This window comes from Rhizobium leguminosarum bv. trifolii WSM2297 (assembly GCF_000271845.1).
The window spans coordinates 4,674,310-4,719,808 of sequence record NZ_JH719395.1; the positions used below are offsets into that span (position 1 = coordinate 4,674,310).

Genomic DNA, 45,499 nt, shown 5'->3' on the forward strand with positions numbered 1-45,499 from the left:
CCCACGGGCTCGCACGCCCAAAGATGCATCGGTCTTCCATCCGCCACCGCAACCGGCATTACAGCGCCAATAGCGGACAAAGGGAAGTTACAAAGGTGCCGGCAGGCGGATGAGGGGTGCACGCCGACGGCGAGTTTGGCAGAAACGCTCCCCCACTCTCCGTCATCCCAGGCCTACGAGCCTGGGATCCACGCCCGGTGCCGATCGAGGGCAGAGTGGATCCTCGGGTCAAGCCCGAGGACGACGGAGGGTGGGTTGCTCTTGCAGCAAGGGCAGCGATGTTTGGCCGGATGCGAACGCATTGCGCCTCCGTCGATCGCCTTAGCGCCCTTCACGCTCGGGCGTGACCTCGAGCACTATGTCCGCTGAAGTCTGGCTCCGAAGCGCCTGACAGTCAAATGGCCGCACCTCCCTATCCGGCAATATCAAGTCTGCCAAGAAATCCCGCCTCAATCTCGCCGCAATCGTTATAACATAACCGTAATGTTATTACATTGTAGGATCAGCCATGCCCCCGAGCCCCGACCGCCCTTCCGTCCGCCTGCTGGCACAGTCGGCTTTATCCAGGGTGGTCGGCATCACCTTGGTCGTCGCTATTCTCTGGCTGGCAATCCACTGGGCGGTTGTCCTGCCATGACGCCGGTGATCCGTCTCGACAATCTGACTGTCGCCTATCACCGGCACCCCGCACTCCATCATGTCTCCGGCCCCTTCGCCAAAGGCAGCCTGACGGCGATTGCCGGGCCGAATGGGGCGGGCAAATCGACGCTGCTGAAGGCGATCATGGGGGAGCTTCGTCCGGCCGAAGGCCGGGTCGAGCATCGGCTGGGGCGGGCGGAATTCGGGTATCTCCCGCAGGCGGCCGAGATCGATCGCCGGTTTCCGATCTCGGTGATCGATACGGTGATGCTCGGCGCCTGGAAGAAGACGGGGGCTTTCGGCCGCATCGCGCCGGCCGAGGTAAAGAGGGCAGGCGAGGCGCTTGCCGCCGTCGGGCTCGAAGGCTTCGGAAAACGGCATGTCGGATCGCTGTCTTCAGGCCAGTTCCAGCGTGTACTGTTTGCCCGGCTGCTGCTGCAGGATGCCGGCATCATCCTGCTCGACGAGCCGTTTACCGCAATCGATGCCCGCACAACCAGGGACCTCCTCGATATCGTCGCCCGCTGGCATGGCGAGAGCCGCACCGTCATCGCCGTGCTGCATGATTTCGAGCTCGTTCGCGCCCATTTCCCCGAGACCCTGCTGCTCGCTCGCGAACTTGTCGGCTGGGGCCCGACCGCCGACGTCATGTCATCCGCCAATCTCCTGAAGGCGCGCGCCATGGCCGAGCGCTGGGATGAGGATGCCGAGACTTGCGAACCGCAAGAGGCGCCGGCGGCATGACGGTCTATGATCTCTTCCTCGCGCCCTTTGCCGATTTCGGCTTCATGCGCCGCGCCCTTGTCGCCTGCCTTTGCCTCGGGCTCGGCTCGGGACCGATCGGCGTCTTCCTGATGCTCCGGCGCATGAGCCTGATGGGCGACGCCATGAGCCATGCCGTGCTGCCGGGGGCGGCGATCGGTTACCTCGTCGCCGGCTCGCTGTCACTGACGGCAATGGGGCTCGGCGGCCTTGTCGCCGGCCTGTCGGTGGCGCTGCTTTCGGGCGCCGTCAGCCGGATGACCGTGCTGCAGGAGGATGCGAGTTTTGCCAGCTTCTACCTCGCCTCGCTGGCGCTCGGTGTATTGATCGTCTCGCTGCGCGGCTCGAATATCGATCTGCTGCATGTGCTCTTCGGCACCATCCTGGCAATCGATGCGTCGGCGCTTTATCTGATCGGCGCGATCACCTCGCTGACGCTGGTCGTCCTCGCCGTCATCTACCGGCCGCTGGTGGCCGAATGTTTCGATCCGGGTTTCCTGCGCGCCGTCGGCGGGCGTGGACCGGTCTATCATGTGCTCTTCCTGCTGCTGGTGGTCTTGAACCTCGTCGCCAGCTTCCAGGCGCTCGGCACGCTGATGGCGGTCGGCCTGATGATGCTGCCGGCGGCCGTCGCCCAGCTCTGGTCTCGCAGTCTGCCCGCGATGATGGTGATTGCAGCTGTCAGTGCCGCAGCGTCCGGCTATATCGGCCTGATCGCCTCCTACCATCTCGAACTCGCCTCCGGCCCGACGATCATCATGACGGCGGCGGTGATCTACGGCTTTTCCATCCTTTTTGCGCCCTCGGGCCTCGCCCGGCGCTTCTTTCCCCGCCCGCATTTGAAGGGCTGACCCCAAGGAGACTTCGATGACACCGCGCAGACTGCTTCTCTCCGCAGCAATCCCCGCTTTGATGGCGCTGTCGGCCGTGCCGGCCTCCGCTGAAACCCTGAAGGTTGTGGCCTCCTTCACCGTGCTTGCCGATGTCGTCAAACAGGTCGGCGGCGACCATGTAAAGGTGACAAGCCTTGTCGGGCCGAACGGCGATCCCCATGAATTCGAGCCGTCGCCGGCCGACGCCAAAAATTTGAACGCCGCTCAAGTGACCTTCGTCAGCGGCGAAGGGCTGGAAGGCTGGATGGACCGGCTGATCACCGCCTCGGGCTACAAGGGCAAGCCGGTGACGGTCTCCGAGGGCATCGACACCCGCACCATGGAAGAGGACGGCGAAAAGATCACCGACCCACATGTCTGGAACAGCCCCGTCAACGTCAAGATCTGGGTTGCCAATATCGAAAGGGCGCTGTCTTCAGCTGATCCCGACGATGCAGCGTCCTTCAAGGCCAATGCCGAGAATTACACCAAAAAGCTGGACGAGCTGAACGCCTACGCCCACGCGAAATTCGACAGGATCGCCGACGACCGCCGCAAGGTGCTGACCAGCCACGATGCCTTCGGTTATTTCGGCCGCGAATATAATGTCACCTTCCTGGCGCCGCTCGGCCTCTCCACCGAAAGCGAGGCCTCGGCCGCCGGCGTCGCCAAGCTGATCGAACAGATCAAGGGCGAACACGTGAAGGCCTATTTCTTCGAAAATTCCAACGATCCGCGCCTGGTCAAGCAGGTCGCCAAGGCAACCGGTGCCGAGCCCGGCGGCGAGCTCTATGTCGAGTCTCTGTCCGACGCCAAGGGGCCGGCGCCGACCTATGAGAAGATGTTCCGCTACAATGTCGACCAGCTCGCCGCCGCCATGGCGAAATCGAGCTGAGGATCAAGGGGCTGCGGGTTCGGTCCCCGGCGCTGAATGCAATCCCAGCAAAACTGCGGGCGTTTTGCTGGGATTGCGTAAAGGCCGCAGCGTTACGGACGAGGATGCTGCGCAGGGCTTGGCCATGTTGACACCGAAGGCAACACAAGGTTGTATTCGGCCCCTGCGTGGAAGGTAGGAGCGAGCATGCGTGTCATCAGGTTTATTGCGTTGTTGGCTGCGACGGCATCGATTGGTTACCGGCTGCCGGCCACTGCTGGCTCCTTGGACGAAGATGCTTTCAGGAACATCCCCATTGGCAAGACCACGAAGCTTTCGAACCTATCGCCACTGGATGCCGAGGCGATCTGCTTGCTCCAGCCCTACCAGGATCGTTTGTCTTCCAAAGATGCCTTAGCCGCTAGGGTGAACGAATATCTCGCCGCGAATAACTACGTGGCGGGCGAAGGGCATTTTGCTTTTGTGCTGGTTGGCAAAGACGCAATCGAGATTGCAGCATTCAATCGTTCCCAAGAGCTCGACGTCTTGGCCGAGCATGGGGTTTCATCCTCGGTCGAGAAGATGTTGCCGAAGGGTTTTGCTGCCCACGACTGCGCAAGCGGCCAATTTGCAGCTTTTATCAAGATCGGGTTTCGAGAAAGAACCTACGTCGTGCTTGGCGAAGCGCACTAAAGAACGTCGCATCAAATACCAGGACTGAGTCTGCGCTTCCTTGGACTGGGCCCGCCCTCAGAGATTGAGGTCGAAGACCAGGATGCCGGCAAGGCCGCCATCCGTCGACGAGGCGATGCGTTCGCCGACGATCACATGTTCGGGATGGATGAGATAGGCGTCGCGGGCCTCGGCACTTTCGAAGGTGACGGCAAAACCGTCGACGAAGCCGCCATGCAGGCCCTCGGGCGAAACGTTCGGGCCGTATTTGATATCCAATATGCCGGGAATGACCTGTTTCAGGGCGGCGATCGCCGTAAACAGCGACTGCTTGTCGTCGCTCGTCATCGCGGTCTTCAGCCGCAAGAATACGCAGTGCAGGATCATCAGTGGTCCTCCCGATTCTCTGTGCCGGCAGAATAGCGGCGAAAGCCGGGAGGGCAATGAGATTTATTTTCACGCAGGCGTTGCGGGAGCCAGCTGGGACCTTGACGGATTACATCTGATCGGTCGCGACCATGGGACGCTTGTAGATCTTCTGGACGAGGTCGCGGGACAAGGCGCGGGCTTGATCTTTCTCGGCCGGGGTCATCGGCCGGCAGGTGTACCTGAGGTTGGAACCATCGAGCACGGTTGCAGCACCCGAATTGGCGATGACGAGGTGCCAACTGCAGGAAGCGACCTTATCGATGGCAACGGCACCATGGCAACCGGTGGACAGGCAGAAGGCGACGGTCACCTGTGCGCCGTGATCGCCTTTTTGCGCCTGGTCCATGGCCGTCTTGAAATCCTTGACCCAGCGCTCGCAGTGCACCTGTTTTGCCCCCGGCAGGCAAGTCTTGGTGACCGGAGTGATGTCGCCGGCTTGAAGCGGCGAGACGCAAAAAACACCCAAGGAGAGGGTGAGCAGAAACTTGAGCATCGGATTTTCCTTGTGCAAGCCATGAGAGGCGCACATCGCAGGCCGTTGGTCAATGATTTGTCGGAGGCGGTTGCAAATGCTCTCGTCCATTCGCGTCATGCGCTGCCATCCGAAAACCGGGTCAAAGACGGCGGGCTGCGACCGCTCGGATGTCAGTTTGCGTTCAGCCGCCGACGGACGATGCCTGCGTGGAATTTGGCTCCATGCAGCAGTCCGGCGTCGTTGAAATCGTAATTCGGATTGTGAAGCGGCGCGGAATCTTCGCCGTTGCCCAGGAAGACGAAGCAGCCGGGAACGTGGTCAAGGAACCGCGCGAAATCTTCCGACCCGGTCATCGGCTCGCGCCGGACCTTGATGTTTTCGGCGGGAAAGACGCTGCGGGCGGCGGTAAAGGCTTCCTCGACCAGGGCGGCATCATTGAGCAGCGGAACGAATTCTCTCGTATAGCTCACCTCGGCCGAGACATTATGGGCGAGCGCGATGCCCTCGGCGATAAGGCGCATCTGCTTTTCGATCACTGCGCTGACCTCGGGGCGGAAGCTGCGGGCATCGCCCAGAATGCGCGCCAGTCCGGGCAGGGCGTTGCGGGTGCCGTCGGTCAGCAGTTCGGTCACGGAGACGACGCCGATATCCGTCGGATCGAGCCTTCGGGAAACGATTGTCTGGAGGTTGGTCACCAGCGCGCAGGCGGCCACCAGGACTTCGTTGCCTTTATGCGGACGCGCGGCGTGTCCGCCGACGCCCTTGAGCACAATCTCGAAATTATCCTCAGCCGACATGATCGCGCCGGCGCGGGTCTGGAAGAGGCCGACCGGAAGACCCGGCATGTTGTGCAACCCGTAGATTTCGTCGAAGGGAAAGCGCGTCATGAGGCCATCGGCGAGCATCGCCAACGCGCCTTTGCCCCACTCCTCGGCAGGCTGAAAAATGAACCGGACGGTGCCGTCGAAATCGCCGTCTTCAGACAGCATCCTTGCGGCGCCAAGCAGCATCGCCGTATGGCCGTCATGGCCGCAGGCGTGCATCACACCCTCGGTCTGCGATCGATAGGATTTCTCTCCCTGTTCGGTGATCCGAAGGGCATCCATGTCGGCGCGCAGCGCGATCGAACGGTTGCCGCCGCCACGCCTCAGGGTTCCGACAACTCCTCTGCCGCCGATACCTTCGACAACCTCGTCGAGCCCAAACTCCCGCAGTTTCTGCGCGACGAAAGCTGCCGTCCGCTTCTCCTCGAAGCCGAATTCGGGATGGCGGTGAAGATCGCGCCGCCAGGCGGTCATTTCCTGTTCCAGCATCTTGTCGTCGACGCTCATTTCCGCAGTTCCCCTGTTGCAAGTCCGGAGACGACGTCGAGCAGGATATTGGCTCCCGCGACAAGGTCCGCTTCGGCGGTGAATTCCTTCGGATTGTGGCTGATTCCGCCGCGGCTGGGTACAAAGATCATCGCGCTCGGGGCGATACGGGCGATCATCTGGGCGTCATGGCCGGCGCCCGACGTCATGCGCTTGCATGCCAGACCCCGATCCCGGGCCGCAGCCTCGATCAGGCGAACGATCCCTTGATCGAACTTGACCGGCTCGAACCGTGCCAGTCGTTCGACGGATATGCCAACCTTTTCGTCAGCCGCCAGCAGTTCAAGGAATGCAGCGAGCGCGGCTTCCTCTTCCCTTAGCCGGTCTTCGTCCGGATCGCGAAGATCGACCGTCAACGTCGCGCGTGAGGGAATGACATTGATGGCATTCGGTTCGAAGGCGATGCAGCCGACGGTCGCGACAGTCGGGGTGCTCGATGCTTTTGCGCGGTCGCGCAGAAAGGTTATGACACGGGCAGCCGCGTAGCCGGCGTCCCGGCGCATCGAGATCGGTGTCGTTCCTGCATGGTTGGCATCGCCGTCGATGGTCACTTTCTGCCAGGAAATGCCCTGCAGGTCCTGGACCGCACCGACCGCAACGCCTTCCCGTTCGAGAACAGGGCCCTGCTCGATATGCAGTTCGACATAGGTATGCGGCGTCATGAAGCCGGGCGCATGGGGGCCGGAATAGCCGATCCGCGCCAATTCATCGCCGAGCACCGTACCGTCGGTGCCCACCGTCTCCAGTGCCGCCGCGACATCGAGGCCGCCGGAATAGACCAGCGACCCCATCATGTCGGGCGCGTAGCGCACCCCTTCCTCATTTGTGAAGGCGGCAACGACAATCGGGCGCGACGGTTCGAAGCCTTGGCTTTTCAGCGTCTGGATCACCTCGAGGCCGGCCAGCACGCCATAACAGCCATCATAGATGCCGGCATTGATCACCGTGTCGATGTGGGAGCCGATCATGATCGGCTTTTCCCCGGCGCCCGCGCCATTCCAGATGCCGAAGATATTGCCGATTTGGTCGACTGCAACCTCCAGTCCCGCTTCCGCAAGCCAGGAGACGAACCGATCGCGTCCAAGCTTTTCGCTATCGGACGCCGCCAATCGGACAAGCCTTCCCTCGCTATCGCGGCCAACCGCGCCGAGCTCGGAGATGCGCCCGAGCAGACGAGAGGCATCGATCGAACGCTTGCTCATTGCGACGCTCCAGTCTTGCCTTTCGCGGCGACCGCGGCGGGTGATCGCCCGACGATCTCTTGATATTTGCCGGGGTCGGTCGCGCCTTCGGTATTCACCAGGAATATGCGCGAATGCCCATGGAGTGACAGTGCTTTCTTGATCTCGGGATCGCTGACGGCGCCTATCAGCCCGGCAAGCCCCACCCCGCCGCTTTCGCCGGCGACAATCGCCGGGTCGTTTCCGGCGGGATCGGCCAGTCGTTTCATCACCGAGATCGCGTCAGTTTCATCCACGGTCATGAATGCATCGGCGACCCGGGAGAGAATCCGCCAGGCAATGAGCGAAGGTTCGTAACATTCGAGCATCGCCATGACTGTGGGGTCACCATGGGCAACGGTCACCGGATGTCCGGCCCGTGCCGTTTCGAACAGGCAGGCGGCGCGGGCGGGATCGACGACGATAAAGGTCGGACGGTTGTCGCCGAAGGCGATGGCCATGTGGCCCGCGACAGTGGCAGCGATCCCGCCGACACCTGCCTGGATGAAGACATGGGTGGGCGGCTGCGGCATTGCCCTCAGGGCTTCGCGGACAAGGGCGGTGTAGCCCTGCATCACCAGCCCGGGGATGCGCTCATAACCGGGCCATGAGGTGTCCGAGACGATCGTCCAGCCTTTTTCCCTGGCAATACGCGCGGCCTCCCGAACGGAATCGTCATAGGTCCCGTCGACACGGATCATCTCGGCGCCGAAGCGGGCGATGGCGGCGACGCGTTCGTCGCTGACCCCGGAATGCACGAAAATCGCCGCCCGGGCTCCCACCAGCTGCGCACCCTGGGCGACCGAGCGGCCGTGATTGCCGTCGGTGGCGCAGGCGACGGTCATCGTCCGGGCGACCTCAAGGATCTTCGCAGACTGCAATTCCGAGATATCGATGGCGCGGCCGAGCCTCTCTGCCGCTTCATCGAGGACGAGCCGGATCACCGCATAGGCGCCGCCCAGCGCCTTGAAGCTTCCAAGGCCGAGGCGGTGGCCTTCGTCCTTGATGTGGATCGAGCCGACACCGAGTTCGGCTGCCAGCGCCGGCAGAGCGACCAGCGGCGTTTCCGCATGATTTTCCCGGAATGTCAGGTGGCGCTCGACTTCGGTGGCGGCATCGAGGCCGAGGAGTTCGGCGTCCCGCGGGTCGAGGGGCTGATGGTAATCCGAACTGCTGTTCAATAGAAACATGCGCGCCTCACTTGCGTTGTCGGGTTGAAACATATTGCAACCGACATGAAAAAGGCGCTGTATTTCGTGGGTAATTTTGCAAGTTTGTTTCGTTGGAGCCCTCATTTTGAACCGACCGGCCAAATCCCCGCAGCTGGATAGTTTCGACCGCAAGATCCTGGCGATCCTCCAAAAGGACAATACCACGCCGCAACGGACGATCGGCGAAGCCGTCGGCCTGTCTGCGCCGGCCGTCCAACGGCGGATCAAACGGATGGCGGAGGAGGGGGTCATTCAAGCGAACGTCGCCGTTCTCGACCCCACAGCACTTGGGCAATCGATCACCATCTTCGTGGAGGTGGAGGTGATCAGCGAAACGTCAAAACAGATCGAACAGGCAAAAAGCCAGTTCGCGGCCGCGCCCGAAATCCAGCAGTGTTACTACGTCACCGGCGAGGCGGATTTCGTTCTGGTCATCGTCGTCCCCTCAATGGCGGACTACGAGGCCCTGACGCGGCGGCTGTTTTTCGGCAATAACAACGTCAAACGCTTTCGCACATTCGTCGCGATGGATCGGGTGAAAGTCGGGTTAAGCGTTGCCGTCGAGCGCTGAGAGCGGCCGCCTTCGGTCCGCTCCGGCCGCTCCGCTCACGCCCGCTTCGTCAGCGGAAACCGCTCGCGAAGCAGCCGCAGCACCGATTCCGATGGGATCGGTGGTCCGAAGAGATAGCTCTGGCCGTAGCTGCAGCCCATCTTGGCGAGTTCGATCGCATCCTCGTTGGATTCGATGCCCTCGGCCACCACCTTCATCTCCAGCTCGCGCGCCATCGCGATCACCGATCTGAGCACGGTCGCCTTCTTGTCGCTGCCGTCGCGCACCAAGGCCTTGTCGAGCTTGAGCATGTCGAAGGGAAAACGCGTGAGATAGGCGAGCGACGAATAGCCGGTGCCGAAATCGTCGAGCGCCAGGCCTATGCCGGCTTCTTTCAGCTTCTGCAGCACGAGCCGGGCCTGTTCCGGATTTTCCATCACCATGGATTCCGTCAGTTCGAGCTTGATGCGCGAGGGCTGGCAATGGGTCTTGGCGAGAACCGACCGCACGTCGTCATAGAGCTCGTTGTTGAGCAGCTGCACGCTCGACAGATTGATCGACACGAAGATCGGCAGTTCGCCGGTCTGGTTCTGCCAGCTCATCAGATCGTTGGTCGCCTGTTCCAGCGCGAACATGCCGAGCGGGCCGATGAGATCGGAGGCCTCGGCGATCGGAATGAATTCGGATGGCGGGACATTGCCGCGTTTGGGATGTTCCCAGCGCATCAGCGCCTCGAAACCGGCAACCTCGACATCTTCAAGCCGGGCGATCGGCTGGTAGACCATCGACAATTCCTTGCGCTCGATGGCGCGGCGCAGATCGGTTTCGAGCTGCAGCCGGTCGGTGCCGAAATCGCGGAAAGCCGGCTGGAACGGCTCGACGCGGTTGCCGCCGGCCCGTTTTGCCCGGTACATGGCAAGCTCGGCGTCGCTGAGCAGGCCGGTGGCGCTCTCCTGCCGGTCCACCCAGGAGGCGAGCCCGATCGAGGCCGTCAGGATGATCTCGCGATTGGCGAAGTTGATCGGCACCATGATCGCCTTGCTGACCGCATCGGCAAAATCGGCGACCTTGGCCGGATTGTGTTCGGACACCAGGATGAGGCCGAACTGGTCGCCGGCAAGCCGTGCCAGCGTGTCCTGCGGCTTCATCAGCCGGCGCAGGCGCCGCGTCAGCGCGATGAGGATATTGTCGCCGGCGGCCACCCCGAGCGCATCATTGACCAGCTTGTAGCGGTCGATGTCGATCACCATCACGGTCGGTCTCAGCGTATCGCCGCCCGGCGCCAGCGCCAGCACCGACTGCAGCCGGTCGAGGAACACCTGCCGGTTCGGCAGGCCGGTGAGATTGTCGTGCAGCGCATCGTGCAGCAGCCGCTCGACGGAGTTCTTCTGCTCGGTCACGTCGACGATCGTGCCGACGCAGCGGATGATCTCGCCGTTCGAGCCGAGCACCGGCCGGGCGCGGATCAGCAGCCAGTGGAAATGTCCGTCCTCGGCGCGGATGCGGAACTCGTGGTTCAGCCGCCCGCGCCGGTGTTCGAGCAGCACGTCGAGCGTGGCGCGGAAGCGGTCGCGATCGTCTGGATGCAGCCGCGGCAGCCAGTTGCGCGCCGCCCCATGCATGGTGCCAGGCGATAGGCCGAGCTTGGTCGAGACGTCGGGAATGGTGACGACGCGGTCGCGCGCCACGTCCCAATCCCACACCATGTCGCCGGAACCGGTCAGCGCCAGCGATTGCCGTTCGAGATCGGAAAACAGGCCTTGCTGGAAGGCGCCGCCGGCAAAAGCATGCTGCATGACGGTGAAGCCGATCAGCAGCACGATGAGAACGAGACCGCCGCCGAGTGCCGGCTGGATGATGTCGTTGTCGAGCCGGCCGGTGACCGTCAGCCACGCCCCGAACAGCCAGACGAGCGTCAGCGCCCAGGCCGGCACCAGCAGGATGGCGCGGTCGTAGCGATTGAAGCCGAGATAGATGATCAAGAGCAGGCCGGTCGCCGCCGTTAGCGCGAAGGAAAGCCTGGCGATGCCGGCGGCAATCGACGGATCGTAGATCGCCACGCCGAAGAGCAGGGCAAGGCCGAGCACCCAGGCAAGCGTCGCATAACCCAGATGCGCATGCCAGCGGTTGAGATTGAGATAGGTAAAGAGAAAGATGACGAAGCTGGAGGCCAGCGCAACTTCAGCGCAGGCGCGCCATATTCGCTGGTCGGCCGAGGCGACGCTGATCAGCTTGCCGAGAAAACCGAAGTCGACGCAGATATAGCCGAGCACCGCCCAGGCGAGTGCGGCCGTGGCCGGCAGCATCGAGGTGCCCTTGACGACGAAGAGGATGGTCAGGAACACCGCCAGCAGGCCGGCAATGCCGAGCACGATGCCGCGATAGAGCGTGAAGGCGTTGATCGTGTCCTTGTAGGCGTTCGGTTCCCACAGATAGATCTGCGGCAGCTCCGGCGTCGACAGCTCGGCGACGAAGGTGATGACGGCGCCGGGATTGAGCGTGATGCGGAAGACGTCGGCCTCGTCGCTCGGCTGCCGGTCGAGCGCAAAACCCTCGCTCGGCGTGATGGCGCTGATGCGCTGCGAGCCGAGATCCGGCCAGAACAGCTTGGAATTGACCAGGCGGAAATGCGGCGCGACGATGACGCGCTCGAGCTGTTCTTCGGAGACGTTGGCAAGCGCAAACACCGCCCAGTCGCCCTGGTGGTTCTCCGAGCTTGCCCTGACTTCGATGCGGCGGCGGATACCATCGGCGCCGGCCGCCGTCGAAACCTGGAAGGCCTCGCCCTGGTTGACGTAGATTTCGGTGGTCGCGGTCAGGTCGAGCGCGGTATCGTCACGGGAAATCTTCACCGGTTCGGCCGCCTGGGCAGCGCCGGCCACCAAGGCGAAAGCTGCCAGGAAAAGGGCTGCGATCACCGCGATCACTCGTCCGGACGGTGACTTGGGCAGCATGCGGTCTCTGGTCATCGGCTGTCGGTTTTCCTGCCTTTATCCGTATCGGTGGCGAGACGTGAAAACATCACATGGTCATGCCACTGACCGTTGATCTTCAAGTATCCGCGCAGATAGCCTTCCTGCTGAAACCCGGCCTTTTCAAGCAGGCGAATGCTGCGCGCGTTATCTGGAATACAGGCTGCTTCGATACGGTGCAACTCAAGCCCGGCGAAGATGTAAGGAATAACCAACTGAAGGGCGGCGAACATGTGCCCCTGGCCGGCATGGCGTTCGCCCATCCAGTAGCCGATCATGCAGCTTTGTGCCGCACCCCGCCTGATATAGCCGATGGTGATGCCGCCGACGAGCGTCATGTCGTCTTTCAGGAAAATGAACAGCGGGATTGCCTGGCCCGATGCATATTCCTGCTTGCCGCGGATGACGCGGGCGCGGTAGGCGCCCTCGGTCAGCTCGTCGCGCCGCCAGGTCGGCTCCCAGGGTTCCAGGAACTTGCGGCTTTCGGCGCGCAGCCGGTGCCACTGGTTGAAATCCTGGTAGCGCGGCAGGCGCAGGAAATATCTGTCGTTCTGCAGCTCCACCGCTTCCGGTTGCCGCGACAGAAACCGAAACACCGATTTTGGCATCGATCACTCCCGGCAGGACGAAAGCCGGCTCAGCGGCCGGCCTGCATCGTCTTCGGTGCCGGGACCGAAAGCGAAGCGGTGATGTCTTCCATCGGCGCAAGCTGTTCCAGCGGTCCGATCGCCGAAAGTGTCGGCACCGTGTCGTAGAACAGCCGGCCGGCGAGATCCGTCAGCCGCTCGATGGTGATGCCCTCGAGCCGTTCCATCATCTCCGTATTGGAGATCGGCCGGCCGTAAAGCATCATCTGCCTGGCAATCTGGCCGGCGCGCGAGGCCGGGCTTTCCTGGCCCATCAGCAACTGGGCGCGGATTTGGGCGCGGGCGCGTTCGATTTCCTTCTGGTGGATCTGATCGGCGGATTTATGCAGCTCGTCGATGATGACGGGCACCAGCTCGGGCAGGTTTTCGCCGCCGGTCGCCGCATGAATGCCGAATATGCCGGTATCGGAAAAGCCCCAGTGGAAGGCATAGACGGAATAGCAGAGACCGCGGAACTCGCGCACCTCCTGGAACAGCCTGGAGGACATGCCGCCGCCGAGGATATTGGCGAGGATCTGCGAACAGTAGAAATCGCGGGCGTGATAGGGCTTGCCCTCGAAGCCGAGCAAGATCTGCGCGTCCATCAGGTCGCGCGGTTCGCGCACGCTGCCGCCGATATAACGCGCCGCTTCCATCACCGGCGGGGCGGAAGGCGCAGTCGGCAGGCTGGCGAAACGATCCTCGACCATGCGCAGGAATTCATCGTGCTCGACGGCGCCGGTGGCGACCACGAACATGCGGTCGGTCGTGTAGTTGCGGCCGAGATAGGTGCGGATCTGCTGCGGCGAGAAGGAGACGACGGTCTCCGGCGTGCCGAGAATGGCCCGGCCGAGCGTCTGGTCGCGATAGGCGACCTCGGAGAACCGGTCGAACACCACGTCGTCGGGCGTGTCGTTGGCGGCGTTGATCTCCTGCAGGATCACCTGCTTCTCACGCTCCAGTTCCTCCTCCTCGAAGGCCGATTCCGTCAGGATGTCGGCGAGGATGTCGACGGCGAGCGGTACGTGGTCCTTGAGGACGCGGGCGTAATAGGAAGTCGTCTCGGTCGAGGTCGCGGCGTTGACTTCGCCGCCGACATCTTCGATTTCCTCGGCGATCTCACGGGCGCTGCGGCGCGCCGTGCCCTTGAAGGCCATGTGTTCGAGCAGGTGGGCGATGCCGTGCTCGTCTTCCGTCTCGTTACGCGATCCCGATTTGATCCAGACTCCGAGCGCAACGCTTTCAAGGTGCGGCATGGTTTCTGTCACTACTGTCAGCCCGGATTTCAGCCGGGTGCACTCAACTGTCATTGGCTATCTTTCTGCGCCTGCCGTCGTCTTGCCGCGGGCGTGTTTGCCGATAAAGGTCTCTACGGCTTTCAGCTCCGGTTCGATGATCTGGAAGCGCTCCTCCCTGTGCATCAGATCAGCAAGCCACGTCGGAAGCGCCGGGTCAATACCGCAGGCCGATTTTACGGCGGCGGGGAATTTCGCCGGATGCGCGGTCGAAAGCGTCACCATCGGCGTATTCGGCTTTTCTTTCTTCCTGGCGACGAAGACGCCGATCGCCGAATGCGGATCGAGCAGATAACCGGTCTCGGCATGGGTCTGGCGGATCGTCTCGGCCACCGCCTTCTCGCTGGCGCGCCCGGCCCGGAAGTCGCGGCGGATCGCCTTCAGCGCTTGGCTGCCGATCTCGAAACCGTTGGATTGCTTGAGGCTTTCCATGGCGGCGCGCACCTTCGAGGCGTCGCGGCCATAGGCTTCGAACAGCAGCCGCTCGAAGTTCGACGAGATCTGAATGTCCATCGACGGCGATGTCGTCGCCTTGACCGCCTTCATGTCGTAGCGGCCGGTCTTCAGCGTCCGTGCGAGAATGTCGTTTTCGTTGGTGGCGATAACAAGCCGGTCGATCGGCAGGCCCATGCGCTTGGCGCAGTAACCGGCAAAGATATCGCCGAAATTGCCTGTGGGCACCGTGAACGAGATCTTCCGGTCCGGACCACCAAGCGCCACGGCGGCGGTGAAATAATAGACGATCTGGGCCATGATGCGCCCCCAGTTGATCGAGTTGACGCCCGATAGATTGACCTTGTCGCGGAAGGCCGCGTCGTTGAACATCGCCTTCACCAGGTTCTGGCAATCGTCGAAATTGCCCTCGACAGCCAGCGCATGCACATTTGAAGACGTCGAGGTCGTCATCTGCCGCTGCTGCACCGGCGAGACCTTGCCATGCGGGAAGAGGATGAAGATGTCGGTGCGCTCGCGGCCGGCAAAGGCGTCGATCGCCGCGCCGCCGGTATCGCCCGAGGTGGCGCCGACGATGGTCGCCCGCTCGCCGCGCTTTTCCAGAGCATAATCCATCAGCCGGGCGAGCAGCTGCATCGCCACATCCTTGAAGGCGAGCGTCGTACCGTGAAACAGCTCCATGACGAAGCTGTTCGGGCCGGTCTGGACGAGCGGCGCGATCGCCGGATGGCGGAAGGTGCCGTAGGCTTCGTCGATCATCGCCCGGAAGGTCGCCTCGGGGATCTCGCCATTGGTGAAGGGCGACAGGATGGTGAAGGCTACTTCCTGATAGCTTTTGCCGCGCAGCGCCCGGATCTGCTTCTTGGAAAAGCTCGGCCATTCCCTGGGAACGTAGAGCCCGCCGTCGCGCGCCAGCCCGGTCAGCAGGGCGTCGCAAAAGCCGAGGGCAGGGGCCTCGCCGCGGGTCGAGATATAGTCCACGTTCGTCATCCTTGATCTATCGCTGAAGGAAATCCGGCTGGGTCGAGTCGAGGCCGGATTCGCCGGAAACCGGCAAGGGGCTGCCTTCTGGCCATACCATCGCCGTTATCTTGTTGAAGTTGCCCGCATACGGCGGCGAAAAGTGCATCAAAACGGCGCGTACCCAATCGATTTTTGTTTGCGCCGCTGATATAGACCATCGCAAACCGTCATGAAAGGCCCCGCGAAAAAGTCATGGGGCCTCCAAGAAACGCTTGTGAAAAGGGTGGAACATAGTGCTCGGCAAGGTCTCGCGTCTCATCGTCTCTGCTTCTTTTCTTGCCCTGCTCACCGGTTGCAACTCGCTCGGCATAGGTGGCGACAGCAAGTCGGCCGCGCCGGCGCAGCCCAGCGGCACCGCCCAGATCATGCCGCTGGCGCCCGCCAACCCATCCTCGAACAATCCTTCGATCGGCACGGCCAAGACGGCACAGGGCGCCGTCGCCCCCGTCGTCCAGGGCGCCTGCCCGCAGATCTTCATGCGCGACCAGGATGCGATCTTCCGCACCTATGCCAAGGGCAAGAAGGACGATCCGCAGCAGATCGCCTTCCAGGCCTCCTTCGGCGATTACACCCGCCAGTGCACGCTGAACGATACGAACCTGACGATGACCGTCGTTGCCCAGCTGCGCCTGATCACCGGCCCGGCCGGCGCCCCCGGCCCGGTGACGCTGCCGATCCGCGTCACCATCGTCGACGGCGAGACGGTGCTCTATTCCGAGGTCACCAAATTCCCGACCGAAATCCCGGCAGGTGCGCCGGGCACCCAGGTGATCTTCCGCAAGGACGGCATCAAGATGCCGGTCGGCTCCGGCGCCCTGGTGCGCGTCAACATCGGCTTCGACACCCAGCCGGCAAAGACGAAGAAGAACAGCTAATTCAGAATTCGGTCGAGCTCGGTCGCGCGGGATTTTGATAATCCGGCTTCATCGGCAAAGTGCGGCCAGCGCTTGATGGCGGTTCGGACCTGATCGATGACATCCCTCGCGTCTTGCTCGGGAATCGATGCTTGCCTCGACACGGTCAGCAGGTGCGGCACACCAGGGTCTCTTCCTTCGCCGGCCACCTCGGCGCTGTGTTCGCCGCCCGGCCCGGAAGAGAAGGTAAGGTCGTAAGCGGGAGAGAGCCTCCATCGCCCATCGCCCGCCATCAGAAAGGCGTGGTTTTTCGCGTGGTCGTCGCGGTTCCTGGCATAGACGTTGAAGACCATGCGCCGAAACATCGCGAGAACTTCCGAACTGTCGCGTGTCATCAACAGAGTGAGCTTGTGGAGCTGTTCGTAGTTCACCGATGCTTGTCGATGGCTGGCGTTCAGTATGCCGCTGGCAGTATGCATGTGCAGCCGGCCGGCCACCGTTCGGTCGAATCGCTTGGTGGCGAAGAGGCGGCCGCCTTTCCTTGTCGCGAATATCCTCGTCTCGGCCATCTCCAACCCTGCGGCGCGTGCCATCAAAGCATAGGCCTGCTCCTCGACGCCGATATCGGCGGGGTCGCCAACGCCGCGCGCCTTCACCATCCACCGATCAACTCCGCGTGCCAGATCCTGGCCGTAGTCTAGAACGCAACTGTTCCTGGCTTTGTCGAAACCGATCATGATTTTCGGGCGCGCTCCCGCAGAGCCGCCCTGTGCGCCCTGCAGAGTGTCGATGTCGGCAATCTCGATTTCCGCCTGGACCAAGTCGACTTGCTCGACGAACCAATCCCAATCGATGTCGTCGGCTGATTTGTTCTCGTCGTCAGTCAGCTCCGGAATATATGCAAGCGCACCCATCCCCGTCTTTCCAACCGCTGAAAGACGATCGAGGGGAGTGAGGAGGTGATAGTCGATATCCGCCTTCTGAAGACGGCGATCAAGCAGAAGCCGGCCCCATCCGTCCGGCAGGCTGTCGTTGAACATGCCATGGAGCCCGTCGAATGGATCGCGCGGCGCCGCGATCAGGCCTGGATTTGTCTTGAGGTTGAAAGGGGATACGGGCAAAGGCGCAGCGATGAATTCTGCCGAGTATTCAAAATAGGCTCGGCGTTCGTCGCTGCTCCAAGCAAGCGTTCCCAGATTTCTGGCGTTCCCCTCCAGATCGAGAACGACGCTCATTTTCCAGATCGGCTTGAATTTCATCTCTTTCGCACCCTCTGCCTGACAGGACGGCCAATCACATCGGCAATCGTCTTGGGCGGGCGAGGCGGAAACAATTGTTCGAATTCCGCTTCGGCTTCCAGGACAAAGGCGATCTTCACAAGGGCTTCGAGCGAAATCTTTCCCGTTTCCTCGAACAGTCTCAGAGATCCGTAGGAAACGCCGGACCTTGCGGCCAGCTCCCTTTGAGTGAGGCCGCCGTCAATACGCCGGCGCTTCATCCGCTCCGACAGGCCGCCGGTTACCTCGGCGGGAGAGGTCATATTAAATGTGAACATAATGGCACTTATATCACGCTTTGGATATAAGTGCCAATATAATAGCAATTACATCTCACCGGTCGTTCCAGGGAGAAATCAGCAATTGCCGTATGTGTGGGCCCGCGGCGACGGGCCTGAGGCTCTAGAGAACGTTGTCCCAGGCCGCCAGTGCGGCGACGACGCCTGGCAGGTCGTTCATGCGGGAGATCGCCGTTTCGGCGCCGGCATCCGTCAGCTTGTCGGCATGGGCGGGATAGCTGTGCGAGGCGCCGGTGAAGCCGATGACGCGCATGCCGGCGGCGCGCGCTGCATGAACGCCGTGCACGGAATCCTCGACGACGACGACCTTGTCGGGGGAAACCCCCATCTGGCTGGCGCCGTGCAGGAAGATGTCCGGCTTCGGCTTGGCGCGGTCGGGGCCGAGATCCTTGGCGGAGAAAATGTTCGGCGCAAACAGCTGCTTCAGCCCCACCTTGCTCAGCATCATGTCGAGCCGCTTGCTGCTCGAATTCGAGCAGATGCAGCGCTTCATCGGCAGCCTGGAGACGGCAAATTCGACGCCGGCAATCGCCTTGACGTCGCTGGCCAGCCGGAGGTCGAGCATCTGCTCGGACTTCTCGAGCAGCGAGGCCGAAAACGGGATGCTCGCCTCGCGCTCGATCTGCAGCAGGATGTTGCGCCATGTCATGCCGGCGAAGCGTTCGCCCATTTCTTCGACGCCAATCGGATATCCGGCTTCCGTCAGAAGCACGGATTCGACTTCCGCGGCGATGATTTCCGAATCGACAAGTACGCCGTCGCAGTCGAAGATGATGAGGTCGAAGCCGTCCATATGTTCACGCCTTGCTGGAGTCTGGGCTGGAAGTCTGGGTTTGTCCGGGAATGCTGCGGCTTTACACGATGCCCGGCCAAAGCTCAACCTGATCCCAAGCATGGCTGCGATGCGGCAGGCGACCGGCTCCGTGAACCCCCTTCACCGGACGAGCGCCAAGCGCGCTCGTTCAGCTCGCTGCAGCCTGTCCCGCCACTTCGTGGCGAGCCCGGTTCAGGCTGACCAGACTTGCTATGGCTGCGCAGCCGGCGGCAATGACGATTGCAAAGTTGAGCGCTGTCGACAACGGCAGTGTCGCGAAGATGATCGACATCGAAATCCCGCCCAGGGTCTGGCCGAGAAGCCGCGCGGTGCCTTGCATGGCGCCGGCCGCACCGCTTCTGGCTTTCGGTGCGGAGAGAAGCAGAATGCGGTTGTTCGGCGTCTGGAACAGTCCGAAACCGAGGCCGGCGAGCACAGTGCCGATGATAAATGCGATGCCTCTCGGATCAGGCGGCGTGAGGCCGGCTACCAGAAGGCCAAGCGCCAGAAGCGCCCCGCCAATGGCGCAAAGCCATGCCGTCTTGACGCGGTTTGCCAGGCGTCCGGAGATCGGCGCAATGATCGCGGTCGCGACAGGCCAGGGCATCATATAGAGACCGGCCAGAACCGGCGTCATGTGCAGCGTGTGTTGCAGGTAGAAGGGCAGCGCGATGGTGCTCAGCGTCTGGCCGCAGAAGCAGAAGATCGAGGCGATGACCGCCACGCGGAATGCCGGCGCCGCCAGCAGATCCGTCGGAACGAGCGGGGTCCGGCTGTTCCGCTCGAGGCGCAGCAGGATGAAGAGGCAGGCGAGCGAGGCAGCAATCAGGATGGCACCGGTTACCGGTGCGCTCGCCATCCGATCGGCGCCCGAGAAGAACAGGATGAACATCGCCGCATTGGCCAGCAACGCCTTGGCGTTCAGCTTGCGTTTTGCGCCCTCGACGTGCCCCAGCATGCCGCCGCCGAAGAGGACGATGGCGCCGAGTGGTATATTGACGGCAAACAGCCAGGGCCAGCTGGTGACGGAAAGGATGGCACCGGCAATGCCGGGGCCGGCAGCTGAAGAAATGGCGATGACCATGGCATTGATGCCGATGATCGGACCCAGCATGTGTTGCGGCAAGGCCTGGCGCAGGTTCATCATCCCCAGTGCCATGATCGCGCCGGCGCCAAGGCCCTGTGCGAAACGGGCAAGGATCAGCAACGGGAGGTCGGGCGCCAAGGCGCAGGCCGCCGAAGCCGCGGTGAACAGGGCGACGCCGAGCAGGAAGACCCGCCGCGCGCCATAGATCTCCCCCAGCGCGCCGCATGGCAGAATGGCGACGAGCACGGCCAGCTGATAGGCCGAGACGACCCATACGGTGCTGCCTGCTTCCGCGTGCAGCGACAGCGCAATCGAGGGTAAGGCGACGTTGGCGATCGCGCCGTCCAATACGACGAGAACGATGGATAGAAGCAGGAGAGCAATCGCCAGATAGCGGCGCGGCGAGACCAGGCCGTCTTGGGAAACCGGTGCGGTTGAAGTGAGGGACATGGAGAACTCCTCGGATGGTTGCGGGGACGCTCGATTAATTAGGCCCTGCCGACACATCGCGCCAGACGCAACAAATGCAATTGACCTTTGCGTTTTGCGCCATGCCTGAGTAGGATTTGAACTATGTCAGATCTCGATTTGAACCTGCTGGTGGCGCTGGATGCGTTGCTGCGCGAGCAGAGCGTCTCGGCCGCCGCCCGCCGGCTTGGCCTCAGCACCTCAGCCATGAGCCGGACGCTGTCACGGCTGCGGACCGCGCTCGGTGATCCGATCCTGGTGCCGGCCGGGCGCGGCATGGTGGCGACGCCGCATGCCCTGGCGATTGCCGAAGAGGTGCATGCGTTGAAAGATGCGGTGAAAACGGTGCTCAGCCCGCCGTCAACCGTGGAGATCCGCGAGCTGCGGCGCGACTTCACCATCCGTGCCAATGAGGCCTTCGTGCTGCTCTATGCCGCCGATCTCAGCGCTGCCGTCACCAGTGCTGCGCCAGGGATCAGGCTTCGTTTTGCGCCGAGATCGGACAAGGACCTTCAGGCTTTGCGGGACGCGGCGATCGATCTGGATATCGGTGTCCTGCCGCGCGACGGCGGCGAGCTGCGCTGCCAGAGCCTTTTCGAGGACCGCTTCGTCGGTGTCGCAAGGGCAGGGCACCCGATCTTCGATTCTGAGATAACGGCCGAGGTCTATGCCGCGGCAGGCCATGTGGTCTTCTCGCCGCAAGCGGATTACACCGGTCCCGTCGACAGGGCGCTCGCCGAACTGGATCTTTACCGTGACGTCAGGCTGATCGTGCCGAGCTTCCCGGCGGTGATCGCCGTTGCGGCGGCTTCCGATCTGATCGGCTCGATCCCGAAATCCTATTGCAAGTCTTCCGCGATCAGCGACATCAGGACCTTCGACCTGCCGGTCGCCGTGCCGGGTTTCAACATCGTCCAGGCCTGGCACCCCCGCATGGACGCAGATCCCGCGCATCGCTGGCTCAGGGCGCTGATTTTCGAGACGTTCCACGCGATCAACTGAAGAAGCGGCCAGCCGAAGCAAACGCTTCGGCCCGTTTCACCGGAATGCGTGAACGATCGCTTTCAGGGCAGCCATGACCTTTTCAACGAAGCCGTCAGGCCGCCCACTGCGCGCTCCGCCGGCCGGCCGCAGATTGCGTCGAAGCCGTCGCACGCAGCTTGAAGCGGGAAACGAGTTCGCGCAGCGTGGCGGCTTCCTGAGCGAGATGACCGGAGGCCGCAGTTGACTGCTCGACCATGGCGGCGTTCTGCTGGGTCACCTGGTCCATCGAATTGACGGCGGTATTGACTTCGGCAAGGCCGGTCGACTGTTCTCTTGCCGATACGGCAATCGCATCCATGTGTTGACTGATGCGGGCGATCTGCTCGCTGATGGCGCTCAGAACCTGGCTGGTGTCGAGAACCAGCTTGACGCCGCTTTCCACTTCCACCGACGATTTCTGAATGTGGCCCTTGATTTCCTTTGCCGCCTGCGCCGAGCGCTGGGCGAGCTCGCGGACTTCCTGGGCCACCACCGCAAAGCCCTTGCCCGCTTCGCCGGCACGGGCCGCTTCGACGCCGGCATTCAAGGCCAGAAGATTGGTCTGGAAGGCGATTTCGTCGATCACGCCGATAATGCTGGAGATCTGCTGCGACGAGGCCTCGATGCGGCGCATGGCCTCTTCGGCATGCGACACGACCTCCGCGGATTTGGCGGCGTTGCGATTGGCATCGGTCGCCTCGCTGCGCGCCTCATCGGTGCGCTTGCTCGAATTCGAGACATTGGCGGTGATCTGATCGAGCGCCGCTACGGTTTCTTCGAGAGACGCCGCCTGCTGTTCGGTCCGTTTCGACAGATCGCCGGCTCCCGATGCGATTTCCCGTGTGCCTTCGTCGATCGCGGCGATGGCCGTTGCGATGGCGCCGAGCGTCTGATCGAGCTGCCGGATCGACATGTTGAAATCATGCCGAAGGCTCTCGAAATCAGGCGAGAACGGCTCTTCGATCTGGAAGGCGAGATCGCCGGATGCAAGCCGCTTCAGGCCGGCGGCAAGGCCCGACGTTGCTGCCCGCAGCCGCTCGGCTGCATCCTCGTCAGCCTGCTTGCGGGCCGTGACCCGCTCGGTTTCGCCCTGCAAGCGCGCTGTCTCGGCGTCCTGTTCGAGTTGCTTGTTGGCAATCGCTGCCTGGCGGAAGACTTCGACAGCCGATGCCATCGTGCCGATTTCATCGGTGCGTCCGATCCCGGTCGCGGCAATGGCCGTATCGCCGCCGGCGAGCCTTTGCATATCGGTGGACAGCGAAAGTATCGGTTTGGTGACGCTCATGCGGGTGAGGAAATAGAGGCCAAAGGCGAAGATCGCGGCGGCGGCGAGAAGTGCCTTCAGCACGATATCGACCGAGGCTTTGATGTCGGCGTTATGCTTGGAAATCTCGTCCGATACAGCGGTAATCTGATCCCCGGCCTGTTCCATGGCCGTCTCCAACTGAGAGAACTGGCCCATGAATTCAGGCAATGCCTTCAACGCCGCCGACGGATCCTTGCCGGCAAGATCGACCATCTCCGTGGCGCTTTTCACATAGGTCAGAAGCGGACGTTCGACGCCGGCAAGGACCGCTTTGGTTTTCTCGTCGGAAACAAGCGCCTTGTTGGCGTCGATCATCTCCCGAAACGACGCCTCATGCTCCGCCAGATCCGCCTTCACCGCAGCTGCGTCTATGCCGGCTGCCGGGTTGGATGCCAGCAATGAGGCGAGCACATCCGAGCGCAGCGCGTCATGCATCATATCGGCCTGCATGTGGTTGCGCAGGATCTGCGCCGACTGGGCAACATCGGCACTGTTTGCCGAGAGGGTGGAGGCAGACCAGATGCCAACCTCTGTGGCGCCGCCCGCCAAGGCGAAAATCGCAACACTTGCTATGATGATCTTATGCTGGATCGACGCCATGACGATGTTCTCAGGTTAATGTGGAACCTGAGAATAACGGAACATGCTTAATGATTTCTCAGCGAGACCACGCGAAGCCGCGTAAAAACAATAGGTTGTAGTATTTGGCTCACTCGATGAGCAGTTGAATGCTCTTCAAGAAGCGGGTTTGGAGCACCGGGCGCCGTTACACCAACGGCCGAGGGCTCGCCCCTGTCCGAGTGAGGCGAGCCCAGCCAAGCTACTGTTGTGGCAGGATGATCTTCTGATTGGTGGTGTTCTTGACCGGCTTTTGGCCGGGCACATGCGACATGGTGCGGGTCGTGCTATCCAGCGTGTCGCCGTCGGTGCTGGTCTTCGTGCGGGACTTGCTGAATGTGCCTTTGTCGACGGCCTGGGCTTTGGTCTGCGCCTTGAGCTTGTCGCCATTGTCGTTGATATGGGTCTTGCTTTGCGCCTTTCCGTCGATGGTGGCGGCACTGCCGCCCGAGCCGATCGAGGATGTCGTGCCGCCGTCGGTTCGGCAGGCGCCCGCCGTTCCCACAGAGCTGGCCGAGGTGCCTCCGGCCGAGGCGCTGCCGCCCGTTCCCACCGTTCCGGCCGCATTGCAATCCTCTGCAAGGACCACCGAACTCGACGCGAGAAGGGCGATCGAGGCGGCGGCGATAAAGTTGAGATGTTTCATTGTCCTCTCCTATTTCGTCGGTTTCGTCATTGAGCAGGTGCCGTCGGAGCGTTTGGTGACGACGGTGCCGTCAGGCCGGGTGATGCTCGCGGTGGAAAAACTGTCGACGCTTCCCGATCCGGCCGAGGAGCCGGCGGAGGCGGATGACGAAGAGGAGCCGGCCGAGCCGCTGCCGGTCGTCGTCGATGAGGAGACGTGCCCATTGCCCGCCGTCACGGTGGTGGACATATCTCCCGCCTGCGACTGGACGATCGTGCATGTCGTTCCGTCGTCGAGCTTGATCTCTTCCGACATCGTTTGCCCGGCGATCAAGACCAGGCAAGCGCTCAGTGCGATTGTGGAAAATTGGGTCATTGTCTTATCTCCAAGGGTTTGGCCGACGCCGCAGAGGCGCCGGCCGACAACGTCAGCAGCCCTTGGTGCCGGCGCCATCCTTCTTGACCTGGCCGGGCGCGCAGCCCTTCTTGCCCTTGCTGTCGTGCGAGGTTCCGGCCGCAGAGCCGCCGGTGCCGACGGTGCTGCCCGTCTTGTCGCCATCCGCAGACGAAGCGCCGGTTCCGACACTCGATGCCGAATTCGCATTGCCCGAGCCCGCCGCAGAACCGCCGGTGCCCACGCTGCTGCTCGAGGTGCCGCCGCCGGCCGACGAACCGCCGGTGCCGAGCGTCGAAGCAGAACCCGAGCCCGATCCAGAGCCCGCGGCAGAGCCGCCGGTGCCGACAGTACTGCTCGATGTGCCGCCTCCAGCAGATGAGCCGCCGGTGCCGACCGTCGACGACGAGCCGGAATTGCAGTTGGTTGCGCCGGCAGGGCAGGTGCCCCCGGCAGAGCTGCCACCAGTACCGACGGTGCTGCTCGCAGTTCCGCCGCCGGCTGATGAACCGCCGGTGCCGACCGTGCTTGACGATTGAGCAAAGCCGGAAACCGTCGTGCCGGCCAGAAAGGCCGCTGCCAATGCGAGATGTGTTACCTTCATCATGATGTATTCCTCCGTTTGTTTTTGAGCTGCTATCGCGTCCGCAGTGGATGGGTAGCTGTCTGACAAACTTCGGTTACACCCCACTGTTCCTGTTCTAGGCACTCAGTCGGAGGGGCCCCGGACCTTGGTCTGACCGCGCCGGCATAGGAGCAAAATGGGGTCCTTTGCCGTCCGCCCGGCTGGTCGGACACAGCTATCCCCGACCGGCGCGACACCCTGCTCATTGCGGGCTTACGGGCTTGGGCGTAGCATGTCAGGCAATAGGAGAGGGACCATGAAGCTGTCAGCTCTTGTTCGACCGGCAGCAGCCGTCGCGCTGCTATTTGCCTTCACACCCACCGACGTCACCGCCAAGGGCAACCACAGAAGCTGTGCAGAGCTGCAGGCGATGATGGATCACGGTCTGACCGGCGGAAAACATGCCGGAGATGGGCCCGAAAGGAGGGCCAAGATCGAACGGAAGATGAGGAAGAAGGGCTGCTCGACGAGACTATAAGTCGCCTACGAGAGCCGGCGGCGGATGCCGTCTGGCGGCCGACCCTGTTGCAGAAGCCGAAGGCAATTCGACCGGGACGTGCGCAACAGCCTGTTAGCTCAAGCTAGGCGGGCGCGCGATCGATGAAATCCACATGATCACCGGCTTATCACCGTTCCAGGACTATCCTTGGCATTCTCCTGCACTAGATGGCGCTCGGGGAAGAGGATGCCACCGCCGCTATTGGGGATGAGGAGACGCGGCACGCCAAGGAACGGACCGAGAGGAAGACTGCATGACGATCGAGGACATCATCGAAACCCTTGAGAAGACGGATATGCCCGACAGCCGGATCGACGCCTTCATCACCTGTGCCTTTCTGTTGAAGCAATTCCGGCCGGCTGAACCAACTGATTTCGACGGTCCCCACGACTACCTGCCGAGCAGCATCAAGTCGCAGCACGGCTTCCTGATGGCGCGGCCCTTCACTCACGACGTCAATCAAGCCATCGATCTATGCCGGGAAATCCGGCCGGATGCAGTCTGGCAGCTTGCCCGCGGCCGCCAGACGCCGGACGAGCGGCTTTACGGCGCGCAATTGCGCGAAATCGAGGAAGGCGAAAGCGTGCTCGGTGAAGCCGAGAGCAATCACGCCGCACTGGCGCTCACTCTCGCGGCGCTGCGCGCCCATGTCAGGCAGGAAGATGAAAAGAGAGCGGGCGTCTAAGCCAGCCGGAACCTACGCATCAACCGGAAACAGCTTCAGAAACTGCCGGTCGCCTTCCGGCGAGAAGAGGATCGAGCGGCTTTCGGCGGAGCGCCGGGCCCAGCCCTTGTCGAGGAAGCTTGACAGCAGCGCCTTGCCGAGACTGCCGGCAAGATGGGCGCGTCTTTCGCTCCAGTCGAGGCAGGAACGGCAGAGCGGACGGCGTGAGGATCTGAGACCGCCGACATCGATGCCGATGCATTTGAGATCGCTTTCGCCCTTTTCGGTCAGCGCCAGTCCTTCTCCGACCGCGTCGATCGAGCCTGAAGCAATCAGGCTGTCGAGCATGCGCACGCCGTAATCGCCGGCCAGATGATCGTAGCAGATGCGCGCCTTGCGCAGCGCCGGCTCTTTCGGCCCCGGCCGGTGGCGCAGATGCCCGCGCCCGGCGGCAAAGCCCATCATGCTTTCGATCAGCCGGGCGACGGCCTCGTCGGCCAGCGTGAAATATCGGTGGCGCCCCTGCTTGCGCTGGGTCAGCAGCCCACCGGCTTCGAGCTTGGCCAGATGGGTGCTCGCCGTCTGCACGGTGATGCCGCCGACGCCGGCAAGCTCGGTCGCCGTCAGCGCCCGGCCGCCGGTCAGCGCCGCCAGCATATTGGCCCGCGCCGGATCGCCGATCAGCGCGCCGATCTGGGCAATGTCAGGTCCTTCCTTCATAGTTCGATCGTAACCGAAGCATCGCCGTCCGGCAATGTGCGAAAACGGGGAAGCACAAAAGGAGAAACCGATGATCACCTGCTTCATCCGCTACGAAATCGACCCCTTCAAGAAAGAGGCCTTCGCCGAATATGCCCGCAACTGGGGCCAGGCAATTCCCCGGAACGGCGCCGATCTGATTGGCTATTTCGGCCCGCACGAGGGATCGGCGACGACAGCCTACGGCGTCTACAACATCGAAAGCCTTGCCGCCTACGAGGCCTATCGCGCCAGGCTGGCGGCCGACCCGCTCGGCCGCGACAATTATGAATATGCCAGACGCGAGTGCTTCATCCTGAAGGAGGATCGCATCTTCCTGAAAAACGTCTCCGCCCCTCACGCAAAGCTGGTGCTGCCATGATCGCCGTCATTTTCGAAGTCGTGCCCTATATGGGCGAACGTCATAAATATCTCGATCTCGCCGGCGAATTGCGTAGCGAACTCGAAAAGATCGACGGCTTCATCTCGATCGAGCGTTTCGAGAGCCTGACGACCCGCGGCAAGCTGCTGTCGCTCTCCTTCTTCCGCGACGAGGAAGCGGTGAAGGAATGGCGCAACCTCGAGGCTCACAGGGCCGCCCAGCAAGCCGGCCGCGGCGGCATCTTCGCCGATTATCGCCTGCGCATCGCCAGTGTCGTGCGCGATTACGGCATGTTCGAACGCGACGAGGCGCCGGCTGATAGCCGCAATTTTCATGATGCCGCGTGATGTCTTTTGGCAGCGGCGGCCGAATAAAATCCCGAAATCGGCCACCGCTTCAGGCTTTGGTAACTAAGTTGCGTAACCATAACGGAGAGTTAAGCGTCAAGCGTATGAGTGAGTATCAGAATGGCATCAGTTTTTCCGCTTGCCGACCTCAAGGCTTCCGTCAAGTCGGATTCCCGGCCGGGTTCTCGGTCGGATTCTTGGGTCGACACGATCATCAAGGGCGATTGCGTCAGCGCTCTTGAAGCTTTGCCCAGCCACTCCGTCGATATCATCTTTGCCGATCCGCCGTATAATCTTCAGCTCGGCGGATCGCTGCATCGTCCCGATCAGTCGCTGGTCGATGCGGTCGATGACGAATGGGATCAGTTCGCTTCCTTCGAGGCCTATGACGCCTTCACCCGTGCCTGGCTGCTCGCCTGTCGGCGGGTGCTGAAGCCGACGGGTTCGATCTGGGTGATCGGCTCCTACCACAATATCTTCCGCGTCGGCGCCACGCTGCAGGATCTGAATTTCTGGATATTGAACGACATCATCTGGCGCAAGACCAATCCGATGCCGAATTTCAAGGGCCGCCGCTTCCAGAACGCCCATGAGACGATGATCTGGGCAAGCCCGAATGCCAAAGCCAAGGGTTATACCTTCAACTACGATGCGATGAAGGCCGCCAATGACGACGTGCAGATGCGCTCCGACTGGCTGTTCCCGATCTGCAACGGCAATGAGCGGCTGAAGGGCGAGGACGGCAAGAAGGTGCATCCGACGCAGAAGCCGGAAGCGCTGCTAGCCCGCGTCATCATGGCCTCGACCAAGCCAGGCGACATCGTGCTCGATCCCTTCTTCGGCTCAGGAACGACGGGCGCCGTCGCCAAGCGCCTCGGCCGTCACTTCGTCGGCATCGAACGCGAGCAGGATTATATCGATGCGGCCTCGGCCCGCATCGCCGCCGTCGAGCCGCTTGGCAAGGCGGAACTGACGGTCATGACCGGCAAGAAGGCCGAAGTCCGCGTCGCCTTCAACGTGCTCGTCGAAAGCGGCCTGATCAAGCCCGGCCAGGTGCTGACCGACGCCAAGCGCCGTTATAGCGCCATCGTCCGGGCCGACGGTACGGTCGCCTCAGGCGGCGAGGCCGGCTCTATTCATCGTCTCGGCGCCAAGGTGCAGGGTCTCGATGCATGCAACGGATGGACCTTCTGGCATTTCGAAGACGGGCAGTCCCTGCGCCCGATCGACGATCTCAGGTCCGTCATCCGCAGTGATCTGGCAAAGGTGGAATGAGCAGCACCTTAGACGGAGCATGATGTCGTCCGAAAACCGCTTACACTTTTCGGCATCATGCTCTGGCAGATCGAAATACCTTCTTCCGGTTTCCTCCAGTTGCGGAAGAAGGCCAAGGCGCCCGAGGCTTAAACCTCGGGCGTCTTCTATTTCTGAGGTGCTGTTTCAGAAATCCTTGTAGTCGGTGACCTCGACGCGGGTGATGCGGCCTTCCGCATCGAAGGTGATCGTCTCCTCGCCCTCGCGGATCAGCGGCTTGCCGGTCTGGCTGTGGGTGGCGCGAAGCGACCAGACCGCCCGGCCGGAAAGCGGCGTCAGGTTTTCGACAAGCGAATTATCCGCCGTCTGATCGGGATAGTCGTCGAAATATTTCCGGAAGGCGGCCATGATCTCCGCGCGGCCGGAAAGACTGCCGACGCCATTCGAGACATAGGTGGCGTCTTCGGCGAAATAGCCCTCGATCGCTGAGAAATCGAGGGCGTTGATCGCGGCGTGAAAGCGTTCGATTTCTTCTGCCGGGTCGAAAGCCATGGTCTCAGACTTTCAATCCGTAAGCGGCGAGATCGCTGCGCAGCTTGTCGGCGCCCGAAAACAGCACCGCATTCCAGCCGAAAGCTTTGGCGCCTTCGACATTGACCGGCGCGTCATCAATGAAGATCGTCGCCTTGGGATCGAGGCCGAAGGTGTTGGTATGGCTCTCGTAGATCGCCAGATCCGGCTTGATCAGGCCGACATCGCCGGAAACGGTGACGCCGCGCGGTTTGGTCAGGAACGGGAAGCGCCCTTGCGCCTCGCGAAAAGTGTCGGAGGCGAAATTGGTCAGCATCGTCACGTCGCGGCCTTCGGCAATCAGCCCTTCCATGATCGCGACGCTGTCCTCATAGGCGTGCGGCACCATCTCGTGCCAATATTTGCGGAAGGCGCGGATATGCTCCTCACGTGCCGGGTGCTCAGCGATCAGCAGCGCTTCGGCTTCCGCCCATGTGCGGCCGCGGTCCTGCTCGACGTTCCAGTCATGGGTGCAGATATTGGCGAAAAACCAGTTGCGCTCGCTCTCGTCGGGGATGAGCCGGCTGAAAGGAAGATGCGGATCGTAATGAATAAGAACTTTGCCGATATCGAAAACGATATGCTTTATGTCGGTGGTCATGGTCATCCCTTGGACGTTTTGAACGCGAGTGGAATAGCCGCTGCGATCGCTTTTTTCATGATGGTCGGCAAGGCCTGCGCTTCAAGATTTGTAACCGGCTCCCACCATCCGTCATTGGCGCCGCCATTCGTCTTCGGCTTGGCGGCGATCGCCGTCCGCCAGATCGAAAGCCTGAGCTCGAAATGGGTGAAGACATGGATGACGGTGCCGCTGGCCTGCCATGCCGCCTCGAAGGGTGCTGCCGAGACGGAAGTCTCGCCGTCGATACGCGCCGTCCAACCTGTCGTCGGCACCTCGGTCATGCCGCCGAGCAGGCCGCTTTCGGCGCGCCGCCTCAGCAGGATCTCGCCATCGCCGGTCACGGCGATGAAGGCGGCGCCGTGGCGCACCGGCTTTTCCTTCTTTGCCGCCTTGACCGGGAAGAGCTCGGGATCGGAAAATTTCAGCGCCTCGCAGGCGCCGCGAAACGGACAGAGCGAACAGGCCGGCCGCTTCGGCGTGCAGATCGTCGCCCCGAGATCCATCATCGCCTGGGCGAAATCGCCGGGCCGGGCCGCAGGCGTCAGCAGCGCCACCTTTTCCCTCATCAGCGGTTTTGCCGCAGGAAGCGGTGTGTCGATCGCGTAAAGCCTGGAGATCACCCGCTCGACATTGCCGTCCATCACGGCCGCCGGCCGGTTGAAGGCGATGGCGGCGACGGCGGCTGCCGTATAATCGCCGATGCCGGGCAGCGATTTGAGACCTTCTTCGGTATCGGGAAAGACGCCGCCATGTTCGCGCGCCACCGCTTCGGCGCATTTCTTCAGGTTGCGGGCGCGGGCGTAATAGCCAAGCCCGGCCCAGGCGGCCATGACAGCCTCGTTCTCGGCCGCGGCAAGATCGCTCACCCTTGGCCAGCGCTGCAGAAACTTGGCGAAATAGGGTTTGACCGCCTGCACCGTCGTCTGCTGCAGCATCACCTCGGAAAGCCAGACATGATAGGGATCGGGTTTGATGCCGCTGGCCGCCATGCCGGGCGAGACACGCCAGGGCAGGTCGCGGTGATGGCGGTCGTACCAGTCGAGAAGGGGTTTTGCGAAGGGCGTGTCGAGGGTGATCGTCATGATTTGCCGCGATGGGGGAGGTGGCCTATACTTGGCGAAGCAATGCCCTGCGATCAAGTCGTTCGCGGGGCGTCCAAGGGTTTCGATGAGTTATCCACGTAAAGGTGCAAAGCAGATTTCCGAGCTGGCCAACGGCCTGATCGATCCCGTCCTTGCGCGCCGCGCCGGCATCAACACGGCTCTGCTCGGCTCCTGGAGTGAAATCGCCGGCGAGGATTTTGCCGATTGCACCCGGCCGGAAAAGATCGCCTGGGCCCGCGGCGGCGGCGATGACGGCGGCTTCCGCCCCGGCGTGCTGACGATTGCCTGCGAAGGCGCCCGCGCGCTTTTCCTCACCCATGCGCAGGGCGAACTCATCCAGCGCATCAACAGCTTCTTCGGCTTTGCCGCCGTCCACCAGATCCGCATCGTCCAGAAGCCGGTCTCCAACCCCGCCCGCCGCTCCCGCACCCCTCCGCCGCTGAAGGGCGAAGCCGCCCGCAAGCTCGAAGGCATGATGGAGGGGATCGAGGGCGACAAGCTGCGCCAGGCGATCCAGCGCTTGGGGACGGCGGTGATGGGCAAGCGGGGGAGTGGGCGCTAGCGCGGGTTCTCCCAATCCATGTGGCATCCGTCAGCCCGAGCCATGAATCCCAGGCTCAGGGCCTGGGATGACGGAGATTGAGGATCGCGAGAGGCTGGAGGCACGCCAATAGCGCCCGACTCTGCACCGTCGCTGTGTTCGCAGAAGCAATCCCGCCCTCCGTCGTGCTCGGGCTTGACCCGAGCATCCATTCACAAGCACTCTGCTTCCATCAGAGCCTCTCCCAAATAAGCATGCATATCCGAGAGGCTATGGTGACCGAATGCTTCGGATGCTTTATTTGTATAGCAGACAGGAGAAAAATCATGCTGGCCTTGCGGTTGCCGCCGGAAATTGAAGCGCGGCTCGATGAACTTGCCAAGCGCACGGGCCGAAGCAAGAGCTTCTACGCGCGTCAAGCGATCCTCGAACATCTCGATGATCTCGAAGACATCTATCTCGCCGAAAAGCGCCTCGAAGAGCTTCGCCGAGGTGAGAGCGACACCGTGTCACTGGCCGAGCTGATGGCGCGTCATGGTTTGGAGAATTGAGTTTCAGCGAGCGGCCGAACGCGAACTTGAAAAGCTCGGACATGAAGGCGCCCGCCGGATCTTGCGATTTCTCAATGATCGCGTTGCCAGACTGGATGATCCCCGATCCATCGGAGAAGCTCTCAAGGGATCCGAACTCGGGGATTTCTGGAAATATCGCATCGACGACTATCGAGTGATCGCAAGCATCGATGACGGGGCGGTCCAAATCCTCATCATGAGGGTGGGCAACCGCAGGGATGTCTACCGATGAAATCGACAAACGGCCAATCGCGCAATTTTGTCTGGCGGTCCCATCACGGTCACAATTCTTTGAAGGAAGTTGGTGATCCGTGGCTTGTGAGCGGCCGCCAGCCGTTATATCGCACAGTCATGCCGTCACTCTCATTGCTTATGGGGAACCCATGCAGATGTCCGAAATGCAACTGACGAAACGCCGCCTCCTGGGTGGGATCGCCATCGCCGCAGCTGCCGCAGCGCTTGCCGCCTGCAACGACAGCAAGGATGCTGCCGATGCTTCGTCCTCCGGCAAGACCATGGCCGACGGCACCAATGTCGATACCATGCAGACGGCGGCGACGTCGGCGACCGAAATGCCGCAATCCGACGGCGATGTCGACATGGCCGAAGTGCTGAAGCCGGGTACGCTGCCGGAGATGGCGCTTGGTAAGGCCGACGCTCCGGTGAAAATCGTCGAATACATGTCGATGACCTGCCCGCATTGCGCCCATTTCCACAACACCACCTTCGACGCCATCAAGCAGAAATACGTCGATGCCGGCAAGGTGCAGTTCATCATCCGCGAATTCCCCTTCGATCCGCGCGCTGCCGCTGCCTTCATGCTCGCCCGCTGCAGCGCTTCCAATCCGGAGCAGTTGAGCACGCCGGAGCAGTATTTCCCGATGGTATCGATGCTGTTCAAGCAGCAGCAGGTCTGGGCTGCCGCCGATGATGGCCGTGCCGCACTGCTGCAGATGTCGAAGCTTGCCGGATTTACTGAGGATAGCTTCACGAAATGCTTGACGAACCAGAAGCTTCTGGATGAAGTGAACGCCACGCGGGAAAGAGGTTCCAAGGATTTCGGCGTCAACGCCACGCCGACGTTCCTCATCAATGGCAAGCGCTACTCTGGAGACATGCCGGTTGAAACCTTGTCGGCGCTCATCGACAGCCTCATCTGAACCGGATCGTTCCGACACGACGGGCGACGGCGAAAGCCGTGCGCCCGTTTTTTATTTTCAGCGCAGTTTGCGGGTGTGGCCCCCTCATCCGCCCTACGGGCACCCGGGGTCGAGCCGCAGGTCTCGACCCGTCCTTCGGACCCCCGCTGGGGAGAAGAGGGAATCGAGACGTTGCGGCACGTCCCCTTCGCCCCAGCGGGGAGAAGGTGCCGGCAGGCGGATGAGGGGGCTTCCTGCCGTGGATATTTCTGCATGAAGTTCAACAAGCTGCGCCTGGTCGGCTTCAAATCCTTCGTCGAACCGACGGAATTCATCATTGAGCGCGGGCTGACCGGCGTCGTCGGGCCGAATGGCTGCGGCAAGTCGAACCTCGTCGAGGCGCTGCGCTGGGTGATGGGCGAGAATTCCTACAAGAACATGCGCGCCTCCGGCATGGACGACGTGATCTTTTCGGGTTCGGGAAACCGCCCGGCGCGCAACACCGCCGAAGTGGCGCTCTATCTCGACAACGCGACACGCACCGCACCCGCCGCCTTCAACGACAGCGACGAGATCCAGGTCACCCGCCGAATCGAGCGTGAACAGGGTTCGCTCTATCGCATCAACGGCAAGGAAAGCCGCGCCAAGGACGTGCAGCTGCTGTTTGCCGACGCTTCCACCGGCGCCCGGTCGCCGTCGATGGTCGGGCAAGGCCGCATCGGCGAGCTGATCCAGGCCAAACCGCAGGCCCGCCGCCAGCTGCTCGAAGAGGCGGCCGGCATTTCAGGCCTGCATTCGCGCCGCCACGAGGCCGAACTGCGGCTGCGCGCCGCGGAAGGCAATCTCGAGCGTCTCGACGACGTCACCTCGCAGCTCGAGAGCCAGATCGAGAGCCTGAAACGCCAGGCCCGCCAGGCCAACCGCTTCAAGACCCTGTCTGCCGATATTCGCGCCCGCGAGGCGATGCTCCTGCATATCCGCTGGGTGCAGGCCAAGGAGGCCGAGGCCGAGGCCGACAGCGCGCTCAACCAGGCAACCTCGGTCGTTGCCGAAAAGGCGCAGAACCAGATGGAGGCGGCCAAGCACCAGGGCATCGCCAGCCTGAAGCTGCCGGAGCTGCGCGAGGGCGAAGCGCGCGCCGCCGCCGCGCTGCAGCGCCTGCAGATCGCCAGAAGCCAGCTGGAGGAGGATGCAGGCCGCATCCTGCGCCGCCGCGACGAACTGACCCGCCGTCTCGCCCAGCTTGGCGAGGATATTCGCCGCGAGGAGCGGCTGGTCGCCGACAACGCTGTCATCCTGGCGCGGCTCGATGCCGAAGAGGCGGAGATTTCGGAAGTGCTCGCCGATTCCGGCCGCTATGCCGAGGAAACCCGCGAGGCCTTCGAGGGCGCGGCGGCAAAACTTGCCGACAGCGAGCGCATCTTCACCCAGCTGACCGCCGAGCGCGCCGAGGCCGCCGCCGGCCGCAACCAGCTGGAACGCGCCATCCGCGATCTCACGGACCGCCGCATGCGCCTCGAACGCCAGATGGATGAGGCCAATCACGAACTCTCGGCCGTCGCCGACAAGATATCCGGCCTGCCGGATCCCGAAGAAAAACGCGCCATCGTCGAGGCCGGCGAAATCGCCGTCGCCGATGCGGAAGCTGCCGTCCAGGCAGTCGAACAGGCGCTGGCTAGCGCCCGCCAGACGGAGGCGCTGGCGCGCGCCCCGGTCGATCAGGCCCGTTCCAGCCTGAATGCGCTGGAAACCGAGGCCCGCACCATTTCCCGCATGCTCGCCGCCGGTGCCGCGGCCGGCAAATTTCCGCCGGTTGCCGACGAGCTGAAGGTCGACCGCGGCTTCGAAACAGCACTAGGCGCTGCCCTCGGCGACGATCTGGAATCGCCGCTCGCTGCCGAAGCGCCGGCCCATTGGTCGGTGAATGGCGATGGCGTCGGCGATCCCGCGCTTCCCGAAGGCGTCACACCGCTGCTTGCCCATATCAGCGCGCCCGCCGCACTGACCCGCCGTCTGCGCCAGATCGGCCTTGTCGTCAAAGCGGAGGCGGAGCCGCTGATGGCGGCGCTGAAGCCCGGCCAGCGGCTGGTGACGAAAGAGGGCGCCGTCTATCGCTGGGACGGCCATGTCACCGGCGCCGATGCGCCGAGCGCTGCCGCTCTGCGCCTTGCCCAGAAGAACCGGCTGGCCGAGCTGGAGAGCGAAGCGGCGATCGCGCGCGACGTGCTCGCCGAAGCCGAGGAGCGGCAGGCGGAAGCCGCCGAGGCGATCCGCATTGAGGAGCGGAAACTCGCGGAAGCCCGCGACATGAGCCGCCTGTCGGCGCGCCATCTTGCCGAAGCGCGCGAAGCCCTGGTTGCCGCCGAGCGTGCCTCCGGCGAGCTGATCCGCCGCCGCGATGTCGTCAGCGAGGCCGTCAGCCAGCTGCAGTCGCAGTTGGAGGAAATCGGCGTCCAGGAAGAGAATGCCCGCATCGAGCTGGAGGATGCGCCGGATCTGACTGCGATCGACGAGCGGCTGCGCTTCCAGCAGGCGGAGGTGGCGACCGATCGCGGCGCGCTGGCCGAAAGCCGTGCCCGCCATGAAAGCCTGGCCAGGGAAAACGAGGCGCGCCAGCGCCGTATCGTTGCGATCGGCCAGGAGCGCGAGACCTGGCGCCAGCGGGCTACCAGCGGCGAAGACCATGTCGCGACGTTGCGCGAGCGTGAGGAAGAGGCGCGCGAAGAGGCAGCCGAGCTCGAAATGGCGCCGGATGAATTCGACGACAAACGCCGCGCTTTGCTGAGCGAATTGCAGAAGGCCGAGGAGGCGCGCCGCAATGCCGGCGATCTGTTGGCCGAGGCCGAACGCATCCAGCGCGAAGCCGACCACAAGGCGACGACGGCACTGTCCGAGCTTGCCGAATGCCGTGAACGCCGCGGCCGCGCCGAGGAGCGCCTGGTTTCCGCCCGCGAGAAGCGGCAGGAAAGCGAAAGCCGCATCCGCGAGGTGCTGAATGTCGCCCCGCACGAGGCGCTGCAGCTGACCGGGCGTCAAACCATGCAGGCGATTCCCGATCCGCGCGAGGTCGAGCGCGAGCTGGAGCGCCTGAGGATCGAGCGCGAGCGGCTCGGCGCCGTCAACCTGCGCGCCGACGAGGAACAGAAGGAGCTGAGCGAGAAGCTCGAAGCGCTGATCAAGGAACGCGATGATGTCATCGACGCGATCCGCAAGCTGCGCGGCGCCATCCAGAGCCTCAACCGGGAGGGCCGCGAACGGCTGATCGCCGCCTTCGACATCGTCAACGCCCAGTTCCAGCGGCTGTTCACCCATCTTTTCGGCGGCGGCACCGCCGAGCTGCAGCTGATCGAATCCGACGATCCGCTGGAAGCCGGCCTCGAAATCCTGGCACGGCCGCCGGGCAAGAAGCCGCAGACCATGACGCTGCTCTCCGGCGGCGAACAGGCGCTGACGGCGATGGCGCTGATCTTTGCCGTCTTCCTCACCAATCCGGCGCCGATCTGCGTGCTCGACGAAGTCGACGCGCCGCTCGACGACCACAATGTCGAGCGCTACTGCAACCTGATGGACGAAATGGCGGCCTCGACCGAAACCCGCTTCGTCATCATCACCCACAATCCGATCACCATGGCCCGCATGAACCGCCTCTTCGGCGTCACCATGGCCGAACAGGGCGTCTCCACCCTCGTCTCCGTCGACCTGCAGACCGCCGAACGCCTGCGCGAGATTGCCTGAGGTTTGGCGTGGGCGTGGATCCCAGGCTCAAGGCCACGGCTGTCCGGTTAATCCGATGGCTGCCCCTCACCCTAACCTGACCGGGGTCGAGCCACGGGGCTCGCCCCGTCCTTCGAACCCCCGTTTTACGGGGAGAGGGGACGTGCCCTGCGAGAGGTGGGTGAGGGACGGAGAGGTTGCGGTCGCCCCGTTTACGGGGAGAAGGTGGCGGCAGGCGGATGAGAATCTGTGTTGGTTGTCAAGGCGGATTTGGGGTCCAGAGTCGGTCCTGAGCTAAGAGGCAGTTAGCGAGAACGAGAAGTTTGCGCATGACGGCGACTAGGATCACCTTGGGTGGTTTTCCTGTGGCTTTGAGTGTGTCTGCGAAACGAGCAAGAGCGGGATTGTAGCGACAAGCCGACAAGGCGGCCATGTAGAGTGCACGCCGGGGTGCGGGCCTGCCGGCGCGAATGGAACGACGCCCGGTTCGCGCGCCGCTGTCGTTAGCGATTGGAGCAAGCCCTGCCAGCATGGCGGCCTGCTTGCCCGAACAACTGCCCAACTCGTCCATTCCCGCCATCAAGGCCAGGGCCGTGATGCGGCCGACGCCGGGAATGGAGGTGAGGATCTCAGCCTTGCGGCAGAGCTGCGGATCCTCGCGGACACGGCGCTCGATCTCTTTGTTGAGACGTTCGACATGCTGTTCCAGCTGGCGTGTGAGGCGGTTGAGTTCTCCGCGCAGAAAGGCGGTGGTGGTCGTCTTGCTGCGATTTTGCAGGGCGGTGATGTCGCCTATGGTTGCCGATCGTGCATTGACCAGCTCCTGCAAGGCCTCAATGTGAGGAGTTGGCGGCGCGTCGGCCGGCGGGCGCAGGCTCTCGGCCAAGAGCGCCAGGAAACGGGCGTCGAGCCGGTCGGTCTTGGCGAGATAGCCGCAAGCGCGGGCAAACATGCGCGCACGCAGCGGATCGATCACAGCCACGGCAAAGCCAGCGAGCCAAAGCGAGCGATGGGCGGCGCGATGGAACTTGCCGGTTGCCTCCATCACGATGCTTTTGGGCCGATGCTTGGCCAGCAGCCGTTTCAGCTGCCGGATGCCCATCTTGTCATTACTGAACCGCCGGCTTTCGCCCAGCGGATGCAGATGAACATCAAGCCACTCTTTACTCACGTCCACACCGGCATAAACTACCGGCATCGCGTCTTCTTGGAACGAAACCTTGCCTTGCATGCGGGACTTGCTCCCCATCATCTGTTCAGGACAAACGCGAGGACGGCCGGACCAATCTCATCCCCGGTTCTAGCCAAGGGGCTTGCGGTCCCGGCCGTCCGCGCTCCGGCGGATGGCCATCCGCCGGAGCGCGCACCAATCATCCAACAATTAGTGCGAATTGAACATGCAAGGGGCTGTTCCGCCGATCTTCTGGGCGGGGATGTCACGTGACACTGAATTCCCGCTCGGGACAGGACCGGCAGGAGGCCCGGACCGGCAGGAGCGCCACTGCATTCGCATCCGGCCATCGCTGTTGTGCCGCAGAGGTCACCCCATTCTCCGTCCTCCTCGGGCTTGACCCGAGGATCGGGCTTGACCCGAGATCCACCTTCGCCCCATCAGCGACAGCAGTGGATGCCAGACTCGGGGCCCAGGACGGGCGGAAACGCGGCCTGGCGGAAGGCACTCGGTCATATTGCGTAACACCTCGCCATATGGCGTGATGAAATAGTTACGTGGAAGGGGCTGAGATAATCACGCTGAAGGCCGAAAGCGGTTGAAAAGGCCTGCACTTTCGCCGGAAATTGCGTAAGCACCAAAAAAGGTCGGCTTCTTTGCGGCCTCTACCCCATTTGGGTGATGCTCTTTGCGATGACTTGCATTAGAAGTTGTTTCAACGCAACCTGATGCTTCTGTGGAAACGCGGGCGGTCAATGTGCGTATTGTCGAATTTGCATGCGGTTTTCCGGGCAGAGGGCAAGGACCGGGAAATCTGGGGCAATTCCAGGAAACGCGCGAAGCGGCTTTCGCAGGAATTGCGTGAAGATGGAGCGATAGGGCATTCCATTACTTGAGGAAAGTGCCCTGGGTTGAGGGACCCCCCGTCCGGTTTTCCTGGCCGGACGGAAACAAGGCTTTGCGGGACATGTTGCAGTCCCGCAAAGCTTTTTTTATGCCTTCCTGATGCCGGGCGAGGTTTCAATCGTTTCATCAGCCATGGCACACAAGATTTATTGTGCAGCGCAACATTTTGCCGCATTTGTCGATTTTCATTTCAACACCAACGGATTAAGCTGATTACTCAGACGCTGGCAGTGCTTGACCTCTCCTGACGTCATTCTCGACGAGCATGACGAAAGAGAAGTTGGCAAAGATGCCGGCAGTCTGAGGGGATCAAGCTGATCCCTCTGTGGTGTTGGGGGGAAGATGACCAAGTGGGTCTATACGTTCGGCGACGGGCAGGCTGAGGGCCGGGCGCGCGATCACGAGATTCTGGGCGGCAAGGGCGCCAATCTCGCGGAAATGTGCGCCCTTGGGCTGCCAGTTCCGCCGGGGCTGACGATCGTCGGCGATGCCTGCCACACCTATTACAAGAACGGCCGCCATATCGAAGACGCTCTGAAAGCCGAGGTGCGCGCCGGCATATCCGGTATCGAGGCGATCACCGGCCGCAGCTTCGGCTCCACCAGCCAGCCGCTGCTGCTCTCGGTGCGCTCCGGCGCCCGCGTCTCCATGCCTGGCATGATGGACACCGTACTCAATCTCGGCCTCAACGACGAGACGGTGCAGGCGCTCGGCCACGATGCCGGCGACGCCCGTTTTGCCTGGGACAGCTACCGCCGCTTCATCCAGATGTATGCCGATGTCGTCATGGGTCTCGGCAATGATGCCTTCGAGGAAATCCTCGAGGACGAGAAGGCCAAGCTCGGCCACGAATTCGATACCGAACTCAGCGCCTCCGAATGGCAGCATATCGTCTCGCTCTATAAAAGGCTGATCGAGGAGGAGCTGGAGCAGGAATTTCCGCAGGATCCCGAAGTCCAGCTCTGGGGTGCTGTCGGCGCGGTCTTTTCCAGCTGGATGAGCGCGCGCGCCGTCACCTACCGCCAGCTCCACAATATTCCGGAAGCCTGGGGCACCGCCGTCAATATCCAGGCGATGGTGTTCGGCAATCTCGGCAACAGCTCTGCCACCGGCGTTGCCTTCACCCGCAATCCTTCCACAGGCGAGAAGGCGCTTTACGGCGAATTCCTGGTCAATGCCCAGGGCGAGGATGTCGTTGCCGGCATCCGCACGCCGCAGAGCATCACCGAGGAGGGGCGGATTTCCTCCGGCTCGGAAAAACCCTCGATGGAAAAGCTGATGCCGGAGGCGTTTCGCGAGCTCTGCCGCATCTGCACCGAGCTCGAGATCCATTACCGCGACATGCAGGATATCGAATTCACCATCGAGCGCGGCCGGCTGTGGATGCTGCAGACCCGCTCGGGCAAACGCTCGACCCGGGCGGCGATGAAGATCGCCGTCGACATGGTCGACGAAGGCGTGGTCACCGAGGAAGAGGCGGTGCTGCGCATCGAGCCCTCGAGTCTTGACCAGCTCCTGCATCCGACGATCGATCCGCGCGTCACCCGCCAGGTGATCGGCACCGGCCTGCCGGCCTCACCCGGCGCTGCGACCGGCGCCATCGTTTTCACCGCCGAAGAGGCGGTCGAGGCCGAGGCCGAAGGCCGCAAGGTCATCCTGCTGAGGGTCGAGACCAGCCCGGAGGATATTCATGGCATGCATGCCGCCGAAGGCATCCTGACGACGCGCGGCGGTATGACCAGCCATGCGGCGGTGGTTGCCCGCGGCATGGGCATCCCCTGCGTCGTCGGCGCCGGCACCATGCGCATCGATCAGCGCAACGAGCGGCTGCTCGGCGTCGGCGTCACGCTCAAGAAGGGCGATATCATCACCATCGACGGTTCGGCCGGCCAGGTGCTGAAGGGCGAGGTGCCGATGATCCAGCCGGAGCTGTCGGGCGATTTCGGCCGGATCATGGGCTGGGCCGACCGGGCCAGGCGGATGACGGTGCGCACCAATGCCGATACGCCGGCCGATGCGCGCGCCGCCCGCTCCTTCGGCGCCGAGGGTATCGGCCTTTGCCGCACCGAACACATGTTCTTCGAGGGCGAGCGCATCCATGTCATGCGCGAGATGATCCTGGCCGAGGATGAAAAGGGCAGGCGGCTGGCGCTCGACAAACTGCTGCCGATGCAGCGGCTGGATTTCACCGGTCTGTTCACCGTCATGCACGGCCTGCCGGTGACGATCCGCCTGCTCGATCCGCCGCTGCACGAATTCCTGCCGAAGACCGATGACGAGGTCGCCGAGGTCGCCTTCGCCATGGGCATGGAGCCGCTCGCTTTGCGCCAGCGCGTCGATGCGCTGCATGAGTTCAATCCGATGCTCGGCCATCGCGGCTGCCGGCTGGCGATCTCCTATCCCGAAATCGTCGAGATGCAGGCCCGCGCCATTTTCGAGGCGGCGGTGGCCGCAGCGAAGGAGACCGGGGCGGCCGTCGTGCCCGAGATCATGGTGCCGCTGGTCGGCCTGCGCACCGAGCTCGATTACGTCAAGGCGCGCATCGACGAGGTTGCCGGCAATGTCATGCGCGAAGCCGGCATGAAGATCGATTATCTCGTCGGCACGATGATCGAGCTGCCGCGGGCCGCACTTCGCGCCCATGTGATTGCCGAAGCCGCCGAATTCTTCTCCTTCGGCACCAACGACCTGACGCAGACCACCTTCGGCATCTCGCGCGACGATGCTTCCGCCTTCATCCCCACCTATCAGCGCAAGGGCATCATCGAGCACGACCCCTTCATCTCGCTCGATTTCGACGGGGTCGGCGAATTGATCAGCATCGCCGCCGAACGCGGCCGGCGCACCCGCAACGACATGAAGCTCGGCATCTGCGGCGAACATGGCGGCGACCCGGCCTCGATCCGCTTCTGCGAGACGATCGGGTTGGATTATGTCTCCTGCTCGCCGTTCCGCGTGCCGATCGCCAGGTTGGCGGCGGCGCAGGCGGTCATTTCAGCCGGACTGGAAGAAATCCGCCGCAGCCCGAAGGACCTCCGGGCTAGCTCGTAAAATACCGCGGAGTTTGGGGCAGGGGCCTGCGGCACTCAGTGATACCGCCGCCAGTGGTCGCGGTAGATATAGGGCCCGTTCAGATCCCAGGCCATGCGGTCCATCATTTCCGCACTGTTCGCCCGCGATTCGGCCCGCCGGTCGAGATCGATGCGCTGCAGGCAGGTGGCAAAACCATCCGTGCCGCGGCGGAAACCATAGCTCAGGCATCGCTGCTCATCCGCCGCCCGCCGCTCCTCCGGCGTCATCGTCTGGCAGGCGGAAAGGCCGGGGAGGGTGGCGAGCAGGGTGATGAGGATGGGGATGCGCATTGGTTTGGTCCTTGGCATGATCGCTCAGAGGAAATGCCATTAGGGCGAGAGCGTCAAGCCATTGATTTGACCTTCGTCGGACTGCCGCCACGGCAGAAGCGCCCCTGTTTCGCGGGGTTCTGGCCACTTGCCGATCTCTCCCCTTTTGGGGGAGATGCCCGGCAGGGCAGAGGGGGGGCACGCCCTGAGTGCGCTGCCGTTTCCGACCGTTTCGGACAATGGACCGTGCGCCGGCTTTTTTGGCTGCGTGCGGCGGGCAGCACCCCCCTCTGTCCTGCCGGACATCTCCCCCACAAGGGGGGAGATCGGCTGGGGGCAGCCCTCCTCACCAGACTCAAGCCGCCCCGGCCGGATCGCCGATCGGCAGCAGCGCCGGGTCGAGCGGTGGATCCTGCGGGTTCTTCGTGTCGGCGGGGTCCTGCACCGGCGTCAGTGGCGGTTTTTGCTGGATGGGGTCGGGAATGCCGGGTGTCGGCGTCGGGCCGCGCGGGGTGTCGGCATTGGGCGTGGGAATGGGGTCTCTGTTCGGCATGATCGCCTCCTTTTCAAAAAAGGAACGGCATCGCCTGCACTTGGTTCCACTTTCGCCCCCGGGCATTCCTCTGTATGAGGATCACTTGCAAGCATGGGAACGAGCATGGCCATCCGCGATCGATTTTCGAAGAAACTGAACTGTCCGCAATGCGGCAATGAGGGCTTTGCCGAGGCCTCGGAGATCGACGATCCCAAGCGCAAGCACCCGGATTTCAAGGTCGATCAGCTGCCGCGCGGTTTTGGCGTGCAGCGGCCGTCGAACCACCAGGAATCTTTCATGATCAAGTGCGAATGCGGGCGCAAGTTTCCCTTCCGCAGCCTTGCGGAGGCCGCGGCCGACCGGCGCTAAAACTGCCGCTAAAGCTCAGATCCGCTCGAGCACCTCGATGAAGGCTTCGGCGAAACGTTTGAGATGCGCGGTCTCTTCATCGGGCGACTGGATGCGGATTTCGGTGCCGGCATAATCGAGCAGCGCCAGCACGACGCGTGTGCCGCTGCCGTGATCGGGAATGCGCAGCACGGCGATGCGGCGGCAATCCTCGATAAGACCCCCGGCCGGCAGGTCGAACAGCAGTTCGCCGCCGGAACGGTTGGCGGCCTGGCGCACCGCCTCGCAGAAACCGGCATCGCCGCCGGCATAACCTTCGAGCGAAAGTTCGAGCTCGACCAGCTCCATCGGCAGCATCGGCTCGGTGTGATCGATGCCGCCAAGCGCAGACGCCTGCGGCCTTGCTGCTATCTCGGGTGAAATCATCCCGTCTCTCCTTGCCTTTGAATTCGGAGATGAAACCCCGGCAGAATGGCCTTTTTTTGACATATCAGCAAGGGCTTACAAAGCAGGTGGCGTTTCGCCCGGGCCATCACCCGCGAATTCCGTCGGATATTCCGAGACAACAGATTCAATTGCCCAGATCCGGATGATTTTAGGCCGGGCCGGCCTAAAACCTGAATCCGGATCTAAATCAAAGAAATAGAGCATGATGTCGTCCGAAAACCGCTTCACACTTTTCGGCATCATGCTCTAAACAGGGTTACGGCGATTTGCGTGGTTGAGTGCGCGGCGCTGACGAGCAACCGGTAAGTTTGATGGCCATCCGCTTCGACCGTCCCGTTTCCAGCGCCGCCCGCTTTTCGCGGCTGCTCGGGGCGTTTTCGCTGGTGCTGGCGCTGGCGGTGCTGATCGCCCATCGCTTCGGCGGGCTGGCCACCCCCTATCTGGTGCTGCTGCTGATTACCGCCGCCGGCTTCGCGCTGCTTTCCGCCATGCTGGCCGCAGTTGGGCTGCGCAGCCTCTGGATGACGGGGGCCGAAGGCGGGCTGGCGGCCCTTGCCGCACTGATCTATGCCGCCTTTCCGCTTGCTATCGGCGCCTTCGCCACCGAGCGTTACCTCACCCTGCCTGCCATCTACGACGTTTCCACCGATCCGGTCTCCGCCCCGGACTGGCTGTCGGCCCCGAAAGCCGATCAGATCTGGCTGAAGCGCAATCTGCTGACGCCGGAGGATCGCGAAAAGCAGATGGCGGCCTATCCGGAACTCACCGGCCGGCGTTACGAGGGCGCGCTCGACCGGGTGCTGGAGGCGGTGCGCAAGGTCGCCAAGCAGAGCGGCTTTGTGATCGTCAAGAGCGCCGGCACCACCGAGCCGGACCGCGACCTCGAGGACAGGCCGGCAACGCCTCAGCCCGGCGACGACGCCGTTGCCGATGCACCCGGCATCATTCCCGTGCCGACGCCGCGCCCCTATGACGACGATGTCGCCAAGCTGATCCGCGGCGCCAACGGCGTGACGCTGCAGGCAGCCAACCGCACGCTGATCCTCGGCCTGCGCTTCGATATCCTCATCCGGCTGCGCGAAGAAGCCGAAACCACCTTCGTCGACATCCGCGTCGCCTCCCGCTACGGCCAACACGACCTCGGCTTCAGCGCCGCAATCGCCGGGGATTATTTGAAGGCGCTGGATGCCGAACTGCTGGGGATTGCGGGTGGGTGAGCAACGGTGCCGCAAAGCGGCAGCAATCGATCCGGCGAATCGATTGCAGTTGCGAACGCCCTGAGCCCAAAGCGAAGGGCCGGGATAGGGTGCGGCACCCGCAACCTGCTCACACGGCACGCCGCCAAATATTTGCGAGACCGCCACCCCAACCTCCCTCTCCAAGTCAGTTTATGCGGGCGCGAGCATTAATTCATTTTGCTGCTGCAAGGCGTCTCTGACCCGGGCGTTTGCGATGGTGATGATCTTGCGCATGATGGCGGTGAGCGCGACGCGCTTTGGTTTTGCGGCCTTGAGCAGCGCCTGATAGGCTGTGGCGAGCGGACTATTGCCACGGCAGGCGGCGAGACAGCGATGAAGAGCGCCGGACGGATCTGGCGTCGCCCGCCGGTGGTGCTGCGGTGCCAGCTGGCCTTGCCACTGTCTTTGGGATGCGGAGCCACACCGGCGAGGCTTGCGACCTGGCGGCGGTTGAGGGTGCCGAGTTCGGGCATGACGGCCAAGAGCAGCGGCACCAGAACCGGTCCGATGCCCGGCACCGACCGCAATGATTTAGC

47 protein-coding genes and 1 pseudogene are annotated in these 45,499 nt (G+C 62.8%); 21 read left to right on the top strand and 27 right to left on the bottom strand.

Annotation, left to right across the window (positions count from 1 at the left end; translation table 11 throughout):
• Positions 1–508 precede the first annotated feature (508 nt).
• From RLEG4DRAFT_RS53015 to RLEG4DRAFT_RS37815, 5 genes are all read left to right on the top strand, one after another.
• Positions 509–637, top strand: coding sequence for a hypothetical protein (locus RLEG4DRAFT_RS53015; RefSeq protein ID WP_003584747.1), 129 nt, complete (start codon positions 509–511; stop codon positions 635–637).
• Entirely contained in the window at positions 634–1,383 is a 750-nt protein-coding gene (locus RLEG4DRAFT_RS37800; protein WP_003584748.1) for a metal ABC transporter ATP-binding protein, read from the top strand. The genes RLEG4DRAFT_RS53015 and RLEG4DRAFT_RS37800 overlap by 4 nt, the downstream gene beginning before the upstream one ends.
• A complete protein-coding gene (locus tag RLEG4DRAFT_RS37805) occupies positions 1,380–2,252 on the top strand; it encodes a metal ABC transporter permease (RefSeq protein ID WP_003584751.1) in 873 nt (290 codons plus the stop codon). The genes RLEG4DRAFT_RS37800 and RLEG4DRAFT_RS37805 overlap by 4 nt, the downstream gene beginning before the upstream one ends.
• A 16-nt stretch (positions 2,253–2,268) precedes the next feature.
• Positions 2,269–3,168 (top strand): metal ABC transporter substrate-binding protein, encoded by a 900-nt coding sequence (locus RLEG4DRAFT_RS37810; RefSeq protein ID WP_003584753.1) that lies wholly within the window; start codon positions 2,269–2,271, stop codon positions 3,166–3,168.
• A gap of 186 nt (positions 3,169–3,354) precedes the next feature.
• Positions 3,355–3,840 (top strand): hypothetical protein, encoded by a 486-nt coding sequence (locus RLEG4DRAFT_RS37815; protein WP_003584755.1) that lies wholly within the window; start codon positions 3,355–3,357, stop codon positions 3,838–3,840.
• A 57-nt stretch (positions 3,841–3,897) separates the two neighbouring features.
• On the opposite strand, the gene RLEG4DRAFT_RS37820 is transcribed toward RLEG4DRAFT_RS37815, so the two are convergent.
• The 5 genes from RLEG4DRAFT_RS37820 to RLEG4DRAFT_RS37840 all read right to left on the bottom strand — a co-directional run bounded on the left by RLEG4DRAFT_RS37820 (position 3,898) and on the right by RLEG4DRAFT_RS37840 (position 8,503).
• Positions 3,898–4,206: a Dabb family protein gene (locus tag RLEG4DRAFT_RS37820; protein WP_003584757.1), complete on the bottom strand. Its 309-nt coding sequence runs from the start codon at positions 4,204–4,206 to the stop codon at positions 3,898–3,900.
• Positions 4,207–4,315: 109 nt separating this feature from the next.
• Positions 4,316–4,741 carry a hypothetical protein gene (locus RLEG4DRAFT_RS37825; protein WP_003584759.1) on the bottom strand — a complete coding sequence of 142 codons (426 nt, stop codon included), beginning with the start codon at positions 4,739–4,741 and terminating at the stop codon, positions 4,316–4,318.
• 152 nt (positions 4,742–4,893) lie between these two features.
• On the bottom strand, positions 4,894–6,054 hold the full coding sequence (locus RLEG4DRAFT_RS37830) for a M20 aminoacylase family protein (protein WP_003584760.1): 1,161 nt from the start codon (positions 6,052–6,054) through the stop codon (positions 4,894–4,896).
• On the bottom strand, positions 6,051–7,295 hold the full coding sequence (locus RLEG4DRAFT_RS37835) for a Zn-dependent hydrolase (RefSeq protein ID WP_003584762.1): 1,245 nt from the start codon (positions 7,293–7,295) through the stop codon (positions 6,051–6,053). Before RLEG4DRAFT_RS37835 ends, RLEG4DRAFT_RS37830 begins: the two co-directional genes overlap by 4 nt.
• Positions 7,292–8,503: a diaminopropionate ammonia-lyase gene (locus RLEG4DRAFT_RS37840; protein WP_003584764.1), complete on the bottom strand. Its 1,212-nt coding sequence runs from the start codon at positions 8,501–8,503 to the stop codon at positions 7,292–7,294. The genes RLEG4DRAFT_RS37835 and RLEG4DRAFT_RS37840 overlap by 4 nt, the downstream gene beginning before the upstream one ends.
• A 106-nt stretch (positions 8,504–8,609) precedes the next feature.
• Here RLEG4DRAFT_RS37840 and RLEG4DRAFT_RS37845 point away from each other — a divergent pair, with 106 nt between their 5' ends.
• The gene (locus RLEG4DRAFT_RS37845; protein ID WP_003584766.1) at positions 8,610–9,095 is read left to right on the top strand and encodes an Lrp/AsnC family transcriptional regulator; all 486 of its coding nucleotides are present in this window, start codon (positions 8,610–8,612) and stop codon (positions 9,093–9,095) included.
• Positions 9,096–9,130: 35 nt separating this feature from the next.
• Here the strand turns inward: RLEG4DRAFT_RS37845 and RLEG4DRAFT_RS37850 are convergent, their stop codons facing one another.
• The 4 genes from RLEG4DRAFT_RS37850 to thrC are packed head-to-tail and all read right to left on the bottom strand — an operon-like array spanning position 9,131 to position 15,410.
• On the bottom strand, positions 9,131–12,043 hold the full coding sequence (locus RLEG4DRAFT_RS37850) for a sensor domain-containing phosphodiesterase (protein WP_037094615.1): 2,913 nt from the start codon (positions 12,041–12,043) through the stop codon (positions 9,131–9,133).
• Complete coding sequence (locus RLEG4DRAFT_RS37855) at positions 12,040–12,654, bottom strand: GNAT family N-acetyltransferase (protein ID WP_003569810.1); 615 nt, start codon at positions 12,652–12,654, stop codon at positions 12,040–12,042. Before RLEG4DRAFT_RS37855 ends, RLEG4DRAFT_RS37850 begins: the two co-directional genes overlap by 4 nt.
• 29 nt (positions 12,655–12,683) lie before the next feature.
• Complete coding sequence (locus RLEG4DRAFT_RS37860) at positions 12,684–13,982, bottom strand: M16 family metallopeptidase (RefSeq protein WP_003584770.1); 1,299 nt, start codon at positions 13,980–13,982, stop codon at positions 12,684–12,686.
• 3 nt (positions 13,983–13,985) lie between these two features.
• Entirely contained in the window at positions 13,986–15,410 is a 1,425-nt protein-coding gene (thrC, locus tag RLEG4DRAFT_RS37865; protein WP_037094618.1) for a threonine synthase, read from the bottom strand.
• Between the two features lie 263 nt (positions 15,411–15,673).
• Between thrC and RLEG4DRAFT_RS37870 the strand changes: the two genes are divergently transcribed.
• A complete protein-coding gene (locus tag RLEG4DRAFT_RS37870) occupies positions 15,674–16,318 on the top strand; it encodes a hypothetical protein (RefSeq protein WP_171898288.1) in 645 nt (214 codons plus the stop codon).
• On the opposite strand, the gene RLEG4DRAFT_RS37875 is transcribed toward RLEG4DRAFT_RS37870, so the two are convergent.
• From RLEG4DRAFT_RS37875 to RLEG4DRAFT_RS37890, 4 genes are all read right to left on the bottom strand, one after another.
• A complete protein-coding gene (locus tag RLEG4DRAFT_RS37875) occupies positions 16,315–17,556 on the bottom strand; it encodes a type II toxin-antitoxin system HipA family toxin (protein WP_003584775.1) in 1,242 nt (413 codons plus the stop codon). The genes RLEG4DRAFT_RS37870 and RLEG4DRAFT_RS37875 overlap by 4 nt on opposite strands.
• The gene (locus RLEG4DRAFT_RS37880; RefSeq protein WP_003584777.1) at positions 17,553–17,852 is read right to left on the bottom strand and encodes a helix-turn-helix domain-containing protein; all 300 of its coding nucleotides are present in this window, start codon (positions 17,850–17,852) and stop codon (positions 17,553–17,555) included. Before RLEG4DRAFT_RS37880 ends, RLEG4DRAFT_RS37875 begins: the two co-directional genes overlap by 4 nt.
• A gap of 124 nt (positions 17,853–17,976) precedes the next feature.
• Positions 17,977–18,666 (bottom strand): HAD family hydrolase, encoded by a 690-nt coding sequence (locus tag RLEG4DRAFT_RS37885; protein WP_003584778.1) that lies wholly within the window; start codon positions 18,664–18,666, stop codon positions 17,977–17,979.
• Positions 18,667–18,835: 169 nt separating this feature from the next.
• Positions 18,836–20,224 carry an MFS transporter gene (locus RLEG4DRAFT_RS37890; RefSeq protein WP_003584779.1) on the bottom strand — a complete coding sequence of 463 codons (1,389 nt, stop codon included), beginning with the start codon at positions 20,222–20,224 and terminating at the stop codon, positions 18,836–18,838.
• Between the two features lie 123 nt (positions 20,225–20,347).
• Here RLEG4DRAFT_RS37890 and RLEG4DRAFT_RS37895 point away from each other — a divergent pair, with 123 nt between their 5' ends.
• Positions 20,348–21,244: a LysR family transcriptional regulator gene (locus tag RLEG4DRAFT_RS37895; protein ID WP_003584781.1), complete on the top strand. Its 897-nt coding sequence runs from the start codon at positions 20,348–20,350 to the stop codon at positions 21,242–21,244.
• A 94-nt stretch (positions 21,245–21,338) separates the two neighbouring features.
• On the opposite strand, the gene RLEG4DRAFT_RS37900 is transcribed toward RLEG4DRAFT_RS37895, so the two are convergent.
• The 4 genes from RLEG4DRAFT_RS37900 to RLEG4DRAFT_RS37915 all read right to left on the bottom strand — a co-directional run bounded on the left by RLEG4DRAFT_RS37900 (position 21,339) and on the right by RLEG4DRAFT_RS37915 (position 24,814).
• Positions 21,339–23,171 (bottom strand): methyl-accepting chemotaxis protein, encoded by a 1,833-nt coding sequence (locus RLEG4DRAFT_RS37900; protein ID WP_003584783.1) that lies wholly within the window; start codon positions 23,169–23,171, stop codon positions 21,339–21,341.
• Positions 23,172–23,391: 220 nt separating this feature from the next.
• Positions 23,392–23,835 (bottom strand): hypothetical protein, encoded by a 444-nt coding sequence (locus tag RLEG4DRAFT_RS37905; protein ID WP_003584784.1) that lies wholly within the window; start codon positions 23,833–23,835, stop codon positions 23,392–23,394.
• 9 nt (positions 23,836–23,844) lie between these two features.
• Positions 23,845–24,189, bottom strand: a complete 345-nt coding sequence (locus RLEG4DRAFT_RS37910; protein WP_003584786.1) for a hypothetical protein — start codon at positions 24,187–24,189, stop codon at positions 23,845–23,847.
• 52 nt (positions 24,190–24,241) lie between these two features.
• Positions 24,242–24,814 (bottom strand): hypothetical protein, encoded by a 573-nt coding sequence (locus tag RLEG4DRAFT_RS37915; protein ID WP_003584788.1) that lies wholly within the window; start codon positions 24,812–24,814, stop codon positions 24,242–24,244.
• A 274-nt stretch (positions 24,815–25,088) separates the two neighbouring features.
• On the opposite strand from RLEG4DRAFT_RS37915, the gene RLEG4DRAFT_RS37920 reads away from it, so the two are divergent.
• Positions 25,089–25,310, top strand: a complete 222-nt coding sequence (locus tag RLEG4DRAFT_RS37920) for a hypothetical protein (RefSeq protein WP_003584789.1) — start codon at positions 25,089–25,091, stop codon at positions 25,308–25,310.
• A 274-nt stretch (positions 25,311–25,584) separates the two neighbouring features.
• Positions 25,585–26,016 carry a hypothetical protein gene (locus tag RLEG4DRAFT_RS37925; protein ID WP_003584791.1) on the top strand — a complete coding sequence of 144 codons (432 nt, stop codon included), beginning with the start codon at positions 25,585–25,587 and terminating at the stop codon, positions 26,014–26,016.
• Positions 26,017–26,028: 12 nt separating this feature from the next.
• On the opposite strand, the gene RLEG4DRAFT_RS37930 is transcribed toward RLEG4DRAFT_RS37925, so the two are convergent.
• Positions 26,029–26,715 carry an ArsR/SmtB family transcription factor gene (locus RLEG4DRAFT_RS37930; RefSeq protein ID WP_003584793.1) on the bottom strand — a complete coding sequence of 229 codons (687 nt, stop codon included), beginning with the start codon at positions 26,713–26,715 and terminating at the stop codon, positions 26,029–26,031.
• A 70-nt stretch (positions 26,716–26,785) separates the two neighbouring features.
• Here RLEG4DRAFT_RS37930 and RLEG4DRAFT_RS37935 point away from each other — a divergent pair, with 70 nt between their 5' ends.
• From RLEG4DRAFT_RS37935 to RLEG4DRAFT_RS37945, 3 genes are all read left to right on the top strand, one after another.
• Positions 26,786–27,115 (top strand): NIPSNAP family protein, encoded by a 330-nt coding sequence (locus RLEG4DRAFT_RS37935; RefSeq protein WP_003584795.1) that lies wholly within the window; start codon positions 26,786–26,788, stop codon positions 27,113–27,115.
• The gene (locus RLEG4DRAFT_RS37940) at positions 27,112–27,462 is read left to right on the top strand and encodes an antibiotic biosynthesis monooxygenase family protein (RefSeq protein ID WP_003584796.1); all 351 of its coding nucleotides are present in this window, start codon (positions 27,112–27,114) and stop codon (positions 27,460–27,462) included. Before RLEG4DRAFT_RS37935 ends, RLEG4DRAFT_RS37940 begins: the two co-directional genes overlap by 4 nt.
• 120 nt (positions 27,463–27,582) lie before the next feature.
• On the top strand, positions 27,583–28,737 hold the full coding sequence (locus tag RLEG4DRAFT_RS37945) for a site-specific DNA-methyltransferase (RefSeq protein WP_003584798.1): 1,155 nt from the start codon (positions 27,583–27,585) through the stop codon (positions 28,735–28,737).
• 165 nt (positions 28,738–28,902) lie between these two features.
• Here the strand turns inward: RLEG4DRAFT_RS37945 and RLEG4DRAFT_RS37950 are convergent, their stop codons facing one another.
• The 3 genes from RLEG4DRAFT_RS37950 to mutY are packed head-to-tail and all read right to left on the bottom strand — an operon-like array spanning position 28,903 to position 30,990.
• A complete protein-coding gene (locus RLEG4DRAFT_RS37950; RefSeq protein WP_003584800.1) occupies positions 28,903–29,268 on the bottom strand; it encodes a nuclear transport factor 2 family protein in 366 nt (121 codons plus the stop codon).
• Between the two features lie 4 nt (positions 29,269–29,272).
• Positions 29,273–29,887: an HAD family hydrolase gene (locus RLEG4DRAFT_RS37955; protein WP_003584802.1), complete on the bottom strand. Its 615-nt coding sequence runs from the start codon at positions 29,885–29,887 to the stop codon at positions 29,273–29,275.
• Between the two features lie 2 nt (positions 29,888–29,889).
• Positions 29,890–30,990 (bottom strand): A/G-specific adenine glycosylase, encoded by a 1,101-nt coding sequence (gene mutY / locus RLEG4DRAFT_RS37960; protein WP_003584804.1) that lies wholly within the window; start codon positions 30,988–30,990, stop codon positions 29,890–29,892.
• A gap of 85 nt (positions 30,991–31,075) precedes the next feature.
• Between mutY and RLEG4DRAFT_RS37965 the strand changes: the two genes are divergently transcribed.
• The 5 genes from RLEG4DRAFT_RS37965 (at position 31,076) to RLEG4DRAFT_RS37985 (ending at position 36,998) form a co-directional block, all read left to right on the top strand.
• Positions 31,076–31,573 (top strand): DUF721 domain-containing protein, encoded by a 498-nt coding sequence (locus RLEG4DRAFT_RS37965; RefSeq protein WP_003584806.1) that lies wholly within the window; start codon positions 31,076–31,078, stop codon positions 31,571–31,573.
• A gap of 305 nt (positions 31,574–31,878) precedes the next feature.
• Entirely contained in the window at positions 31,879–32,103 is a 225-nt protein-coding gene (relB, locus tag RLEG4DRAFT_RS37970) for a type II toxin-antitoxin system RelB family antitoxin (RefSeq protein WP_003584808.1), read from the top strand.
• Entirely contained in the window at positions 32,087–32,356 is a 270-nt protein-coding gene (locus tag RLEG4DRAFT_RS37975) for a type II toxin-antitoxin system RelE family toxin (protein WP_003584810.1), read from the top strand. Before relB ends, RLEG4DRAFT_RS37975 begins: the two co-directional genes overlap by 17 nt.
• Before the next feature lie 157 nt (positions 32,357–32,513).
• Positions 32,514–33,284 (top strand): DsbA family protein, encoded by a 771-nt coding sequence (locus RLEG4DRAFT_RS37980; RefSeq protein ID WP_003584813.1) that lies wholly within the window; start codon positions 32,514–32,516, stop codon positions 33,282–33,284.
• A 252-nt stretch (positions 33,285–33,536) separates the two neighbouring features.
• Positions 33,537–36,998 (top strand): chromosome segregation SMC family protein, encoded by a 3,462-nt coding sequence (locus RLEG4DRAFT_RS37985; protein ID WP_003584815.1) that lies wholly within the window; start codon positions 33,537–33,539, stop codon positions 36,996–36,998.
• 238 nt (positions 36,999–37,236) lie between these two features.
• Here RLEG4DRAFT_RS37985 and RLEG4DRAFT_RS37990 read toward each other — a convergent pair whose 3' ends face one another.
• Positions 37,237–38,208 (bottom strand): IS110 family transposase, encoded by a 972-nt coding sequence (locus RLEG4DRAFT_RS37990; RefSeq protein ID WP_003580220.1) that lies wholly within the window; start codon positions 38,206–38,208, stop codon positions 37,237–37,239.
• Positions 38,209–39,396: 1,188 nt separating this feature from the next.
• Between RLEG4DRAFT_RS37990 and ppdK the strand changes: the two genes are divergently transcribed.
• Complete coding sequence (gene ppdK / locus RLEG4DRAFT_RS37995) at positions 39,397–42,105, top strand: pyruvate, phosphate dikinase (protein WP_003584818.1); 2,709 nt, start codon at positions 39,397–39,399, stop codon at positions 42,103–42,105.
• 35 nt (positions 42,106–42,140) lie between these two features.
• Here ppdK and RLEG4DRAFT_RS38000 read toward each other — a convergent pair whose 3' ends face one another.
• Entirely contained in the window at positions 42,141–42,416 is a 276-nt protein-coding gene (locus tag RLEG4DRAFT_RS38000; protein WP_003584820.1) for a hypothetical protein, read from the bottom strand.
• Between the two features lie 334 nt (positions 42,417–42,750).
• A complete protein-coding gene (locus tag RLEG4DRAFT_RS38005; protein ID WP_003584822.1) occupies positions 42,751–42,948 on the bottom strand; it encodes a hypothetical protein in 198 nt (65 codons plus the stop codon).
• Between the two features lie 105 nt (positions 42,949–43,053).
• On the opposite strand from RLEG4DRAFT_RS38005, the gene RLEG4DRAFT_RS38010 reads away from it, so the two are divergent.
• Positions 43,054–43,299 (top strand): hypothetical protein, encoded by a 246-nt coding sequence (locus RLEG4DRAFT_RS38010; protein ID WP_003584823.1) that lies wholly within the window; start codon positions 43,054–43,056, stop codon positions 43,297–43,299.
• Positions 43,300–43,314: 15 nt separating this feature from the next.
• On the opposite strand, the gene RLEG4DRAFT_RS38015 is transcribed toward RLEG4DRAFT_RS38010, so the two are convergent.
• Both RLEG4DRAFT_RS38015 and RLEG4DRAFT_RS38020 read right to left on the bottom strand, forming a co-directional pair.
• The gene (locus tag RLEG4DRAFT_RS38015; RefSeq protein ID WP_003584825.1) at positions 43,315–43,704 is read right to left on the bottom strand and encodes a hypothetical protein; all 390 of its coding nucleotides are present in this window, start codon (positions 43,702–43,704) and stop codon (positions 43,315–43,317) included.
• Positions 43,705–43,779: 75 nt separating this feature from the next.
• Positions 43,780–43,929 (bottom strand): hypothetical protein, encoded by a 150-nt coding sequence (locus tag RLEG4DRAFT_RS38020; protein ID WP_171898211.1) that lies wholly within the window; start codon positions 43,927–43,929, stop codon positions 43,780–43,782.
• Positions 43,930–44,036: 107 nt separating this feature from the next.
• Between RLEG4DRAFT_RS38020 and RLEG4DRAFT_RS38025 the strand changes: the two genes are divergently transcribed.
• Positions 44,037–44,942, top strand: coding sequence for a DUF1499 domain-containing protein (locus RLEG4DRAFT_RS38025; RefSeq protein WP_003584828.1), 906 nt, complete (start codon positions 44,037–44,039; stop codon positions 44,940–44,942).
• Between the two features lie 171 nt (positions 44,943–45,113).
• Here RLEG4DRAFT_RS38025 and RLEG4DRAFT_RS39660 read toward each other — a convergent pair.
• Positions 45,114–45,499, bottom strand: a pseudogene (locus tag RLEG4DRAFT_RS39660) (transposase); the annotation flags it as partial.

Excerpts from the sequence above, each read along its gene's own strand:
- RLEG4DRAFT_RS38015 (WP_003584825.1), bottom strand. The coding sequence starts at position 43,704 with ATGATTTCACCCGAGATAGCAGCAAGGCCGCAGGCGTCTGCGCTTGGC.
- ppdK (WP_003584818.1), top strand. The coding sequence starts at position 39,397 with ATGACCAAGTGGGTCTATACGTTCGGCGACGGGCAGGCTGAGGGCCGG.
- RLEG4DRAFT_RS37840 (WP_003584764.1), bottom strand. The coding sequence starts at position 8,503 with ATGTTTCTATTGAACAGCAGTTCGGATTACCATCAGCCCCTCGACCCG.
- RLEG4DRAFT_RS37805 (WP_003584751.1), top strand. The coding sequence starts at position 1,380 with ATGACGGTCTATGATCTCTTCCTCGCGCCCTTTGCCGATTTCGGCTTC.
- RLEG4DRAFT_RS37860 (WP_003584770.1), bottom strand. The coding sequence starts at position 13,982 with ATGACAGTTGAGTGCACCCGGCTGAAATCCGGGCTGACAGTAGTGACA.
- RLEG4DRAFT_RS37930 (WP_003584793.1), bottom strand. The coding sequence starts at position 26,715 with ATGAAGGAAGGACCTGACATTGCCCAGATCGGCGCGCTGATCGGCGAT.
- RLEG4DRAFT_RS37890 (WP_003584779.1), bottom strand. The coding sequence starts at position 20,224 with ATGTCCCTCACTTCAACCGCACCGGTTTCCCAAGACGGCCTGGTCTCG.
- RLEG4DRAFT_RS53015 (WP_003584747.1), top strand. The coding sequence starts at position 509 with ATGCCCCCGAGCCCCGACCGCCCTTCCGTCCGCCTGCTGGCACAGTCG.
- RLEG4DRAFT_RS37895 (WP_003584781.1), top strand. The coding sequence starts at position 20,348 with ATGTCAGATCTCGATTTGAACCTGCTGGTGGCGCTGGATGCGTTGCTG.
- RLEG4DRAFT_RS37910 (WP_003584786.1), bottom strand. The coding sequence starts at position 24,189 with ATGACCCAATTTTCCACAATCGCACTGAGCGCTTGCCTGGTCTTGATC.
- RLEG4DRAFT_RS37855 (WP_003569810.1), bottom strand. The coding sequence starts at position 12,654 with ATGCCAAAATCGGTGTTTCGGTTTCTGTCGCGGCAACCGGAAGCGGTG.
- RLEG4DRAFT_RS37800 (WP_003584748.1), top strand. The coding sequence starts at position 634 with ATGACGCCGGTGATCCGTCTCGACAATCTGACTGTCGCCTATCACCGG.
- RLEG4DRAFT_RS37825 (WP_003584759.1), bottom strand. The coding sequence starts at position 4,741 with ATGCTCAAGTTTCTGCTCACCCTCTCCTTGGGTGTTTTTTGCGTCTCG.
- RLEG4DRAFT_RS38025 (WP_003584828.1), top strand. The coding sequence starts at position 44,037 with ATGGCCATCCGCTTCGACCGTCCCGTTTCCAGCGCCGCCCGCTTTTCG.
- RLEG4DRAFT_RS37985 (WP_003584815.1), top strand. The coding sequence starts at position 33,537 with ATGAAGTTCAACAAGCTGCGCCTGGTCGGCTTCAAATCCTTCGTCGAA.
- RLEG4DRAFT_RS37950 (WP_003584800.1), bottom strand. The coding sequence starts at position 29,268 with ATGGCTTTCGACCCGGCAGAAGAAATCGAACGCTTTCACGCCGCGATC.
- RLEG4DRAFT_RS37925 (WP_003584791.1), top strand. The coding sequence starts at position 25,585 with ATGACGATCGAGGACATCATCGAAACCCTTGAGAAGACGGATATGCCC.
- RLEG4DRAFT_RS37815 (WP_003584755.1), top strand. The coding sequence starts at position 3,355 with ATGCGTGTCATCAGGTTTATTGCGTTGTTGGCTGCGACGGCATCGATT.
- RLEG4DRAFT_RS38000 (WP_003584820.1), bottom strand. The coding sequence starts at position 42,416 with ATGCGCATCCCCATCCTCATCACCCTGCTCGCCACCCTCCCCGGCCTT.
- RLEG4DRAFT_RS37920 (WP_003584789.1), top strand. The coding sequence starts at position 25,089 with ATGAAGCTGTCAGCTCTTGTTCGACCGGCAGCAGCCGTCGCGCTGCTA.
- RLEG4DRAFT_RS37940 (WP_003584796.1), top strand. The coding sequence starts at position 27,112 with ATGATCGCCGTCATTTTCGAAGTCGTGCCCTATATGGGCGAACGTCAT.
- RLEG4DRAFT_RS37905 (WP_003584784.1), bottom strand. The coding sequence starts at position 23,835 with ATGAAACATCTCAACTTTATCGCCGCCGCCTCGATCGCCCTTCTCGCG.
- RLEG4DRAFT_RS37850 (WP_037094615.1), bottom strand. The coding sequence starts at position 12,043 with ATGACCAGAGACCGCATGCTGCCCAAGTCACCGTCCGGACGAGTGATC.
- relB (WP_003584808.1), top strand. The coding sequence starts at position 31,879 with ATGCTGGCCTTGCGGTTGCCGCCGGAAATTGAAGCGCGGCTCGATGAA.
- RLEG4DRAFT_RS37915 (WP_003584788.1), bottom strand. The coding sequence starts at position 24,814 with ATGATGAAGGTAACACATCTCGCATTGGCAGCGGCCTTTCTGGCCGGC.
- RLEG4DRAFT_RS37990 (WP_003580220.1), bottom strand. The coding sequence starts at position 38,208 with ATGCAAGGCAAGGTTTCGTTCCAAGAAGACGCGATGCCGGTAGTTTAT.
- mutY (WP_003584804.1), bottom strand. The coding sequence starts at position 30,990 with ATGACGATCACCCTCGACACGCCCTTCGCAAAACCCCTTCTCGACTGG.
- RLEG4DRAFT_RS37875 (WP_003584775.1), bottom strand. The coding sequence starts at position 17,556 with ATGAAATTCAAGCCGATCTGGAAAATGAGCGTCGTTCTCGATCTGGAG.
- RLEG4DRAFT_RS38010 (WP_003584823.1), top strand. The coding sequence starts at position 43,054 with ATGGCCATCCGCGATCGATTTTCGAAGAAACTGAACTGTCCGCAATGC.
- RLEG4DRAFT_RS37935 (WP_003584795.1), top strand. The coding sequence starts at position 26,786 with ATGATCACCTGCTTCATCCGCTACGAAATCGACCCCTTCAAGAAAGAG.
- RLEG4DRAFT_RS37980 (WP_003584813.1), top strand. The coding sequence starts at position 32,514 with ATGTCCGAAATGCAACTGACGAAACGCCGCCTCCTGGGTGGGATCGCC.
- RLEG4DRAFT_RS37975 (WP_003584810.1), top strand. The coding sequence starts at position 32,087 with ATGGTTTGGAGAATTGAGTTTCAGCGAGCGGCCGAACGCGAACTTGAA.
- RLEG4DRAFT_RS37810 (WP_003584753.1), top strand. The coding sequence starts at position 2,269 with ATGACACCGCGCAGACTGCTTCTCTCCGCAGCAATCCCCGCTTTGATG.
- RLEG4DRAFT_RS37900 (WP_003584783.1), bottom strand. The coding sequence starts at position 23,171 with ATGGCGTCGATCCAGCATAAGATCATCATAGCAAGTGTTGCGATTTTC.
- RLEG4DRAFT_RS37965 (WP_003584806.1), top strand. The coding sequence starts at position 31,076 with ATGAGTTATCCACGTAAAGGTGCAAAGCAGATTTCCGAGCTGGCCAAC.
- thrC (WP_037094618.1), bottom strand. The coding sequence starts at position 15,410 with ATGACGAACGTGGACTATATCTCGACCCGCGGCGAGGCCCCTGCCCTC.
- RLEG4DRAFT_RS37880 (WP_003584777.1), bottom strand. The coding sequence starts at position 17,852 with ATGTTCACATTTAATATGACCTCTCCCGCCGAGGTAACCGGCGGCCTG.
- RLEG4DRAFT_RS37820 (WP_003584757.1), bottom strand. The coding sequence starts at position 4,206 with ATGATCCTGCACTGCGTATTCTTGCGGCTGAAGACCGCGATGACGAGC.
- RLEG4DRAFT_RS37835 (WP_003584762.1), bottom strand. The coding sequence starts at position 7,295 with ATGAGCAAGCGTTCGATCGATGCCTCTCGTCTGCTCGGGCGCATCTCC.
- RLEG4DRAFT_RS37955 (WP_003584802.1), bottom strand. The coding sequence starts at position 29,887 with ATGACCACCGACATAAAGCATATCGTTTTCGATATCGGCAAAGTTCTT.
- RLEG4DRAFT_RS38005 (WP_003584822.1), bottom strand. The coding sequence starts at position 42,948 with ATGCCGAACAGAGACCCCATTCCCACGCCCAATGCCGACACCCCGCGC.
- RLEG4DRAFT_RS38020 (WP_171898211.1), bottom strand. The coding sequence starts at position 43,929 with ATGCTCTATTTCTTTGATTTAGATCCGGATTCAGGTTTTAGGCCGGCC.
- RLEG4DRAFT_RS37945 (WP_003584798.1), top strand. The coding sequence starts at position 27,583 with ATGGCATCAGTTTTTCCGCTTGCCGACCTCAAGGCTTCCGTCAAGTCG.
- RLEG4DRAFT_RS37885 (WP_003584778.1), bottom strand. The coding sequence starts at position 18,666 with ATGGACGGCTTCGACCTCATCATCTTCGACTGCGACGGCGTACTTGTC.
- RLEG4DRAFT_RS37830 (WP_003584760.1), bottom strand. The coding sequence starts at position 6,054 with ATGAGCGTCGACGACAAGATGCTGGAACAGGAAATGACCGCCTGGCGG.